General features: G+C 45.9%; 43 protein-coding genes (1 of these 43 running past the window's edge). 24 read left to right on the top strand and 19 right to left on the bottom strand.

Features of this window, described 5'->3' with window-relative positions:
* The 3 genes from QZU58_RS00605 to QZU58_RS00595 all read left to right on the top strand — a co-directional run.
* On the top strand, positions 1-2,218 hold the 3' portion of the coding sequence (locus QZU58_RS00605; protein WP_294493793.1) for an MMPL family transporter. Its footprint begins 230 nt before the window's first position; 2,218 of the gene's 2,448 nt are visible here — the last part of the coding sequence; the start codon falls outside the window, past its left edge; its stop codon occupies positions 2,216-2,218.
* A 123-nt stretch (positions 2,219-2,341) separates the two neighbouring features.
* On the top strand, positions 2,342-3,523 hold the full coding sequence (locus tag QZU58_RS00600; protein WP_294493790.1) for a beta-ketoacyl synthase N-terminal-like domain-containing protein: 1,182 nt from the start codon (positions 2,342-2,344) through the stop codon (positions 3,521-3,523).
* A 71-nt stretch (positions 3,524-3,594) separates the two neighbouring features.
* The gene (locus QZU58_RS00595) at positions 3,595-4,083 is read left to right on the top strand and encodes a hypothetical protein (RefSeq protein WP_294493787.1); all 489 of its coding nucleotides are present in this window, start codon (positions 3,595-3,597) and stop codon (positions 4,081-4,083) included.
* Between the two features lie 161 nt (positions 4,084-4,244).
* Here the strand turns inward: QZU58_RS00595 and QZU58_RS00590 are convergent, their stop codons facing one another.
* Positions 4,245-4,811 (bottom strand): hypothetical protein, encoded by a 567-nt coding sequence (locus tag QZU58_RS00590; protein ID WP_294461279.1) that lies wholly within the window; start codon positions 4,809-4,811, stop codon positions 4,245-4,247.
* 588 nt (positions 4,812-5,399) lie between these two features.
* Between QZU58_RS00590 and fabG the strand changes: the two genes are divergently transcribed.
* From fabG to QZU58_RS00565, 5 genes are read left to right on the top strand one after another with little or no spacing between them, the layout of a single operon-like run.
* Positions 5,400-6,152 carry a 3-oxoacyl-ACP reductase FabG gene (gene fabG, locus QZU58_RS00585; protein ID WP_294461281.1) on the top strand — a complete coding sequence of 251 codons (753 nt, stop codon included), beginning with the start codon at positions 5,400-5,402 and terminating at the stop codon, positions 6,150-6,152.
* Positions 6,152-7,372, top strand: coding sequence for a beta-ketoacyl-ACP synthase (locus QZU58_RS00580; protein WP_294493784.1), 1,221 nt, complete (start codon positions 6,152-6,154; stop codon positions 7,370-7,372). Before fabG ends, QZU58_RS00580 begins: the two co-directional genes overlap by 1 nt.
* A gap of 2 nt (positions 7,373-7,374) precedes the next feature.
* Positions 7,375-7,989 carry a hypothetical protein gene (locus tag QZU58_RS00575; protein WP_294461285.1) on the top strand — a complete coding sequence of 205 codons (615 nt, stop codon included), beginning with the start codon at positions 7,375-7,377 and terminating at the stop codon, positions 7,987-7,989.
* On the top strand, positions 7,970-8,107 hold the full coding sequence (locus QZU58_RS00570) for a hypothetical protein (RefSeq protein ID WP_294493781.1): 138 nt from the start codon (positions 7,970-7,972) through the stop codon (positions 8,105-8,107). The genes QZU58_RS00575 and QZU58_RS00570 overlap by 20 nt, the downstream gene beginning before the upstream one ends.
* A complete protein-coding gene (locus tag QZU58_RS00565; RefSeq protein ID WP_294493779.1) occupies positions 8,104-9,045 on the top strand; it encodes a methyltransferase in 942 nt (313 codons plus the stop codon). The genes QZU58_RS00570 and QZU58_RS00565 overlap by 4 nt, the downstream gene beginning before the upstream one ends.
* A gap of 213 nt (positions 9,046-9,258) precedes the next feature.
* Here the strand turns inward: QZU58_RS00565 and QZU58_RS00560 are convergent, their stop codons facing one another.
* Complete coding sequence (locus QZU58_RS00560; RefSeq protein ID WP_294493776.1) at positions 9,259-10,221, bottom strand: hypothetical protein; 963 nt, start codon at positions 10,219-10,221, stop codon at positions 9,259-9,261.
* Between the two features lie 558 nt (positions 10,222-10,779).
* Here QZU58_RS00560 and QZU58_RS00555 point away from each other — a divergent pair.
* Positions 10,780-12,306, top strand: coding sequence for a fumarate hydratase (locus QZU58_RS00555; RefSeq protein ID WP_294493773.1), 1,527 nt, complete (start codon positions 10,780-10,782; stop codon positions 12,304-12,306).
* A gap of 151 nt (positions 12,307-12,457) precedes the next feature.
* Here QZU58_RS00555 and QZU58_RS00550 read toward each other — a convergent pair whose 3' ends face one another.
* The 4 genes from QZU58_RS00550 to QZU58_RS00535 all read right to left on the bottom strand — a co-directional run bounded on the left by QZU58_RS00550 (position 12,458) and on the right by QZU58_RS00535 (position 22,384).
* Complete coding sequence (locus tag QZU58_RS00550; RefSeq protein ID WP_294461294.1) at positions 12,458-13,444, bottom strand: glycosyltransferase; 987 nt, start codon at positions 13,442-13,444, stop codon at positions 12,458-12,460.
* 210 nt (positions 13,445-13,654) lie between these two features.
* Complete coding sequence (locus tag QZU58_RS00545) at positions 13,655-17,680, bottom strand: hypothetical protein (RefSeq protein WP_294493769.1); 4,026 nt, start codon at positions 17,678-17,680, stop codon at positions 13,655-13,657.
* A gap of 629 nt (positions 17,681-18,309) precedes the next feature.
* Positions 18,310-20,061: a potassium/proton antiporter gene (locus tag QZU58_RS00540; RefSeq protein ID WP_294463323.1), complete on the bottom strand. Its 1,752-nt coding sequence runs from the start codon at positions 20,059-20,061 to the stop codon at positions 18,310-18,312.
* A gap of 556 nt (positions 20,062-20,617) precedes the next feature.
* Complete coding sequence (locus QZU58_RS00535) at positions 20,618-22,384, bottom strand: alpha-amylase family glycosyl hydrolase (protein ID WP_294493766.1); 1,767 nt, start codon at positions 22,382-22,384, stop codon at positions 20,618-20,620.
* A gap of 509 nt (positions 22,385-22,893) precedes the next feature.
* On the opposite strand from QZU58_RS00535, the gene QZU58_RS00530 reads away from it, so the two are divergent.
* The 6 genes from QZU58_RS00530 to pyrF all read left to right on the top strand — a co-directional run bounded on the left by QZU58_RS00530 (position 22,894) and on the right by pyrF (position 32,492).
* Positions 22,894-23,682, top strand: a complete 789-nt coding sequence (locus QZU58_RS00530; RefSeq protein ID WP_294493763.1) for a flavodoxin — start codon at positions 22,894-22,896, stop codon at positions 23,680-23,682.
* Between the two features lie 290 nt (positions 23,683-23,972).
* Positions 23,973-27,908 (top strand): ATP-dependent RNA helicase HrpA, encoded by a 3,936-nt coding sequence (hrpA, locus tag QZU58_RS00525; protein ID WP_294493760.1) that lies wholly within the window; start codon positions 23,973-23,975, stop codon positions 27,906-27,908.
* A gap of 273 nt (positions 27,909-28,181) precedes the next feature.
* Positions 28,182-29,843 carry a 30S ribosomal protein S1 gene (gene rpsA, locus QZU58_RS00520; RefSeq protein ID WP_294462056.1) on the top strand — a complete coding sequence of 554 codons (1,662 nt, stop codon included), beginning with the start codon at positions 28,182-28,184 and terminating at the stop codon, positions 29,841-29,843.
* A 238-nt stretch (positions 29,844-30,081) separates the two neighbouring features.
* Positions 30,082-30,423 (top strand): lipopolysaccharide assembly protein LapA domain-containing protein, encoded by a 342-nt coding sequence (locus QZU58_RS00515; protein ID WP_294493756.1) that lies wholly within the window; start codon positions 30,082-30,084, stop codon positions 30,421-30,423.
* A 26-nt stretch (positions 30,424-30,449) separates the two neighbouring features.
* On the top strand, positions 30,450-31,664 hold the full coding sequence (locus QZU58_RS00510; RefSeq protein WP_294493753.1) for a tetratricopeptide repeat protein: 1,215 nt from the start codon (positions 30,450-30,452) through the stop codon (positions 31,662-31,664).
* Between the two features lie 126 nt (positions 31,665-31,790).
* Positions 31,791-32,492 carry an orotidine-5'-phosphate decarboxylase gene (pyrF, locus tag QZU58_RS00505; RefSeq protein ID WP_294493856.1) on the top strand — a complete coding sequence of 234 codons (702 nt, stop codon included), beginning with the start codon at positions 31,791-31,793 and terminating at the stop codon, positions 32,490-32,492.
* Positions 32,493-32,589: 97 nt separating this feature from the next.
* Here the strand turns inward: pyrF and QZU58_RS00500 are convergent, their stop codons facing one another.
* The 9 genes from QZU58_RS00500 to QZU58_RS00460 all read right to left on the bottom strand — a co-directional run bounded on the left by QZU58_RS00500 (position 32,590) and on the right by QZU58_RS00460 (position 42,884).
* Complete coding sequence (locus tag QZU58_RS00500; protein ID WP_294493750.1) at positions 32,590-34,206, bottom strand: methyl-accepting chemotaxis protein; 1,617 nt, start codon at positions 34,204-34,206, stop codon at positions 32,590-32,592.
* Between the two features lie 218 nt (positions 34,207-34,424).
* Positions 34,425-35,090: a hypothetical protein gene (locus tag QZU58_RS00495; protein ID WP_294462825.1), complete on the bottom strand. Its 666-nt coding sequence runs from the start codon at positions 35,088-35,090 to the stop codon at positions 34,425-34,427.
* Positions 35,091-35,337: 247 nt separating this feature from the next.
* Positions 35,338-35,757, bottom strand: a complete 420-nt coding sequence (locus tag QZU58_RS00490; RefSeq protein ID WP_294462823.1) for an H-NS family nucleoid-associated regulatory protein — start codon at positions 35,755-35,757, stop codon at positions 35,338-35,340.
* A 458-nt stretch (positions 35,758-36,215) separates the two neighbouring features.
* Positions 36,216-37,865: a hypothetical protein gene (locus QZU58_RS00485; RefSeq protein WP_294493747.1), complete on the bottom strand. Its 1,650-nt coding sequence runs from the start codon at positions 37,863-37,865 to the stop codon at positions 36,216-36,218.
* Positions 37,859-39,511, bottom strand: a complete 1,653-nt coding sequence (locus QZU58_RS00480) for a VWA domain-containing protein (RefSeq protein WP_294493744.1) — start codon at positions 39,509-39,511, stop codon at positions 37,859-37,861. The genes QZU58_RS00485 and QZU58_RS00480 overlap by 7 nt, the downstream gene beginning before the upstream one ends.
* The gene (locus QZU58_RS00475; RefSeq protein ID WP_294461899.1) at positions 39,504-40,493 is read right to left on the bottom strand and encodes a VWA domain-containing protein; all 990 of its coding nucleotides are present in this window, start codon (positions 40,491-40,493) and stop codon (positions 39,504-39,506) included. Before QZU58_RS00475 ends, QZU58_RS00480 begins: the two co-directional genes overlap by 8 nt.
* Positions 40,481-40,936, bottom strand: a complete 456-nt coding sequence (locus QZU58_RS00470) for a DUF4381 domain-containing protein (RefSeq protein ID WP_294493740.1) — start codon at positions 40,934-40,936, stop codon at positions 40,481-40,483. The genes QZU58_RS00475 and QZU58_RS00470 overlap by 13 nt, the downstream gene beginning before the upstream one ends.
* Before the next feature lie 3 nt (positions 40,937-40,939).
* The gene (locus QZU58_RS00465; RefSeq protein WP_294493737.1) at positions 40,940-41,833 is read right to left on the bottom strand and encodes a DUF58 domain-containing protein; all 894 of its coding nucleotides are present in this window, start codon (positions 41,831-41,833) and stop codon (positions 40,940-40,942) included.
* Positions 41,834-41,924: 91 nt separating this feature from the next.
* Positions 41,925-42,884: a MoxR family ATPase gene (locus QZU58_RS00460; protein WP_294461908.1), complete on the bottom strand. Its 960-nt coding sequence runs from the start codon at positions 42,882-42,884 to the stop codon at positions 41,925-41,927.
* Between the two features lie 834 nt (positions 42,885-43,718).
* On the opposite strand from QZU58_RS00460, the gene QZU58_RS00455 reads away from it, so the two are divergent.
* From QZU58_RS00455 to QZU58_RS00440, 4 genes are all read left to right on the top strand, one after another.
* A complete protein-coding gene (locus tag QZU58_RS00455; RefSeq protein WP_294461911.1) occupies positions 43,719-43,916 on the top strand; it encodes a DUF1107 domain-containing protein in 198 nt (65 codons plus the stop codon).
* Between the two features lie 286 nt (positions 43,917-44,202).
* Positions 44,203-45,204 (top strand): 50S ribosomal protein L3 N(5)-glutamine methyltransferase, encoded by a 1,002-nt coding sequence (gene prmB / locus QZU58_RS00450; protein ID WP_294461913.1) that lies wholly within the window; start codon positions 44,203-44,205, stop codon positions 45,202-45,204.
* Positions 45,204-46,292, top strand: a complete 1,089-nt coding sequence (gene aroC, locus QZU58_RS00445; RefSeq protein ID WP_294493735.1) for a chorismate synthase — start codon at positions 45,204-45,206, stop codon at positions 46,290-46,292. Before prmB ends, aroC begins: the two co-directional genes overlap by 1 nt.
* 333 nt (positions 46,293-46,625) lie before the next feature.
* Positions 46,626-46,841: a hypothetical protein gene (locus tag QZU58_RS00440; RefSeq protein WP_294461918.1), complete on the top strand. Its 216-nt coding sequence runs from the start codon at positions 46,626-46,628 to the stop codon at positions 46,839-46,841.
* Here the strand turns inward: QZU58_RS00440 and QZU58_RS00435 are convergent.
* A complete protein-coding gene (locus QZU58_RS00435; protein WP_294493732.1) occupies positions 46,830-48,107 on the bottom strand; it encodes a MalY/PatB family protein in 1,278 nt (425 codons plus the stop codon). The genes QZU58_RS00440 and QZU58_RS00435 overlap by 12 nt on opposite strands.
* A 335-nt stretch (positions 48,108-48,442) precedes the next feature.
* Here QZU58_RS00435 and QZU58_RS00430 point away from each other — a divergent pair, with 335 nt between their 5' ends.
* Both QZU58_RS00430 and QZU58_RS00425 read left to right on the top strand, forming a co-directional pair.
* Positions 48,443-49,084 carry a metal-dependent hydrolase gene (locus QZU58_RS00430; RefSeq protein ID WP_294493730.1) on the top strand — a complete coding sequence of 214 codons (642 nt, stop codon included), beginning with the start codon at positions 48,443-48,445 and terminating at the stop codon, positions 49,082-49,084.
* A 269-nt stretch (positions 49,085-49,353) separates the two neighbouring features.
* Complete coding sequence (locus QZU58_RS00425) at positions 49,354-49,869, top strand: hypothetical protein (protein WP_294493729.1); 516 nt, start codon at positions 49,354-49,356, stop codon at positions 49,867-49,869.
* Between the two features lie 159 nt (positions 49,870-50,028).
* On the opposite strand, the gene pdxT is transcribed toward QZU58_RS00425, so the two are convergent.
* Together pdxT and pdxS are read right to left on the bottom strand one after the other, a co-directional pair.
* Positions 50,029-50,619, bottom strand: coding sequence for a pyridoxal 5'-phosphate synthase glutaminase subunit PdxT (gene pdxT, locus QZU58_RS00420; protein WP_294493727.1), 591 nt, complete (start codon positions 50,617-50,619; stop codon positions 50,029-50,031).
* 2 nt (positions 50,620-50,621) lie between these two features.
* On the bottom strand, positions 50,622-51,527 hold the full coding sequence (pdxS, locus tag QZU58_RS00415; protein ID WP_294461928.1) for a pyridoxal 5'-phosphate synthase lyase subunit PdxS: 906 nt from the start codon (positions 51,525-51,527) through the stop codon (positions 50,622-50,624).
* A 310-nt stretch (positions 51,528-51,837) separates the two neighbouring features.
* On the opposite strand from pdxS, the gene QZU58_RS00410 reads away from it, so the two are divergent.
* The 3 genes from QZU58_RS00410 to QZU58_RS00400 all read left to right on the top strand — a co-directional run bounded on the left by QZU58_RS00410 (position 51,838) and on the right by QZU58_RS00400 (position 56,960).
* Positions 51,838-53,262 carry a PLP-dependent aminotransferase family protein gene (locus tag QZU58_RS00410; protein WP_294493725.1) on the top strand — a complete coding sequence of 475 codons (1,425 nt, stop codon included), beginning with the start codon at positions 51,838-51,840 and terminating at the stop codon, positions 53,260-53,262.
* 59 nt (positions 53,263-53,321) lie between these two features.
* A complete protein-coding gene (locus QZU58_RS00405; protein ID WP_294493724.1) occupies positions 53,322-53,969 on the top strand; it encodes a hypothetical protein in 648 nt (215 codons plus the stop codon).
* 249 nt (positions 53,970-54,218) lie between these two features.
* A complete protein-coding gene (locus tag QZU58_RS00400) occupies positions 54,219-56,960 on the top strand; it encodes a BspA family leucine-rich repeat surface protein (RefSeq protein ID WP_294493722.1) in 2,742 nt (913 codons plus the stop codon).
* A gap of 75 nt (positions 56,961-57,035) precedes the next feature.
* On the opposite strand, the gene QZU58_RS00395 is transcribed toward QZU58_RS00400, so the two are convergent.
* Positions 57,036-57,518: a low molecular weight protein-tyrosine-phosphatase gene (locus tag QZU58_RS00395; protein WP_294493721.1), complete on the bottom strand. Its 483-nt coding sequence runs from the start codon at positions 57,516-57,518 to the stop codon at positions 57,036-57,038.
* Positions 57,519-57,671: the final 153 nt, after the last annotated feature.

Here is a 57,671-nt window from a genome sequence, read left to right as displayed (position 1 = left end):
ATCTTCCGCAGCGGAATCAGTTTCCGGGCAGTCTGCAGAAGGTTCTGACGGGGCATCTGCCGGAAAAACCGGAGAACTGGAGGATGCGGTCCGTTCCTTTGCCGATAAGTTAAAGACCTTTAAATTCATAAAGGTCCGGGATTTTTCCAATATGGAAAAGACCGGCAGTTTTCTTTTTGCCCACAGATACGCACTCGGGGCAGACGTTTATCTTACTTCGGGTAAGCCTGATCCGGAAAAGCTCAGGGATGAGGTTCTCGGCATCCTCTACAGTCCGTTCGGAGGTGCTACGGCAGCTGAACTCGGCAGGGATCCGTTTTTTACCATGAGACACTATCTCATGAAACAGTCGTCATCGGGCTTCGGCATGGATGCTTCCGGATTCACCTTCGTAAAGAACGGTGACGGAAAAAAGGTATATGTTATAAGCGCCTCCATGGCCACTGTCGGGCTTTCGTCAGATGCGGGCACCGAGTTTTATGAATACTGCCGCAATCTCAGGAATCAACTCAAACACAGAAACATTGAGATGATGTATACGGGGGCCTTTTTCTTCACCGAGGAGGCATCAGGATCTTCAAAAAGTGACATAACCAAGATAAGCGTCGGTTCTTCCCTGATGCTTATTGTCATTATGCTGGGATTTTTCAGATCCGTTAAGCCTCTTCTTTACGGACTTGCCGTTATTTCCGTGTCCATGCTGAGCGCTTTCGGTGCGGTAATTACCATATTCGGCGGAATGCATGTCATATCCCTTGCCATGGGGGCAACCCTTGCGGGGATTTCCTTTGACTACGTGCTTCACGTGCTTGTAAGAAGAGCGCGAAGCGGTTACGAGTCTCCTGAAATTCTGAGAAAAGCACTTCTGAAGCCGCTCGGTCTCAGTCTGGTTACAAGTGTTACGGCTTACGGGGTAACCTCCTTTACCGGACTGAACATTCTGAAGGAACTGAGTCTTTTTGCCTCTGTGGTTCTCGTGGGAACATTTCTGCTGTCTTATTATGTCCTGAGTCTGACACGTCTCTGCAGATGCGCCGGCGGGAGACTGTCCGTATTCCTTCCCGCGGCGATCTTCAGAAGACTTTCGGCAGTTTCTTCTCCCGTTTCCCTTGCGGTCGTTGCTGCCGTGTTCTTATCATCCCTGCTTCTGATACTTCAGAAAGGGGCGGATGACGACGTGGCCTCGCTGCGCCGGAATGATACGGAGCTTGCCGTCATGGACAGGGAGGTGAACCGCATCGTAAACGGTAACTCCTCAGGTGTCTGGTTTATTATGGAAAACACTGAAGCGGGAGAATATGACGCTCTTGAGTCCTGCGAGCATTTTATAGGAACACTGTCTTCCCGTGAAATCACGGATGTCGAAGCACCGTGTCTGCATGTGCCTTCAGCCGGCAGTCAGAAGAAAAGCATTGAAACATACGTAAGTCTGTATCCTGAACTGAAGAACATATATGCGGAGCAGGGGATTGAGCTAAACGATGATGAGACCGGGATCGGTGCTGCAGAAAGCTTCAGTGCCGCCGACATGCCCGGAATGTTTGATTTCATGATGGGAAATAATGCGGTTCTTATCCGTATTAATTCGGAGAATACCATCCTTCTAGAAAAAATAAGAAGCTTTAAGGGAGTATATCCGCTGGATAGAAGGGGAGAATGGTCCCGTGCCTTCGGTCTTTACCGTCAGGAACTTAGCCGCATGCTGGTAATAGCCCTCATTCTCATTACGGCAGGAGGCATGTTTATTATCGGTCCGGATATCATAAGAGCGGCCGCAGTTCCTCTGGTAACCGGAATCTGTGCCGGCATCACGGCGGACATTCTCATGACCGAAAGCATGAATCTTTTTACGGCTGTGGCACTTTTTGTCGTCACCGGTCTCGGAGCCGATTACTGCGTGTTTATTTACGGCATGGGCAGACATTCACGGAGTGGAGCAGGAGCTGAGGCAGGTGCATCCTCAGGGAAAGCGGGAGAGATTACAGATACGGAAGCGAATTCTGACAGTACTCCGGTAACTCTCTTCCTGTCCTGGATATCCACTGAGGTTTCCTGCGGACTTCTGATGTTTTCCGGAATGCCTGCCATTGTCACCATGGGTGCGGTTATTTTCTGGGGACTGCTTTTCATTCCAGTTACCGCACTGATGTTAAGGAAACACGCTCCTTATTTCGTGTATAATTATGTGAGGAATCAGGATAAAACATGTCTGAAATAATACCGCTTACGGAGATATCCGCATCACGGCGGTATTTGCCGGACATGCCACTGATAATAATTTGAAGCCGCCGTGGTCTTACGATGCTTGTCCACGGCAGGCCGGAACTTAAAAGAAAAAATTATGATATACGTAAACGGCTTTGCATGTAAGAGTGCTCTCGGTCTTAACGAGGATGAGGCGGTTAAAAACCTTTCAGAAGGAAAGGATATCTGCCTGAAGGAAATGTCCGGTTTTCTCCCGGGAGGAAAGACGGCATTTCTTGCCGAGATTCCTCTTTATCCTGCCCCGCTGAACAGACATGACTGCAGGGCCAACCGACTCCTTAATGAATGTCTTAACGAGCTTCAGCCGCTTCTTGAGGAAATACAGGGCAGGTTCAGTCCGGATCGCATAGGAGCCGTTATCGGCACCAGCACGTCAGCCATAACAGACGTGGAAAACGAGGTTCTTTCCGCCGGCGGTGAACATGACGGCGAACTTAAGTATGATCCGCGCGTTTCCGAAATCGGCAACATCTCGGCATTCATAAGCGACAGACTGGCAATAACCGGTCCGAGCTACTCCATTGCCACAGCCTGCTCTTCAGGCGGCAGGGCGTTCGTCAGCGCCCGGGCTCTTCTGGAATCAGGTGCGTGTGATGCCGTTATTGTAGGAGCCTGCGATACATTAAGCAGAATAACCGTCAGCGGTTTTTTTGCCCTGGGCGCACTGGATACCGGCAGATGTCATCCCTTGTCGGATGACAGGGCCGGAATTAATATAGGTGAGGGGGTCGGCGTGACAATCCTTACAAGGGAACCTCTTACCCGCGGATATGTAATGAAGCTTCTCGGTGCGGGATCAAGTACCGACGGATATCACATTTCGGCACCTGAACCTGAAGGAAAAGGTGCAAAGACGGCAATAAGGCTGGCGCTTAACGATGCGGGCCTTAATCCTGATGACGTAGGTTACGTTAATCTTCATGCCACGGGTACGGTTCTTAATGATGCCATGGAGCATAAGGTTATACGTGACGTGTTCGGTGACAGGGTTCCGGTATCCGGAACCAAGCACCTTACGGGACACACTCTGGGAGCTGCAGGTGTGGTTGAGGCTTATATTGCCTATCTGATCTTCAGACACGGTCTGAAGCTTCCTGCCCTTAATTACCTTGAGCACATGCCCAGTCATGAGTTTGATGACATTCATCTTGTCAAGAAGCCTGAAGAGCTGCGCAGGCCGGTAATCATGTCAAATAATTTTGCCTTCGGCGGCAACAATATTTCCCTCATCTTCGGCAGGAATGACTGCAGTGATTAGTATATGGACACCGGTGCCACAAACAGAAAAATCTCTGGAACAGCACCATGAACTCTGAAAGGAATAACGGAATGACTGAAGTCACGGCTGCGGATAACGGATGGATTACGGAAATGGTTCCGCAGAAGGAGCCCATGCGTTTCATAGACGCTGTTGAGCAGGTTGACATTGAGAACAGAACGGTTACGTGTTCGTTCACACCGGGAGCCCGTCCCTGTGCCGGATTTTCGGAGGAAAAAGGCGGAATGCCTGCCGTATGTCTTACCGAGACCATGGCCCAGTCGATAGCCGCTCTCATGATCGCCGAGGAGGGGAGAAGCGGTAAGGGCTTTAAAATCGGTTTTATTCTTTCAGTCAGAAAGATGACGTTTCACGGTGAAAGTATTCTGCCTGCGGGATTAAAGGTGCTTTCCACTGCCAGAATTACCTTTGAAGATGATGCCGGAGTATGCATGGCGGAAACGGAGGTTACTGAAGCCGATACAGGGAAAAAGCTTGCCGAAGCAAGAATTACGGTCATGAAGCCGAACGATGCGCATATCGCAAGAATGTTCGGATGATTTCGTCATGGCTGGATGTCCCGGGTTTCGGTTCAGTAATGTACATTCTTTTTCCGAATACCGGAAAAAGAATTCATAAGAACCTCCGGTTCTGATTAAAAAAGGGAGAGAGGCGTGTTGTGTATCAGCCTCTCTCCCTTCAGTTAATAATCGCCTGATTCTCAGACTCTGCTCTGTTCCAGACGGGCAAAGTTTTTCTTAAAAACCTTTTCTATCTTCGTAACCTGTCTGGCCCTGTTTATGAAGGCTTCACAGTTGCTTACCACCATGCCGCTGCTGGTTCCTTCCCAGACTTTGAGATCCACGCGGGCATTGCCCACGTAGCATACGTCACTGTCCCCGAAATATTTCTTTATGAGTTCAAGCTTATTCTTTCCGGTCAGGTTCACGTTGATGGATGAACCGAAGCCTTCCTTGAAGAAGCTGAATTTTGCGGCAATCCTGTTTACTATGTTCTGAGTGCTTCCTGAAACCAGATAAATGGAGTTTTCGGGATTTTCGGCAAGTTTTTCCAGATAGTCAATGAGTTCAGTATTGAACTTCAGCTTTTCAACGTCAAAGCTGTATATCTCGCCGATGTTGTATTTTAGTTTTGCTCTTCCGCCTTCCTTATGCCATCTGTAGCATTCAGGAAGAAGTGACGGTTTTTTCATGACGGTTTCAAAAAAAGACGTAACCGACATGTCATTCTGAATCAATGTGCCGTCAAGATCCACGCAGTAAATCATATTTCACCTTTGTTATTAATTTTGTCCTGGCATGCATGAACCTGATTTTCGTTGTTTTTCATGTGTTTCTTTTTCGGTCCACGCAGGTACGTGAATAAAAATATTTCGCAAAGTATATCACGTAAGCGCCAATTTGTTTATTTAGATTGATGAATGAGGTATAAACGAACTTATGGAAAAGGCGTCTGATACCGCAAAAGGACATATGTTTTTTCCTTCAGCCCCGAAGTCATGACACTTTCTCCGGAGCCGTCACTTTTTTTATCAGAAAAGAAATCATCCTGCATCCGTGCTTCATGCCGCTGTACGGATTCATGGTACGGTCAACTGACATGTGACAGGGCGGATAGGCGTCTTACGGAGAATTCCTCACGAGGAGGCTGTTGACCGGAGACAGGAGAGTGTGACTGAAATATAAGACATATCTTGTTTTTTTAACATAAAACGGCGGAGCACGCCGTTGTTGCGGCTTTTTGTTGTAAAATCACTTCGTGCCGGACAGCATTTAAGAAGCCTCCGGCATGGCCGGTTGCAGATGCCAAAGACGCTGCAGACGGAAGAATCGGTAAAGGAGCGTATAGATTATCCATGTTAAACAGAAATAATAAGAGAGTATTGATATCCGGAGCAAGTTCCGACATAGGACAGGCAATAGCGCTTAAGCTTGCGGAGATGGGGTTCCCTCTGGCTCTTCACTGTCACAGCGATCACGGTTACGCCGTTCTGGAAAAAATTCTGCCTGAGATAGCAAGGCTCAACGGCAGTGAATCAGGTAACGTGATTCTGAAATTCGACGTATCCGACAGGACTGAAACCGTGAATGCAATAAACTCGGACATCGAGCGTAACGGTGCCTATTGGGGAGTGGTCAGCAATGCCGGAATTACCGGTGACTCTCCGATGCCTGGAATGACTGGAGAATGCTGGGACAGGGTTCTCTCCACCAATCTTGACGGATTCTTTAATGTGGTTCAGCCGACTCTCATGCCGATGATAAAGCTCAGAAACGGCGGCAGAATCGTAGCCGTTGCTTCCGTATCCGGAATGACCGGAAACCGCGGACAGACCAATTACAGTGCTTCGAAGGCGGGAGTCATCGCTGCCTGCAAGTCTCTGTCTCTTGAGCTTGCCAAGAGGGATATTACCGTCAACACCGTGTCTCCGGGAATCATTGAAACACGAATGATTACCGATGAGATTAAGGAACACGTGCTTCCTCTGGTTCCTCTCCGCAGAATGGGAAAGACCACCGAGGTGGCTGCCCTCATCGGTTTTCTGTTTTCCGATGAGGCTTCATACATAACACGTCAGAACATCAGTATCAACGGAGGGTTATGCTAATGTCCCGCGTAGTGATTACCGGAATGGGAATGTATTCACCTCTCGGAAGCAGTGCGGGAGAATGCATGGATAACCTGAAAACCCTTAAGAACAGGGTTGAGGTGATGGAGCTTCTCGGGGAATACTCCGGCATGCTTTGTCATGTGGCGGCTCCGGTAAAATCCGAGCTTCCCTCATATCCCAGAAAAAAGACCAGAACCATGGGAAGAGTAGGCATACTCGCGACGGCGGCCACGGAGAAAGCCATAGCCGATGCCGGGCTTACGGACTCTCCTCTTCTTTCCGACGGTTCCACCGGTATAGCCTACGGCAGCTCAGGCGGAAGTTTTAATGCCATGACGGACTGTGCGGGATTTGTGACCGATAGGAATGTCACCTCTCTCAATGCCACAACCTACGTCAGCATGATGCCGCATACCGTTGCCGTAAATCTGGCGATATTTTTCGGGATACACGGCAGAATAATCGCTACAAGCACAGCCTGTACCAGCGGTTCCCAGGGAATCGGATATGCCTATGAATGCATCAGGAGCGGTGCTCACAGGATAATGGTGGCAGGAGGTGCTGAAGAACTCAGTCCGTTTACCGTCGGTGTTTTTGATGCCATGTTTGTGGCAAGTCAGTGCAATGATAACCCGGAACTTACGCCGAAGCCGTTTGACAGAAAGCGTGACGGTATAGTTGTCGGTGAAGGTGCGGGAACCCTGATTCTGGAGGATTATGATCATGCGGTGGCAAGAGGTGCCAAAATCTATGGCGAGATTGTCGGGTTTGCCACCAACTGCGATGCTTCACACATTACCAATCCGTCCAGTGAGCATATGGAAAAATGCATGAGAATGGCTCTTTCAAATGCGGGGCTTAAGCCGGAGGACATAGGATACGTGAATGCGCACGGTACGGGAACCTCATCGGGTGACATTGCCGAAAGTACGGCAACCTTCAGGGTCTTCGGGAAAAACGTTCCGGTTTCAACCCTTAAAAGCTACATGGGACATACACTCGGCGCAGCCGGGGCTCTCGAGGCCGAAATGACTATTCTCATGCAGAGACAGGGATGGTTTGCTCCGAATCTGAATCTTACGGAACCGGATCCTCTCTGCGGTGACCTGGATTACATAACTGGAAACGGCAGGGTACTGTCTGCGGAATATGCGATGAGCAATAACTTCGCATTCGGAGGCGTAAACACGTCTCTTATATTCAGACTGATGGAATAAGGATGGTCTCATTGCGTAAGGTTCCCTACATAATCATCAGGACGGCGGGAATTCTGCTGGGAGTACTTTTTCCGTTTATCGTGTATTTTGCCATAAGCAGTAAATCCGAGCTGATGATGGCGGGAGTACTTGTCGCGCTGGGACTTTCTGCTCTTGCCGTTTCCGGCAGAAGGGACTCCGGTGTGCCCGGAGCAGTGCTCTGCGCACTTGATTTTGCGCTTGCGGCCGTATTTCTTGCAAGCGGAAGCTTTCTGGCCGTAAAACTTTATCCGCTGATAGTGACGGGGAGCTTTCTGAGCTTTTTTGCCATGAGTCTCTTTCCCGGACGAACACCGGTTATCGAGAAAATTGCTTCCTATACGGTGAAGGCGGAAGACAGGGATGATTTTTTTCGGAATTACTGCCGGAAGGTAACCGTTGCCTGGTGCGTGTTTTTTGTCATGAACGGACTTGTTTCACTGGCAACGGCACTGTTCTGCAGTGATGAGACATGGACACTGTACAACGGTGTCATCTCCTACGTGCTGATAGGAATGATGTTCACCGCTGAATACATTATCAGAATAATCTTAAGAAAAAGAAGGAAGTCAGGAACTGATGACACAGAAAAATTATAACGACATGAGTGCGGTGGGGGCTTTAAAGGCAGCCCAGTATCTGGCCGTGAGCCCGTTTATATTTCAGGCGGTTGTCGCCATGAAGAGAAAGGCATCCTGGCCCACTTCGGAAAAATGAGTAAGAATGATTCGGTCAGCCGTTCCGAACTGGTGAAAATCTCCGGTCTCAGTGACTACGCCGTATCCATGCTTACAGATCTTGCCGTGGCTGCGGATCTCCTTATCAGGAATGATGACGATACCCTTAGTCCGACCAAGATTATTCATTATCTGGCAAACGACAGAATGACCAACGTCAATTTGGATTTTTCCTCCGAGGTATGCTATGAGGGGCTTAAATCCATGACAGAGTCTCTGGAAACGGAGACTCCTAAGGGACTTAAGGTATTTACGTCGTCATGCGCCACCATTTATCCTTTCCTCAGTTCCCTTCCGGAGAAGGCCAGAAATGCATGGTTCGGCTTTGATCATTATTATTCCGATAACGTGTTCAGCAGTGTTCTGCCGATTCTTTTCAGGGAACGTCATTTTAGGCATATAAACGACATCGGAGGCAATACCGGAAAGTTTGCTCTGGCTGCCACTGCATTTTCCGATGATACCTGGGTGACCATAATCGATCTTCCGCAGCAGTGTGAACTTGCCGCTGCCAATATCCGTGAGCATGGTCTTGAAGACAGAATTGACACCTGTCCCGTAAATATTCTGGAAGAATCGGCAAGACTTCCGTCAGGCGGTGACTTATGGTGGATGAGCCAGTTCCTGGACTGCTTCAGCAGTGAGCAGATAGAGGAAATTCTGACCATGGTCTACAATGCCATGGACGACAGCGCGATGGTCGCCATAAACGAGGTGTTCGGAGACAGACAGTCAAATGACATTGCGGGACTTGTAATAGAGGCCAACAGTCTCTATTTCACCGTAATGGCCAACGGCGTAAGCAGATTCTATCATTCTGACGTTTTTATCAGGCTTGTTGAGAAAATCGGCTTTAAGGTGCACAGAATGGTTGAACACGTGGGGCTGGCGCATACCCTGCTGATACTTACCAAGTAGTTTCCGTAATGTGTCCGCAGGTTCCGGATGCTTTCAGGAAAAACCTGTGGACGTCACGAATATCCGGTATAAAAAAGAAACCGAAGCTCCGTTATGGTACGGTGCTCCGGAAATTTTTACGTTCATCAGTTCTAGGTTATTGTTTTTACCGGTCAGCTTTTATTACCGCTGCCGGTTTCGTTTACTGGATTCATCAGTCTCCGGTAAGGTTTATTAATTCTGAGATTTTGCATGCAGCTTCTGTTTCTGACAGGAATCCCTGAAATTTGTTTCACAGGCCTTTGTGTAGTATGCGGATACATCCTCAGGCGAACTGTCTGACATGGAGTATATTTCCGCCACTCTGTAGCAACCCTCGGGATTGTTCAGGTCGCAGGCTTTCTTGGCAAGCACTACGGCTCTGGACGGCTGCTGAAGCTCCTGTATATAAATCATGGCTCCATGGTGACAGCTGTACAGACTGTTCTTAAGACAGCTGACCTCAAAAAGCTTGGCGGACAGCCGGTATTCGCCCTGCTGTGCGAGAGTCACGGCCTGATCGATGCAGTGATCCTGTTCATCCGCGGTGCTCTGGGAATTGCATCCCTTCAGATAGAAATGTTCTGCTTTTGCCGTATCGTTGTTTTCAAGAAGAAATTTTCCGGCGTTATAGCAGTACCTGCTGAGATCTGAACCTTCGGAATGGGTTTCACAGAGCATGCGGTTCAGTCTGAATTCATTTTTAAAATCCTTTCTGCCCGCATATTCCGCAAGAGCACGGTCGCAGTATTCAACGGCTTTGTCCATAAGACAGGCCTTATGAAACAGTTCCATGGCCTCGTCCGGGCGCCTTTTCTCCTGGAGCACTTCAGCGGCAAGTACGCATGAGTGTGCATCATTGTTTTTTATACAGTGTTTTCTGTAGATCAGCAGAGCCTGGGATATCTTCCCGTTATTCTCGTAAATCTCTCCCATTGGGGAACAGCCTATCATAGCTGAATTTTCCGAGCATCTGGTGATGTATCCTTCAAGTGCGTGTTTCGGTATGTGGGTTGAGTGTCTGGCTTCCGCTTTTCCCGGAGTCATGATCATGATTATCAGGGTTGAGAGAAAAGTAAGCATGAAAAAGAAAAATATCCTGCCGCATTTTTCCGGCAGAAGGGAGGAACTGTTACGGTTCAGATTTGTGCTGTTCATGCGAAGACGGATCTCTTTTGTAAAAACATTGTGTTAACAATTATATAACAATTCTTTTATAAATCAACAAGATAAATATTAAAAAAGAATATATTCTGAATTTTGTAATATACATTTGTTAGCGTTATGTATGCTTATTGCATAACATTCGGAAGGACATTTGATTTGTATTATGAAAAAAGATGTGAAACCCGTCACGGACAGTCCTGACGTCGGATATCTGTTCGGATTCAGCTGATGATGACAATATTTTACCATTGGAATATTTAGGTCTGCATGCTTCCTCTCCATTAAACGGAGGTTTTTCTGATTATGCTTTTATTGCAGGAGTCAGAGCTTCTGCATTATTTTTTCATCCGGATTCATCATCTCCGGCATGAATATTCATTTACGTCTTTTAAAAATATCTACATACCGCATATTTTAAGGGTTTTGGCTGTAAGGCAGGGGGGTTTTGGATTGAGTTGACTGTCGTCTAGGTGCTATAATGTGGCAAATATTATCAGTTTCTAACCTTTATCTTGAATTTTTTGTCATTAGACCGATAAGGAGTCATGCATGACCGTAATCAAGCAGCAGGATTTCATAGATTCCATCTATGATGCCCTGCAGTATATTTCTTATTATCATCCTATCGACTTTGTAAGATCTCTCAGAAAGGCTTATGAGAGAGAGCAGAATCCTGCGGCAAAGAATGCCATTGCCCAGATTCTCGTTAATTCGAAGATGTGCGCCATCGGACACCGTCCTCTGTGTCAGGATACCGGTATTGTTACCTGTTTCGTACGTCTCGGCATGAATGTTACCTTTGACGGTGACATGACCATCGAGGAAATGGTAAACGAAGGTACCCGCAGAGCATACTGCTGTGCCGAAAATCCATTACGTAAGAGCGTGCTGGTTGACCCTATCGGAGCCCGTGTAAACACCAAGGACAACACTCCTGCAATTACCCATATTTCCACCATTCCTGGTGATAAGGTTGAAATACTCATCGCTTCCAAGGGCGGCGGATCTGAAAACAAGTCAAAGCTTGTAATGCTTAATCCGTCTGACTCAATTGAAGACTGGGTTCTTGAACAGCTTCCTCACATGGGTGCCGGCTGGTGTCCTCCAGGAATTCTCGGTGTCGGTGTCGGCGGTACCATGGAAAAGGCTGCCGTTCTTGCCAAGGAATCATTAATGGATCCTATCGACATTGAAGAACTTATTGCCAAGGGCGCTGAAACTTCTGAAGAAAAACTCCGTCTTGAGCTTTATGACCGCATCAACAAGCTCGGTATCGGTGCTCAGGGCCTCGGCGGCATGACCACCGTTCTTGACGTTAAGGTTAAGACCTATCCAACCCATGCGGTTGCAAAGCCTGTAGCCATTATCCCTAACTGTGCCGCTTCACGTCACATTCATTTCGAACTTGACGGTACCGGTCCTGTAAATCTTGTTCCTCCTTCACTTGATGAATGGCCTGATATTGAACTCGGTAACGCAGACGGTGCAAGAAGGGTAAATCTGGACGGTATTACCAAGGAAGAGATCGCCACCTGGAAGACCGGTGAAACCCTGTTAATCAGCGGTACCATTCTTACCGGCCGTGACGCTGCCCACAAGCGTATCTGCGATCTTATCGCTCAGGGTAAGCCGTTACCAGAAGGCGTTGATTTCAAGGGTAAGTTCATCTACTACGTAGGACCTGTTCCTGCAGTTCGTGACGAAGTTATCGGACCTGCAGGCCCAACCACTTCAACCCGTATGGACAAGTTCGTTGAAACCATGCTGGCTGAAACCGGCCTTATCGGTATGATCGGTAAGTCAGAACGTGGTCAGCAGGCTACCGATTCAATCAAGAAGCACGGTGCAGTGTACCTGATGGCTGTCGGCGGTGCCGCTTACCTCGTATCTAAGGCTATCAAGAAGGCCAGAGTTGTGGCATTCCCTGAACTCGGCATGGAAGCAATCCATGAATTCGAAGTTAAGGACATGCCTGTAACCGTAGCGGTTGACTCTCAGGGTAACAATATTCACCTGACCGGTCCTGCAGAATGGAAGGAAAAGATCAAGCAGATTGATTTCAAGTACATTGAGTAGTACCGAAAGTCCAAGGAGTGCCTGAGTCGGTTTTCAGAATAACCGAATCAGGCACATGAACAGAGCCCGACAGTATCTGCTGTCGGGCTTTTTTGTAGGGTTCGGTCAGAGGCTGAAATTGCCGCAGGCGTGAAACGGATAGACGTGAATGCTATTTGTAAAGCTTGTTTTCCTTGTCAAACAGGGTAGTGGCAATCAGATCCTTGCTGTTGAGTGTTTTACGCTTCAGGGAACGCTGGTAGTCTATTTCCGCCAGAAGTTCGCCGATTTTGGCGGCGGTAAAGCAGACGGTGGCGTAGAATGAAGAGAACGGGATTGAGCTGTAGTTTCTGATATAATCCTTGAAGTTTATGAAGAAAGATTCCAGATCCGTTTTACGTATCCACCATTTTTCCGTAAGCCAGTCGTTGGCCTTCAGAAATCTGAAGAGACCTCTGGTGTACTGGTATACGTAAAAGACATTCAGTTCGCGGTTACGGTGGCATATGGCGAGCGGGTTGTACATGGTGCGGTATCCCTTGTCGGACAGCTTGCCGCTCATGTAGATGTTGTCGAACATGTCCTCACTGCTCTCTTCTGAAGGCATGACACCTTCTTCCTTAATAAACTTAACCCTGTAGGCCACGAAGTTGAATGAACAGTAAATCTTCATGAGATGCCAAAGGGGAAGGTCTCTTCTGGTAATCGGGAAGAATATGTTATGGACGTATCTGGTCAGATGATTACAGTCAGGATCTGCTATCTGTCTGCCGTAGATGAGAGCCAGATCCTGATACTTCAGAAAGTATCTGAAAAGCTCACTTATGGCACTTGGATCGATTCTGCAGTCATCTGACAGAAGAATGAGAATGTTGTCATCGTCGGTTTCATTGACTATTTTTTTGACAACCTCTGTTCTGAAATACTTGACCGGATCCTTAATCTGTATTTTGTTTCCGCGGGTATTTTCATTAGGCAGAAGCTTGATGACCCTGGCGCTGTATGATTCGGCAATTCCGAACACCGAGTTGTCATCGCAGGAATCGTAGATACGGATTTCATCAGCCTTGATAACTCTCTGGCTGACGATGGAATGCAGACAGTCACTTAACTGTTCTCTGTCCGGGTTGGCCGTTATAATCGCAACTGAAATCTTCATAAAATCCGTCCTGAAAGCTCTGCATTTCTCTGCCGTACATTATACCGCAACAGCGGGGCTGCCGTCAGTCAGTGACTCAAAAAAACAGCAAAAAAAGAATGATGACGACATATTCCGTAAAGAGGCCTGACAGTGAAAAACGGAACCTGCTTACTGCATCGGCGTCCGCAACGGGGAAGCCGCGACGGGGTTCCGTTAATAACAGCGGGCTTACTTGTCCGTCAGGATATTCAGAAGCTCCACAAATGCCTCGTCCTCATTATCTGAAGCCCACACACCGTTAAGGTAATTATAGGTAAGCTGAACAGAGGCTCCTCTGTCTCCCATTTTAGCTGCGGTGTGAAGAATTTCCACGGCTTTTTTGGTGTCGGCGTTACAGCCTATGCCGTACATCTTAAGGGCTGCCAGATTAAAGTGAGCCTTCGGATTACCGCGGCTTACGGCCTTTATTATGGTGTCATGTGCCTTCTGGTTGTTCTGAGTCGTACCGATCCCGAAAAGATAGTAGATGCCCAGATTGTTAAGAGCCTTGACATGCTCCTGATCGGCAGACTGTTTGAGCCACTTGAAGGATTCCTCATAGTTGCCTTCCCGGAAAAGATGCATTGCCAGCCGGTACTGGGCCTCCGGATCGGTAGGATTTGCGGACGCCGGTTTTCTGCCGGGTTCGGTGGCATCGAACATTATTGAGATTGCCGGATGCTTGCAGATCTTTTTCGCCTTTGAAAGAATTTCACTGAAGTTCAGTGTCCCGCTGTTGTCTGCGTAGTCCTTGATGAAGAACAGGTCGCTCAGAAGTCCGATGGACAGCTGAATTGAGTTACGGTTCTTAACGCCGATGCCTCCTGCAAGAATCGGATTGGTGCACAGACTGCCCTTGGAATTGCCTGATTCATAAACGGAACGTACTACAGAAGCTCCGCCGGTCTTCATTGTTCTAAGCAGCTTGAGGGCTTCGGAAGGTGATTTCTGTGCTCCCTTGCCGTACAGATACATGGCCGCAAGAACAGCCTTGCCGGTATCGCTTCTTTTCATTTCCGGTATTCCGGTAATAAGAGAATGGGCTTCGCCGTAGTTGCGGTAGTTTGTTTCGGTGGCCTTGATTACCGCAAGCTTTTCCTTACAGGATGCAGATCCCATGTCGGCACCGCGGGTGTACTGGCCTACAGCGGCACGAAGATCCCTGGTGCGTCCGAGCCCGTTGTTGAAGAGATCACCCAGATGACAGAAGGCGTCCGCAATTTTCATATCGGTACCCTTGCGGTAATATTCCTCAGCCTTTACGTAGTCCTGAGAAACCCCGTTGCCGTTCTCATAAAGCATGCCCATTTCCACAGGATATTGTTCCTGTATTTCAGCCGGAGCAACGGCAATGAGTCCGGCTATTTCACGCTGGTTGTTTGTGGCGATGTAATAATTGAGAAGGGCTGAATCAACTTCCCTGTCATTCCTGTTGCGGTACTGTTCAAGGTAGCGCAGTGCTTCCTTGGTGCCGGTTTTGGTTCCTATGAGATACAGACCTGCCTTGCGGTAGGCATTCCTGTTGCCTTTTCTTGCCGCATATACGAAATTCTCGGCAGCCTGACGTTCATCCTTTATGCCGTCAATGACTCCGCCTTCAAAGATCGTGGCAAGGTCAAACGCAGCATCAGGATTGTTTCTTGCAGTATGGATGAGCAGGTTGAAACCTCGCTGTTTGTTTTCCTTAACACCTTCACCGTTAAGATACATTTTGGCCATCATGTAGGTGGCTTTCTGATTGTTCTGTTCAGAAGCCATGCTGAAGTATTCAAAGGCCTTGTTAAGGTTTCTGATAATGCCGTATTCTCCCTTGTAGAGAAGAACGCCGGCAAGATACATTGCGTCAGGATGGCCTGATTCCGCAGCCTTTATGATTAATTCAGCTCCATGACTCTTCTGGGAGGCTGAAGACTTGGCATCATTCAGAAGAAGCTGTCCGTAAACGTACTGGGCATTCCTGTTGTCGTTATTGCAGGCTTCCTCCAGCAGGGCAAGCCCCTTGGCAGTGTTCTTTCGAACTCCGTTGTGGCCGTTGAGATAGCGGTCGGCAAGTTCATACATTGCGTCTGCATTCTTTTCGTCAATAAGAACCTTAAGGGTTGCAATGTCCTTTTCCTGAAGCATTTCAGGAGTAATGAGATTCTCGTCTTCAGCCGGAATGTCGGCGATCTGGACTGATTCGGACGGCTTTTCGACTGAGGATGCTTCGGATGATATCGTGTTGTTTGACAGATCTTCGGCTGATCCCGGCTCCGGAGTTTTAACATCCGCTGTTTCCATTATTACGTGAGGTGCTTCTTCCTCTTTGGTTTCGGCCATTGCGGTGTCATGAGGTTCGGCTTCTGCAGGAACCTGAGTTTCATCCTTTTCCGGAACGGTGTCATTTTCGGTCATGACGGTTACCGCGGTATCAGGCTCGTTTTCATCAGAAAGAACGTCCGGAGTCACCGGTGCGGCATCTGCGGAAACCGTGATGTCCGTCTGTTCGGCTGTTCTGGGTTCACTCGAAGCCGGTTTGACGGAACTATCGTCAGATAACGGCTTTTTCGCTTCTGCCGTCTCGGTCGTATACATTGTGTCACCGTCGGTCGCTCCGTTTTTCAGCTGGCTTATGAACTTGTATGGCTCGTACTCGATCATGCCGAAGTTAATTCTGCTGAGCGTTTCCTCAACGCTTCTGAAATCGGCAATGATTTTCAGTTTGTTTATGGCCTGAATACGCTTGGTGGTCAGTAATTTTGCCGGCATGAAAATAGGTTTTAAGTCGGGGCTGATTTCAAGAGTTTTCAGCAGTTTCATTGACGGCAGATTCAAGTTGTAGAGAATCCCCTGATCCGTATTGCCTACGAATTTACCCTGTTCAGGATTCTGCTCAAGATGATTTTCAACGGCCGCAATGTCTGATCCGAGAAGGGTGAGTGTAATCTCATCTCCGCTGCTGTTGTTTATCCTTTCGAGGAGTGAAATGTCTTTGTGGTAATTGTTGCGGTCTTCATCGCTCATTTTCTTTGCTCCGCGACTAAGCAGATCGGAATAGGCTTTGAGATCAGGAGCAAGGATGAATATGCTCTTGAGATCAGGACATCCGGGAAGCTCTCTGGTTATGTTCATTTTGTAGGTATGGAGAGGAATCTTCTCAAGAGAGGCCACGTTTTTATATCTGACCGGAGTGACAACGCCGGTAAGGAAGAACGGTTCGCTTGTGGTTGCCACGCATTCGTAATATTTTTTGCCCATTTCGGCAAATTCGAGAGAATCGCGTACGGAGGACTCGAAGACTGATTTCAGAGATTCTATGCTTTCATGATTTTCCTTTGGAGCATCCTCCCTAATCATCGGAATGTGCGCCATTACAACAGGCAGATTGTCCTTCAGACTGATTACGTCGCGGAGGCTGTCGGTGTTATACCCCACGAAGTCAGAGGCGGACAGGTTAAGCTGTACGCTTCTGTTAAGGTTGGTCGGCAGAAGGGCTATGAGGCTTTTGGATTCATCGGTAATAAAACGGCGCAGTTCGTAGCTTGAGATACGCTCGTAATCTCCTGAGCCTATGAGGAAACGGCTGACGTTAAGGGCATCGTACGGACCGAATATGGCACGGATGTCGTTAATGGTATAGTCAGGATTGTTCTTGAAAACAGTATATGCCACAACGGAATCACGCAGAACCCGTTCCTCTTCCGTTTTTGGTTTGTAAACCTCAAAGATGTTGCTGAGGGAGTTCAGATAAAAGCTGTAGGTTTCCGGGCTGAGCTTGCTGGAATCGAGCTGTTCGGAAAGATAGATTACTTTGTCCCTGATATTCTGGTTTGCGGCGTTTGAGAGGTATTTGCTGATGTCCACTCCGGTGTCCTGAACCATCTCACCGGGCCTGAACATGTCATCACCGCCAAATTCATGGTTGTCGTCCTCTGCGTAGATGTCGTTCTGATCCTCAGGTTCTCCGGAGGAGTCCGGGTTTTCAGCCTCATATGTTTTGAGCATGGATATGAGCGACGGCATTTCGTCAAAGCTGTCGGAAAGAATACAGCCGTACAGGGCTCCGGCGATTGACACCGGAGAAGTTGGATCTATGTTTTCAATACCGTTTTCGGTTTCATGACTCTTCTGGGCCTTCATTACGGCGTAGGTGCCTACGCCGACGCTGGCGGAAACTGCCAGAATTCCCATGAGAAGAGCCGGTTTGGAGATGCCTTTGTTGCGACGTCTGTTCATATTAAACTCTTTTTATTCTTAGGTTGCCGATTTACGGCTGCTGCATGGACATATGAGAGACTGACGGATTTGATCCGCATTCTGCCGGAGGAATAAAAAAAACAGGAACTGACTGTCCGGGTAATAACGGGCGATCGTAACTTCCGTGCTAAGACGGAGACGATGCCGTGAATTATATTGTTTTATTTTCCCGCAACTGCTGATCTGGTTTTTATTCTTATGTCTCCGATCCGGTGCATCCGGAGATGCTTAAGCCGGCATATGAGCCATTGGTTTTTTATTTAATAATTTATTCTTTTACCAATATCCCGTAAACATCCTGTCAGAGTTCTGTGCCTGCCGTTTTTATAACCGGCTTTAAGCCGTGTAACGGAACAGCGAGAACACACGTTTGATATTTACACACATACATATATCATTCTACAGGATAGAGAAAACATTTTCACATAAACGTCATAAAAAACTCGTTTAATCAAGAATTCAGTCAAAATTTCAGAATAAAGTTTTGCGTAAAAGTCTTCAAAAAAGGCGTAAACATACGGAAAACAAATATGAATGGAGCCTGATTCATGCATATTTCGGCGGAATGAACCGGCAGTTCGGAACATGAACAGCCGGAATTTCCTCCGTCAGATGTTGTTTTCAAGCTTTTCGAAACCCACCTTGATGATCTGGGAGCCGAATACTTCGCATATGGTGAAGCGGCAGTCTATGACGGTTAGTCTGTCTCCAACGGTCGGGATGCCTCCCAGATGGTAGGACAGAAAGTCTCCGAGTGTCAGAAGCTGTTCCTTTGAGGTTATGACCAGCCCGTATTTTTCGGCAATTTCGGTCATGTCTGCTTCCCCGGACAGCAGTATGTCTCCGCTGTACGGATAATGTACTTTCTTGATAGGGGTATCACTGTTAAAGATGGTGTTCAGGAGCAGTTCATCATCAGAGTGACCGATGATGGAGATGATGTCTCCCTTTTTAAGTTTCATGCGGCTGACGGGATGCAGAATCATACTTTTTCTGAAGACGGATACCACCATGGTGCGGTTAGGGAACTTTATTTCACTCAGCAGCTGATCCTGACATGATTTGTGCTTAATCTCATAATTGAAGATTTCATAATCATCATCAATCGTGATACCCATCTGTCCCTTGCTGACCGGAGCGGTGGAGCTTGGGGCATAAACATCAAAGAATTTCGCAACCGGCAGAATGGTTGCTCCCTGAACGAGCAGCGAGAATATTACCACGACGAATGCGGTGTTGAAGAAGAGATCCGCATGTGGAATTTCGTTCATGATAGGGTAAATGGCAAGTACAATCGGAACGGATCCCCTGAGACCAACCCACGATATGAATAGCAGCTCCCTGGTGCTGAACTTGAACAGGAGCTTCAGACAGAGAAATACCGCAACAGGTCTGGCAAGAAACGCCATGATGCATGCCACAATGAGACCGTCGACGGCATGTATCAGCAGATTAGGTGGTTCCACGAGAAGGCCGAGCATCAGGAAGAGGCATATCTGAGACAGCCATGTAAGGCCGTCCTGAACCGGGCGGATGTACCGTAACTGCTTGAGTGTGGTATTGCCTATAATCATACCGATGATAAAGATGGCCAGAAAGCCTGAACCGTCCATGGCTGAGGTAATGGCAAAACCGGTAAAGGCGACGCCGAGAACCAGCAGCGAATAGAGGCCGTTCGGGATGCTGATGGCGTTAAGTAGCATTCTGCCCAGATATCCGAATAGTATGCCGAATACGATGCCGAAGGAGAACTGCTTCATGAAGAACAGCAGTGCGTTCGACATGGTGAAGGTTTCCGGACCGCCTGCCGCAGTGCTGACTCCTGACTTGATTATTTCGATGACCGTTATTGTCAGAAAAATTGCCATAGGGTCGTTGGTGGCTGATTCTATTTCAAGAGGCCCCTGAACCTTGTTCTTAAGGCTTACACCGTTGCTGCCGAGCAGCGAGAATACGGCACCGGCGTCGGTGGATCCTATCATGCAGCCCACCAGCAGGGATTCAAAGAAACTCATCTTGAAAATGTAGTACACGAGTGCGCCGACAATCAGAGTGGTTATCAGTACGCCGAACGTGGACAGTATTATTGCCGGCTTTGATGATGTTTTAAACGTGAAGTAACTGGTCTGACATCCGCCGTCAAATATGATTACGGCAAGAGCCAGATTGGCAATGTAGAAAGCCAGATTGTAATTGCTGAACTGGATTTCCAGGAGAAATCCGTTTTCACCGAACAGCATGCCGAGAATAAGGAACAGCAGCAGAACTGGGAGCCCCATTATTGAAGAGATTCGGCTGGCAAAGATACTGCATGACAGCAGCAGTCCTATGATCAACATAATGTGATTAAGCTGGTCCATCCTGAATCCGGTTCCTTGTTACTGTCTTTCGTGCCTGTTTATGAAAAATGCGTAATTCGTAAGTCCGTCGCTGCCTGCGAAGTACGCCGTACCTATGTTAGGAGGAAATTATAAACGTTAAATGCTGTCTTAAGTGGAAAATTTAAGGTTTTTGCGATGCTTGATTAAATAACAAACATCCCCCTCAGTTAATATTACTATAAAAGCAACGTTAAAGCTTATATTATCGGTAAAAGTCGAAACTGATGACGGAATAAAGGCGGATTCGGTTATCAGAGTGTAAAGAAATCGGTCTGATTGTGTAAAAGGACGGCTATGAATGTTTTCGGTAATGACGGAATTGCCGGAGAATGTAATTGCAGTATTTATGTCAGGCGGGTGGAAAATCCTGAATAACGGAGAGCATAATCCGTCAGCGGGAGAAAGATTACGGGGCATGAAAAAAGAGAGGTCACTGCAAATGCAGTGACCTCTCCAGATTCAGGTTCCGACGTCAGCGGCTAACACCAGCCTTAGAACTGTTTTTTCGTGGCGTCGGCACAGAACCACGGTATGGTTAGTTCTGCTGAGGAACGTAGATAAGTACGGCAGACAGAGGTTCAAGAGTAACCTTGTAGCTGGTTCCTTCAGGATAAACGATCACAGGATCTCTGATGGGATCTTCGCTGGAATCTTCGGAACTGAAGACTGCAACATTGGTCTGAGCTTCTGCATCGTTGAATATTGAAGCGTCAAATTCAGCTTCAACCTTTACGTTTTCCTGAACGTTAAGTACTACGAGTACTTCTGAATCACCATAGGTCTTCTTGACTGCAAACAGATTTTTGTCGGTGCCGATATCGGTAAGTGAACCCATTGAAATGGCCTTAACTTCCGCACGGAGTTTCATCATGTTGGTAACAAAGTTCTTCAGATTTTCCTGATCTGGGTTAAAGTCTGAGATCTTGCCGGTTGAACGTGAAACGTGGTCGTCACACACCTTCGGACTACATTTCTCATCATCAACCTTGACGTCAAATCCCTGAACTTCCTGACCCCATTCATCACCATAGTAGAGGGTTATCGGACCGCTCATTGCGGTTACTGCTGCATGGGCAACCTTATAGCGCTTGAAGTAATTCTCTGAAGAGATTGCCTTCTTCTTCTTTGCTCTCTGAATCAGATCGCCGAAACGTACCACGTCATGGTTGGTGAGGAAGTAGTTTGGAACCGCAAAGTCAGGGTAAGTGTTTTCTGCAGCCTTAAGCTTGTTCTGAATGGTTACGCCGGAATGGTTGTAGTTACCGTATTCTTCAACAGCCAGAGCCTGAACAATGCCGTAACGGGTATTGAAGTCGAAGTTTGACTTGAGACCCTGAGTGGTGTCAGAGCCGTAGCCGTAGGTCTTGATGCCGTCTTCACTGCCCCAGACTTCGCCAACCATATAGCCTAAAGGATGTACGCTTTCGCCATGCTGATCCTGATAGGTGGTGACAGCCGCAGCTGCTTCAACGGCTTCTCTGATTTCCTTCCAATCTGAAACCGGAACCTGATAAGCCTGGTCAAGTCTCCATCCGTCAATCTTATACTCGGTAATGTAGTGGGCAGCCAGTTCCTTGTAGAAGTTAAGAGTTGAGTCATCTCCGAAGTCTGAGCACTTAGTTGAGCACTCAGTTGCGTTTTCGTTACAGACCTCCTTTTCATATGTTCTGCTCGTATCAGAGTTGTAGTATGTACATGTACCTCTAGTGACGATTTGCTTGTTTGTTGGAGATAAGGTATTGATGGTACCCTTGAAATGACCGAATACTCCGTCGAGGAATACGTAGATGCCTCTTTCGTGAGCCGCATCAACAAGTTCTTTCAGCTTATCTGTATTTCCGAAATGAGGATCTACCTTGTAGTAGTCTTCACCGAAATAACCGGTAGCATCCAGTTCTTTGGTAGGTGTTGCGAGATCTGTACTCTGGAATACAGGAGTCAGCCAAATGGCGTTCATGCCGAGTCCCTGGATATAGCCAAGAGAGTCTATAATGCCCTGAAGGTCGCCCTTGTGATTGCTTGGACCGTAACCGATGTTATAGTTGATTGATTCGTCACCGTCCTGGAACGCTTCAACCATAACCTGGAACATACGGATGTTACAGATTTTTTCATCGGCAGTTGCCTGGTTGTAGCAGAACAGGTTGTTTCTGTAGGTGTTTGAGTTGATTTCCAGGTTGGCTGTTACAGTCTTAATCTCTGGGGTAGGATCACTGCTTCCGCTACCGCCACATGCGGTTACTGAGGTGGCAAGAAGAGAAGCCAGAATGGCTGTATACAGTTTATTCTTTGTGGATTTCATATACCATTTCCTGTTATTTGTTGATGTTCAGCAGTCAACAGTCAAGCGCCGTCATTCCATTGCAGGACAACGGTTACACCCATGTCTGTCAACGTATGCGGATTATATCAGTACTTATAATAAAATCTGCCGAAAATTTTATATATTCATAAATGAAAACGTTTTTTGTTAAGCAGATGTGATAACAATGTATGCTTTTAGAGTTTTATTTTTTAATGCGATGTATAAAAACAAGATGTTTGTGAGATATTGATTGTAAAAATGTTTATTTGTCCTAAAAAAAAGCGACTTTTCGGAAAATTAATCAGAAGTTTGATATATTTTATCTAGGGGAGTGATTCATCACGGTGTCCCGGCTCCGCATGCGGATAAGCATGGATTTCCAGGAGAGCATAAAAAATAAAAGAAATAAAAATAAGAGACCGTGGATAAACATACTAATCAAAATCAGACATTACCGTTGTCGCATCATACAAAAACCTGTCATGACAGGGTTTAAAGGGGGAAATATGAGATCCTTGATACTGCGAATAGTGCTGATTCTGTCTTTTTTCTGTTTTTACTGTTCCGCTACGGCTGAGGATTCTCTGTCTGCCGCTGGTTCCGCACCTGCCGTTAATGTTTCTTCTGAAGAGGTGTCTTCAGTTTCCTCTGATAAAACTGCATCAGATAATAAAGAAGAGCCCGTCGATGACGAGCTTAAACGGGAAATTCAGGCCATTCGTAAATCCCTGCACGGGACTGAGAGAAAAAAGGTTCTTGTGGCCTATTTCTCAAGAACCGGTGAAAATCCCGGCGTGGGAACCATTTCCGTCGGCAATACGTTCATCGTGGCAAAGGAGATCGCCCGTCAGACCAGGGGAACACTCTTTGAAATCAGGGCTGAGTATGAATATCCCGCAGACTATAAACAGTGTCTTAAGGTTGCTGAAAAGGAGAAGGCTGCCAAGGCCAGACCAAAGCTTGCCGAAACCGTCGACATTACTCCTTATGATGAAATATACATAGGCTCTCCCGTCTGGCTTGAAGACATGCCGATGCCCGTATACACGTTCCTCGAAAGCATGGATTTCAGCGGAAAGGTTATAAGACCGTTCAATACGCATGAGGGCAGCGGAGAGGCAATGTTTGAGGATAAGATAGCTGCGGCTGCCAAAAACGCTGAGGTAAAACCGATGCTCTCGGTAAGAGGTGCCATAACCCAGTATGAGTCGGTAAAGCTTCCTTCCGCCATCAAGACGTGGAGGACAAAGGAGGCCATAAAACGTTCTCAGGAAATAATCGACAGCCTCAACTGAGATCTGATATTTTCCGGCCGGACCTTGCGTGTGCAAGTGTCCGGTTTTCTTTTTTCATCTTACGTCTCCGCGGAAGGCCGTCGGTGTCGGTCATTTACCGTACGGCATTGCGCCGTTGAATAAAAGGCACAATATCCGTATAATCGTCACCGGATTGAAGGAGTCTGCCGGAAAATCATGTCCTGCGGATGCGGATTCTTCTCAGATCAGCTCTTAATATGCTGTTCCCGCCTCCGGCGCAGGGAACATTTGTTTAAAAATCAATTTGTCAGTCAGAACCGAAACTAGATATGAAAACAGTTCCAACCAAAATAACCTACGGCAGAATATCAAAAGTGCTGGAGGAAGCTCTTTTTCGTGACCGTAACAGAATCCTTGCCAAGGCACGCAGGGTTTTCGGGGACAGAAGAAATCCCGTAACCGAACCTGACGAGGAGGCGGTGACGGAACTTGCTCTTGAAGCTTCCGCGACAGTGGAATATGCCAGAACCAGGGCCGGAAAAATTCCAGAAATCACGTATCCGGAGCAGTTGCCCGTAAGTCGTGAGAAGGATGACATCATCAGACTGATAAAGGAAAATCAGGTGGTCATCGTGGCCGGTTACACCGGTTCGGGTAAAACCACCCAGCTTCCGAAAATCTGTCTTGAGGCCGGACTCGGACGCAGGGGAAAAATAGGACATACGCAGCCTCGACGACTGGCGGCACGTACGGTTGCGGATCGTATCAGTCAGGAACTTGGGTGCGAGCTTGGCACTGTGGTCGGCTACAAGGTGCGTTTTGGAGACAAAACCTCAGACGATACCATAATCAAGCTGATGACTGACGGTATTCTGCTTACTGAACTGGAGCAGGACAGATATCTCAGCGAATATGAGGTAATCATCATTGATGAAGCCCATGAACGCAGTCTTAATATCGACTTTATTCTCGGTTTTCTGAAGAATCTTCTTAAAAAACGTCCTGATCTCAAGGTCATAATCACCTCAGCCACCATTGATCCGGAAAGCTTCAGCCGTCATTTCGACAATGCTCCGGTAAAGCTTGTTGAGGGACGGACCTATCCTGTGGAGGTGAGATATCAGCCGCTTGATGACCTTCTTGACGATGACAATGAGGAAATAGACGAGGATATTCTGCAGGCAGGCATTCTCAGGGCTGTCAAATCTCTTGACGAGGAGATGTCGGGGGATATTCTGGTGTTCCTGAACGGTGAGAGGGACATTGCCGAAACCGCCGAATACCTGCGACGGGCCAATCTTCCCGCAACCGAGATTCTTCCTCTCTACTCAAGACTTGGTGTGGCGGATCAGAATAAGATTTTCGCACCTCATGGTCTGAGACGCATAGTTCTTGCCACCAATGTTGCGGAAACCTCCGTAACCGTTCCGGGCATAAAGTATGTGATTGATCCCGGTACGGCCAGAATCAGCAGATACAGCTACCGGAATAAGGTGCAGAGACTGCCGATAGAGCCGGTGTCACGAGCCAGTGCCGATCAGCGTAAGGGGCGCTGCGGTCGTGTGTCGGAGGGCGTCTGTGTCCGTCTTTACAGCGAGAACGATTTTCTGGCAAGACCGGAATTTACCGATCCGGAAATACTCCGCACTAATCTGGCAGCCGTAATCCTGCGCATGATCAGTTTACGTCTCGGCAGCATTGAAACCTTCCCGCTGCTGGACAGGCCTGAACAGCGTCAGATAAATGACGGCATAAAGCTTCTGGAGGAACTTGGAGCAGTATTCAGAAATCCTGCCGGTGAGCTCAGACTGACCGATACGGGCAGGAAGATGGCCGCACTGCCGTGCGACCCGCGACTTGCCAGAATGCTGGTTGAGGCCGGCAAGCTGGGAGCTCTTTCGGAAGTTCTCATTATTACCTCCAATCTCAGCAGTCAGGAGGTAAGGGAAAGACCTCTTACTGCAAGAAATGCAAGTCAGGAATGTCACAAACGCTTTGATGATGAACGCTCAGACTTTATCGGTATCATTAATCTTTACAACTATCTGAAAGAACAGTCTTCCGAGCTTAGCGGGAGTGCTCTTCGCAAGAAGATGCGCAGGGAATTCCTGTCCTACATGAGAATGAGGGAATGGCTGGACATCCATGCACAGCTTAAGGATGCCGTAAAGGAGCTCGGTTTTAAGCTTAATGAGGCACCTGCCACCTATGAGGAGATTCACAAGTCTCTGCTCAGCGGGCTTCTCAGTATGATTGGTATGCGCAGTCTGGAAAGCAACGAATACATCGGTACCAGATCCAACAGATTCATGATTTTTCCGGGATCGGGGCTGGCACGCAGAAACGTAAGATGGGTTATGGCGGCCGAACTAACGGAAACAACCAGACTCTATGCAAGAATGGTGGCGGAAATTGACCCTCTGTGGGTTGAGGATTACGCAGGAGATCTTATCCGCTATTCGTACAGTGACGAACACTGGAGCAAGAAGATGGGGGCTGTTCAGGCATCACAGAAGGGCGTGCTGTACGGACTTGCCGTGATTAACGGACGCAGGGTCAACTATACCCGTATAAATCCTCCTCTCTGTCACGAGCTTTTTATAAGGGAAGGCCTTGTAAACGGAGAGATTGTCCTTGACGAAGGCTTCTTCGACAAAAACAGAAAGCTTATCAGCGAGGTGGTTGAGCTTGAAGAAAAGTCCCGTCGCCGTGACCTTTTGGTTAATGACGATACACTTTTTGCCTTCTATGACGAAAGAATACCAGAGGATATCGGTGACGTGAGAACATTCTGTCACTGGTGGAAGGGAAAAAAGAGGGAAAATCCGGATTTTCTGAGCTTCAGTCTCGACATGCTCAAACGTCAGGATACGTCAATGGTGTCTGAGGACAAGTATCCGGATCATCTGACTGTCGGCAAGTACAGACTTAATCTTGAGTACAATTTTGATCCTACTGCGGAGAATGACGGTGTTACCGCCATTATTCCTGTAAGCATTCTGAATCAGGTTCCGTCAGACGTCTTTGAATGGCTGATTCCGGGGCTCCGTCTGGAACTCTTTACCACGATGATAAGAATTCTGCCGAAGGCTCTCAGAAAATGCTTCGTTCCCGCACCTGATTACGGCAACATCCTGTTTGAGTCCCTGGATCCGTCCATGGGTAGTTTTAAGGAGGCTCTCTGCCGTAAGATGACATCCCTCAGCGGTCAGCAGGTTACATGGGATGACTTTGACATAAGCCAGCTGCCGAAGCACCTTACCTTCAATTTCAGGGTTACGGACATCAAAAGAAAGGTGCTTATGGAAAGCAGGGATCTTGAGCATATAAGGCACACCCTGAGGGATGAGGTGAAGGCTTCCCTTGCAGAGGTTGTCAAGGAAATGCCGAAGCAGGAAGGGATTAAGACCTGGAACTTTGATTCCATCCCCAAGACCCAGAGCCGTATGGTCGGCGGCATGGAAATCGTGGCTTATCCGGCACTGAGAGACTGCAAGGACAGTGTAAGTCTTGAACTCTTTGAAACTGCGGAGGAGGCCGAACGACAGATGTGGCAGGGACAGAAGCGTCTCATCATGCTGACCATTCCGGATCCGATAAGCTATCTGGAGAAGTCGCTGCCAAACAAGGCGAAGCTTGCCATGTACTTTAATATGGTGGGTAACGTCAGAATCCTCATTGACGATCTTGAATCACTGGCACTGGATGATATTCTGACTAGAGCCGGAGGCGTGGCATCGACCTCGGCGGATTTTGAAAAGCTTGTGAATACCGCAAGGGAGGAGATTCACGAAACAGTGCACAGACTGTCACTCATCTGCGAGAAGATTCTGGTAAAGGCCAATGACGTGCGCAAGAAACTCAAGGGAAAGATGGATTTCAGAACTGCGTATGCGTACAGCGACATGGGTGGACAGCTTTCCGCACTTATCCGCAAGGGATTTGCCACGGAGGCAACCATGGAATTCTTCCCGAGACTTGAGGTCTATCTTGACGCCATGCTGAAGAGAATGGAGAAGGTCGGCATTGATCCGAACCGCGATGCGGTCATGCTGAATAAATTCAAGTCCGTGGAAGATAATTACAACTCCCTTATGGGCCTTTTTGCCGGCAGAATTGTTCCTGCTGACGTGCATAGGGTCAGGTACATGCTTGAGGAGCTTAGGGTTTCATATTTTGCCCAGAGCATAAGAACCCTGTTCCCTGTTTCCGACAAGCGTCTCAACGTGGAAATTGACAGGCTCAGAAATCTGTACCGTAAATGATTCTGAAGCCTCAGGGCAAAGTCGGAATAATACTGTATTCCGGTTATTTATGTCTTTTGAGGCTGAAAATCAAAAAAACAGTATCAAATTTGTTCAGTATTGGTTATAATCCGCAACTGATGCGACAGATACGGGGGATTCGTCCTCAGATACAGTAAACGTCAGGCTGTCGGTCAGGTTAGGAATCCGGTCCACGGAAGGACAGGATATGTTGTAGACCGTCTCTACAGGATGTTAGGACGTTTTTTTTAATTAATATACAGTTTATATAATATGAGTTTTGCAGATTTATTCGAAGGCGCAAACACCTCTCCTAAGAAGAGTGTTTTAGGTCAGTTAATCCACGGTATCGTAGTAAGAATCGAAAGCGATTTTGTATGGGTTGACGCTGGTTTCAAGTCAGAAGGTCAGATTCCTGTTTCTGAATTCAAGAATGCCAACAATGAATTAGACGTTAAGGTTGGCGATCAGGTTGACGTTGTTCTTGAAAGCATTGAAGACGGCGACGGTAAGACCATCCTTTCACGTGAAAAGGCTAAGCGTCTTGAATCATGGACTAAGCTTGAAAAGGCTTACGAAGAAAAAGAAATCGTTAAGGGTATCGTTGACGGCAAGGTTAAGGGCGGCTTCACCGTTGCTATCGAAAATATCCGTGCATTCCTTCCTGGTTCTCTCGTAGACGCACGTTTACAGAACGAACAGCTCGAAGGCAAGGAACTTGAATTCAGAGTTATCAAGCTCGATCAGGTTCGCAATAATGTTGTTGTTTCACGTCGCGCAGTATCTGAAGAAGATGATTCAGCTGATCGTGAAACCGTACTCGCAAGCCTCGAAGAAGGCAAGGTAGTTAAGGGTAAGGTTAAGAACCTCACCGATTACGGTGCATTCGTTGACCTCGGCGCCGGCGTTGACGGTCTCCTCCACATCACCGATATGGCTTGGAAGCGTGTTAAGAACCCTGGTGAAGTTGTTACCGTTGGTGACGAAATCGAAGTTAAGGTTCTCAAGTACGAAAAGGAACGTTCACGCGTATCTTTAGGTCTCAAGCAGTTAACTGCTGATCCATGGACTGACGTTGATAAGCGTTTCCCTAAGGGAGAAGAATTCCCAGGCGTTGTTACCAACATCGCTGACTACGGCTGCTTCGTTGAACTCGAACCAGGCGTTGAAGGTCTCGTACACGTATCTGAAATGGATTGGACCAACAAGAACGTACAGCCTTCATCAGTTGTAAACATTGGTGAAAAGGTTAAGGTTAAGGTTCTCGAAATCAGCGAATCAGGTCGTCGTATTTCTTTAGGCCTCAAGCAGTGCAAGCCTAACCCATGGCAGCTCTTCAGCGAAAACCACGCTAAGGGTGACAAGGTTGTAGGTAAGGTTAAGAGCATCACCGATTTCGGTATCTTCATCGGTCTTGAAGGCGGTATCGACGGTCTCGTTCACACCACCGACTTAAGCCACGACGCTGGCAGCGATGCTGCTCACAAGTACACCCGCGGTGAAGAAGTTACTGCTGTTGTTCTTAACGTTGATCCAGAAAGAGAACGTATCTCTTTAGGCGTTAAGCAGCTTGAAGAAGACTCTATCTCTAAGTTCCTCGATGCTCACAAGGAAAGCATCCTTTCAGGTACCATCGTTGAAATCGAAAACAACAAGCTTGTTGTAGACCTCGGCGACGGCATCAAGGGTGTTATCCGTGCTTCTGACGCTTCATCAGATCGTATCGACGATTTATCAGCAGCCTTCAAGGTTGGTGATACCGTTGAAGCAAAGAGAGTAGGTATTGACCGTAAGAACGGCGTTATCTCTTTATCTATCCGCGCTAAGGATGAAGCTGAAGACAGAGCTGCAATCGAAGCTATCAAGAAGTCTAACAGCGAAGTTGAAAAGGGAAGCAGCGCTATGGCTGAAGCATTCAAGAATGCTAAGCAGTAATAACGGCTGATTTTACCGAAAGGTAAAGATCCCATAAGGAAGCGGCACCGGAAACGGTGCCGTTTTTTTATTCGGCCGTTTATCTCAGTCAGCGAAAATTTACAGCTTCCTCATAAAATCTCCGATAGCGCGGAATTTGCTCAATAACTTGATATATGTAGTTAGATCAATGCGTATCAATAATGTATAATAATAGTATTCCGTAAGGTGTGTTGTTTTAATATTTGGATCGCATTGTATGCTCAAGAAAATTCTGACCGTCGTTTATGTTCTTCTGTTATGCTTTGTCGCCGTGCTTGCATTAACCATTGGCGTTTCAAATTCAGCAGTTGCCGAATTCAATGTTCTGTTTTTCAAGACTCAGATGACCGTAAGCACCATAAGTGCGATATCACTTCTTGCCGGTGTTCTGCTCTGTGCGTTGGTTTTCGGGTGGATTATCATTAAGCTCTGGTTCAGATGCTATTCATACAAGCTGAGTCTCAGAAAGCTCGAAAAGAAATATTCAGAATGCATGGATGAGCTCGAAGACACTCAGGATAAACTTCTGCTTGATTACGGTGAACAGAAAAAAGATTAAGCTGAAGTCGGAGATTATCTTGGTTTATGTTTGAGTTGTTATTTCTGCTGCTCCCGGTAGCCGTGTTCTACGGTTATGTAATGGGTTCCAGACAGGCTAATAAATCACAGCAATCTGAAAAGACCAGAAAGATAGGCTTTCTGACAAAGGGTATCAATTATTTTCTGTACAGGGATAAGGAAAAAGCCGTAGACGAGTTTATCCGTTACTATGACTCAGATGCCGAACACAGTTTTGAGGAAGGTCTGGCTCTTGGCGCTCTTTTAAGGGAAAGGGGCGATCTGGAAAAGGCCATCCGTTTTCACAACAATCTTCTTACAACCGCAAGAATCGAACCTGTACAGCGTTCAGCCGTTCTGCTTGAGCTTGCACGTGACTTCATGAGTTCAGGGCTTCTGAATAAGGCTGAAGACATTCTCATGGAGCTTATCAGCTACAACTCCGAAAAGAAATCTGCCGTAAGACTGCTTGTAACTCTTTATGAGCAGGAGAAGGAATGGCAGAGAGCCATTGATCTCATAGACTCATTCAGACAGTTCGCCGACGAGAACATTACCAAGAGAGAAGCGGAATTCTACTGCGAACTGGGTAACGAAGCCTATTCACGTAAGAATTACGCCAAGGCAAACGATTACTTCAAGAAATCGGCATCGATTAATAAGGGGTGCGTCAGAGCATATCTCAACATGGCCAAAATAATGATTGAGATAGGGCAGACAAAGAATGCTCTTGCATACATTCAGGAAGCGGTAAATGCTGATCCGGCGATGATTCCGATCTGTCTTAAGTCTCTTGCAAAATGCTTCTATCCCGGACAGGAGATGCAGCATCTTGAGGTACTTAATTCCTGGCTGCAGCTTTCCGACAGCCCTCAGCTTGTCATGGCTGTCGCGGATCTTATCATGACAAACAAAACTCCTGAGGAAGCTGAAGCCTTTGTAATGCGTCTCCTTAAGAAGTCTCCGAGTTTTGAGCTGTTCAGCTATATACTCGGTAATCTTTACGAGGGGCTTGATCCGAGGACGCAGGAGCGTTTTGCAGTTCTCAAGTCCATAATGGATGCGCATCTTGCAGGTAACTACCGCTACATGTGTCAGCACTGCGGTTTTAAGTCATCCGTGCTTTTCTGGCAGTGCCCAAGCTGTCACCGGTGGGAGCAGATGAAGCCTCATCAGATAAGTGAATGGGGCAATACGGCTGTAAGACCGACTGTTAACGACAAGACAAAACAGGATGAGTAGTCATCCTGCGGGGCTTTCCCCATGACTACGGTGCGGAAGTATTTTTGATTTTATTTATGCTGTTCCGGGTAATCCGGAATGCGGCATGTTTTATTTATTTTTATACAACTGAGGTTATATATGAGTATTGTGGATCCAAAGGTTATTGTAGCTCTTGATTTTGAAAAAGAGTCTGATGCCATGAATCTTGTTTCCGGTCTTTCTGCCGGAGAGTGCCGTCTCAAGGTCGGCAAGGAAATGTTTACGCGTTTCGGACCTCAGTTTGTTACACGTCTTAACAATCTCGGTTTCGAGGTATTCCTGGATCTCAAGTTTCATGATATTCCAAACACCGTTGCAAGAGCAGTAGCCGCAGCAGCTGATCTCGGTGTATGGATGGTCAATGTTCACACTTCCGGCGGTCCTAAGATGATGGAAGCCGCAGCGGCCGCTCTTGAAGGTTACGGCAGTAACCGTCCTCTTCTTACCGGTGTTACGGTTCTTACCAGCATGGATGAGGCTCAGCTCAGGAGCGTAGGAGTCAATGCCGATCTGAATGAACAGGTGTTAAGACTTGCCACCCTGGCACGTGATTCAGGCCTTGACGGGGTGGTTTGCTCAGCCAGGGAAGCCACCATGCTGAGAAATGCTCTCGGAAGCGAATTTAAGCTGGTTACTCCGGGCATCCGTCCTAAGACAGCCGATGCAGGTGATCAGATTAGAATCGTTACGCCTGAAGATGCTTTAAGAAATGGTTCAAGTTATCTGGTAATTGGCAGACCTATTACCAGAGCTGAAGATCCTCTTGCTGCTCTCAGAGCCATCAACGAATCAATCAGCGGATTATAGTCTGACTGAAAAGAAACCGGTCTGTTTAATCCGGACACAGAATAATAAGAGATGCGGGATATTCTCCCGCATCTCTTTATTCGTTTTATGCTGATTCCTACAGTTTGAAGAGGTTTATGTTCTTTGACATTGCTTCGGAAATGTCGTCCACCTTTTCGGATGAAATCAGGGAATTCTTTGCGGCCTGAGCCGTTTCACGCGTGGCATCGGTAATTGCCTGAATCATGGTGTCTATGTTACGGCAGGTTACGTTCTGCTGCTGTGTTGCGGTAGCTATATGGGTAAGCTGCTGATACACGATGTCTACGGCATGATTTATATTGTCGAGACTCTTCTCAACCTCATGCGAATGCTCTTCAATTTTAATTATGTCCTGAAGATGTGACTCCATGGTTGCGGATATTTCATCTGCCATCTGCTGAACCGAGCTTATCATATCGGTAATTTCCTGAGTTGACTCAGTGGTTCTGGAGGCGAGGGAACGTACTTCATCTGCAACCACGGCAAAGCCGCGGCCGTTACTGCCGGCTCTTGCAGCCTCAATGGCCGCGTTAAGAGCCAGAAGGTTAGTCTGTTCGGCAATGTTTCTGATGGAATCGATAATGCTGCCGATGTCCTTAGTCTTTTCTCCAAACTCTTTTATTTTTAGAGACTGTTCATGAGTGCGGGCACTGTGGCTTTTGATTTCAGCCACGGTGTCTCTGGTTATTTCCTTGCTTGCAAGAGCCGTATTATGAGCAGTTGCTGAGTTGTTGAAGGCTTCAGAGCAGTTATTGGTAATTTCGTTGGATGTCTTGGTAAGCTCGGTACTTGCTTCAGATACGGAAACAGCCTTCTCAAGAATCTTTTCGTTACTGTCATATACTGATTTATTGGTCAGTCTCAGATTCTGAGCGTTATTGGAAAGCATGTCTGAGTTCTTATGCATGGTGGAAATAATGCTTCGCAGATAGTCAACCACCTGATTGAAGGAATTGGCGAGAGTACCGATTTCGTCGTTGGAGCCGATTGTTACGTAGGTTCTGAGATCGCCCTCTGCCAATACGTTGGCGTCATCAGCAAGTTTTCTGATTGGATTTATAATGGATCTGCCGATTATGACTACCATGAAAATTACGGACAGCAGGCCGATAATTCCGGGGGTTAGAAGAGAGGTAGGGTTTGTTGAGTGCTTTACGTCCCTTATTATTTTTTCAGATGAAAGACCTGCATATCTGATTAGCTTGGATACTTCAATGTCTATGTCTTTACCGATGGGAACCAGATGTTCCTCAATGGCATGGAATGCATCACGACGATTGTCTTCACGTGTAAGCCTGAACACGTTTTCCTTGGCTCTGTCGTATTTTATCAGATTCATTTCCATTTCATGGACTATGTGGAGACACTCTTCGTCGTTTTCACATCCGGCGATAATGGTCGGAATAACCATATTAAAGTTATCCCTGTTTATGGAATAAGCGGCGTCGAATGACTTCAGTTCTTCCTCGGTTTCGGTCATAGGAGCCTTTATGGCGCTGATGCGCAGTTCCTTGAACAGTGCTTCGGCGTTTCTTGATGCGTCAACAAAGGCAGTGCAGGTATTCAGCTTCGGGATCTGTTTTGTGGCATTATGCATCTTATAGAGGGAAATAATCATAATCATTGCGAATATCAGAATGATATACACAGAGAGTATTTTTATTTTGCTTGAAACAGTAAAATTGCTTAACATAGCACGCCTTCGTTGATGTTGATTTTGTTTATTATGATTATTAGAGGCTTTTAGAGACCTTAGATTTATTATCACACATCAGAAAAAGTGTTTTCAGTGATCTATATATAAAACCATCTGAATTATTGCGATGATGTGAACAGTGTGTCATTATTCGGGCTGATAACAAAAACGCCGTACGTGTCAGTACGGCGTTGTCATACGGTAAGCTGTACTGTCTATCTGACGCTGCGGCCGACAATCATTCGGTCTTTGCTGAAAAAGAGACCGCGTATCACTGCAAGAACAGAACCGCCGATGGCACCGAACAGATGCGCTTCACCGCAGGTGGAGTAGGCAAAATCGCGATCAGGATTGATCTGTTTCTCAATTGTTATTGTTTCGCCGTAAACTTTCTGGGCCAGTTCGTTAAAGGTAAGTTCCGGCCAGTTAAAATCAATGTAAAGCTTAATGATGAGACCAATGAGCAGAATAATGCCCTTTGCATCACCATCCCTGAAGTATCTTAAAATTGCAGCGTAGGCGAACATCCCGTGAAGAGCTCCGCTGAGACCGCAGTAGGTGCCGATACTCTGGTTGAAGAAAGCTATGCCGACGGTTACGGCAAAGCATGAAAAAAGCAGACTTGCAGTCTTGTCGGCATACGTGTTTGCGTTAGGGCTGTAGAAAAACAGCCAGATAATAAACAGACCGGCCACGTTTTCGTAAAGATGAACGTTGTTATAGTGGGTAAAGTTTGCGGTCAGAAAGGAGAGCCAGTGAAGCATATCGCTGTCGAATCGGGTCCACATCAGATCGGAGGGACTTGAATATATGTATGTACAGTAAATACAGGCAAATGCGGCCGCAAGAAGCAGAACTATGTTAAGAATCTGATATTTCATAAAAACCTCATGGTAACCGTGTTGATGTTGTTGTGTTCGTTTTTTGACTATTTTAAGCCAAACAGTGTAGCAGATGTTTATTTTTATGCAGGGGATCTGATGTGGTGCAGGTTTTGCTGTCTGATTTTGGAGAAATTCCGCTTTAAATGATGGTATAGCTGATTATCTCTCGGGAAATGTCAGACAACACTCGGACAGTCAGTATTGCGTCTCAGCTGCACTGCATCGTTTTGGATAAATCTGAAGGCTATTCATCATCCCGATGAATAAGATAATCATCCATTGTTTTACCTTCACGCTTTATACATTCCAGAAAGGCGGTAGGGGTTCTGCCCTGTCCTGTCCAGGTCAGGATATTGCCTTTTTCGTCCGTGAACTTATATTTTGGAGGGACGACTCTTCTGCGTATCTGTTTTTCGGATTCAGCAGCCTCAGCAAGCTGCGAAAGGTCACTGGCGCTGATGTTGTTCTGAGCCATGATTGTTTTAATGGCATTCAGTGCATCCATTCTTTCCTTACGCATTTTTTCATTAAGTTCTTCATCAACCTTCTTTTCATCATATATTCGGCGGAGCTTCTGAATGACTTCGTTCAGCTCTGATGAGGAGAGGGTGGATACCGCACTTTTAAGCAGTCTGGCATTGGTAAGAACAGTCAGAAAATCCATAATCGATCCCTTAGTATACGTTACGCAGGTATAAAATAATGTTGATTGTTGAATAAGAATCATATTTACGTTCTGATAATTATTCAATTTTATTCAATCGTTGCTTTGAATAATTTTAAATAATAAGAGGAAATAAAAACAGGTGCGTACTTCAAATTATTGAAAAAGGCCCTATATGTGTGCCTGCCTGTCGCAAGATAAGGAACCTGTGTCCCGGAAATTTAATATTTATTTAAAAAGACGGCAGGGCTCATTTTAATCTGATTTTCAAAAAGATTTTGAATAGTATTTTTAAAGATTATTATTCCAATACAATTCTGATTAGTTGTTCAGGTTTTTGGCGAGGTTGCAGGGAAAGCCGGAGCAGTGTGGTATTTATGGTAAAAGAATATGATTATCGGGGAAAAAAACGGCGCGGTTTTATTCCCGCGCCGCTTTATGGAGTTTATAACCTGAGGTTACTTAAGCTTCTGAGTTACGGTTTCGTACATTTCACCGTTCAGACCATATGGATTGATACCATGCTTAGCCTTAGGTCTTCTGTAGTTTCTGTTCTTTGAAATAACCTTTCTGATTTCTGAATCATCCCATGCGGTATGGTCAGGAGCCCAGCAGGCGGCAGAGAGATTATCAAAAGCGACCTTGTTTTCCTTGTAGAAAGGAATGTCACTAAGACCTACGATGGTAGTTCCTTCCCATCTCTTCTGAGCCCACTCAATGATGGCATTTCTGGTCTGGAACGGATCCTTCTTTGACCATGACTTGCGCATCTGCTTCCAGTAGCCTCTGAAGTCCATGTATTTATGGAGTCTGCCGTATATGCCTACGCGTTCACGGTACCAGATTATACTGTAGTAGGTGAATACGCCGAACACCAACAGGAATGCAACTCCGGCAAAGAGCCAGTGGGCATATCTAGGATCTCTTGGAATGTAGTCATTGAAGCTGAAGCCGGAAACCTCATAGGTTGCTCCATCAATGGTTAAATCCTTCTTTTTTCCATCGTTAGGGTTGAGCCATGTAAACTTGACGTCAGGAACGTTGAAGGTGGTATGGTTCTTTTTAGGAACAAATACCTGCTTCACTATAAGCGTGGAGATTAATTTCTTATTCTTCATCAGCTTTTCTGATTCCTTGGTCTTCTCTACGTAGACGTCATAATCAGGCATTTCAGGAAGTTCCATTGAAGGGAACTGTGAAAGGGCATTGTTGGTACCGCGGATTGTAATGGAACGCGTAATGGCCTGACCTACGGATACTTCCTTTTCATCAGGAGTCCACTGTACGGCAATGGTGATGTTGTCGGACACAAGATCGTTGTTAGGATTAGGTTTGATATTAATCTTCTGCTGTTCGCCTTCCTGGTCGAATGTCTTATTGGTTCCACCAGGAGTTTTGATTATCCCCTGAATGACGGGACCTTTAATAACATTTTCACCAGCCTTATGGAAGATGATTTTGTATTCGCGAATCTGGGTTTTATAGCTAGGCTGTGAGATGGAGTTTTCCTTGCTGACGCGACTGGTTACTTTTTCCTGATAAAGCTCAATGGTAGCATTCTCAGCCTTAGGAGGAGTATAACTCTGAATCTTCACATTAGGCAGAATATCGGTTTCCACACGATACATTACCAGCTGTCCCTCAATTGCCGTAGGGTTGCGCAGAAGAGTCTTTATAAACTTTTTTGCGAGTGTCTTTGAGGTCGGTTGTTTGACTTGAATCGTTACCGGTGAGGACTTTTTGCCAAGACCTTTAATAGTAAACGGTTTAATCTCAATTATACCGGAATTATTGGTGAGCAGAGGAATATCCCACTTGTAAACAGTGAGCGCAGGATCCTGATCGTACTTGGCCTGACTGAACTTAAGATGACCGACCGTGAAATTGCTGCTCAGATGATCATATTGAAGACTTCCGTTGTTAAGCTTAACGTTCGTAATAACCGTTACGCGGAAGTTGAATGTCTTACCTGAGTAGATTTCCTTATCGGTGGAAAACTTAATAATGGTATTTTCATCTGTTGCCTCCGCAGTCTGAACGAATGCGGTGCTGAAGGTGCAGAGCAAGACAAATACCAGTAATTTAAAGAATAAACTAAACTTTACCATTTCTGCTCCGTAATTCTGTAGGTTTTCTTACTCTGCTGTAATGCCATTCTGCGTTGTAACAGAGTACCTGTACTGGTGGTTGGGAGTGGGGCATAGCCCATATCCGTGTTTGCAGATGAAAGACCGTTGATTCTGGCTTCCTTAATCTGAGCTTCCTGACGGGCTCTTGCGAGTTCGTTAAGCTTGCGGAGATATTCGATGATTACGGTCTTGTTCATGCTGGCATCGGCGTGTTCCGGATTCAGTTCCAGAGCCTGATCGTATGCCAGAATGGCGTTATCCAGTGAATTTGCGCTCTGCATATGGGCAAAACAGTTACCAATGTTGTACTTGGCTTCAGCATCATTGCCGAGAGCTTCGTATTCAGGAAGAGCCTTATCATAACGTCCGAGTCTGTAGTAGGCATTGCCTCTCCAGAAACGATCAGTAAGATACTTGAGGGCTTCCTCATACTTGCCTTCCTGATAAAGCTGGTATCCGTATTCATTAGGATGACTTGCAATGTATGCAGGATCTGCGTCATCTGCGGCAAGAGCTTCCTGAGGGTACATGATTGAAGATGCACCGATGGTGAATGCCAGGGCAATCACGAAGAAGTAATTTCTTACGAAACACAGAGCGGTGACAAGACATACAATCATGAAGTAGTAGCCGATGTCCTTATGAGTGTACTTGCTCTTTTCGGTAACCTTGTACTTTGAGTGCTTGTAGTCGTAGATCTTTTCAAGCATAGGAGCCTGATCATTCATTTCAAAGTAAACCTGAGAACCGGTTTCTCTGGCGATCTTATGTATCGTTTCAAAGTTTGACTGTGCCATGACGGTGTTGTCATTCTTATCACGGATGTAGTTGCCGTTCAGAGAAATAGGTGAGCCTGACGGTGTACCGATCGCATAAATGTAAACTGGGTAAGGACAATCCCTGATGTAGTTCGTAAGATCTGCAACATCTTCCGGAGAGGTCTTAACATCATCAAGAACAAGCAGAATATTGCCCGGAGTCTTATGATCCTGATCCAGAATCTTGCGCGCTTCCTTCAGACCTTCAATAGGGTTTGAACCCTGAGCTTCTCTAGGCATGATCGTAGGATCAAGTTCCTGAAGAAGGTAGAGAAGGCTTGATGAGTCATCGGTAGGAGGCGATACCACATAGCTTTCATTGGTGAATGCAACGATACCGATGTGACGGTGCGCCTTTGAGGCGTGGAGAAGTTCAATGAGACTGAATCTCACGCGCTGCATTCTGTTTGGCTTAAGGTCAGTTGCAAGCATTGAAAGTGAGGTGTCTACTACCCAAATCCAGTTTTCATCATTCTGGAAAAGATTTGAGTCCTGTGACACGGCCGGACCGCAGAGTGCGGTTACGGCGAATACGTACGGAATTACAAGCCAGCCGAACTTCTTCCATAACTTAGGCTTGCTGATGAGCAGCTTCTGTTCTTCGGAAGTAACGGTAGCGTTGATATTATCATCCTCATCCTCGTCAAAATCCTTCTTAAGATTCTTCTTTGGCTTGAGGTAGTTGATAATGTCTTCATTAATAAAGTTTTGCAGCTTATAGTGCTTTGCAAAGTCCACGTACACGAATAACAACGGTAAAAGCAGTAATACCAGCCACCATGGACGTAACAGAACGAAATCAGCCATTTATTCTCCTTACTACGATGCCGGTGCAGATTGAAAGAAGCAGTGATATTAACAGAGGCCAGTGATAAAGTTCCACTTCCGGCTGATACTGACGCGGAGTTTCTTCGGAAGCTTCGTTAAAGTTGATTTCCTGATATCTATTGTGGAGCTGCTTACGGTCGCGGGCACGCATATATTCGCCCCTGGTAATTTTGGCAATTTCCTTGAGGGTTGGCTCGTCAATTCTGTCGATGCCTTCGCCTTCGTCCTCAAAATCATCCGCGGTTTCAGAACCGAAACCAATGGTGTAGATCTTCATGTCCTTGCTGTAGGCAACGTGTGCGGCTGAATTTGGGGTCATGCCGCCGTCAACGGTGTTTCTGCCGTCGGTGAGGAGAATGAGAATCTTCTTGTTGGTGCCGGCTTCCTCGAATCTGTTGATAGCCATGTTGATGGCTCCGGTGATGTTTGTAAGCGGACCGGTGGAAAGCTTAAGATCAATTTCGTCGGCAAGCTTCAGCAGTAACCCCTTGTCGAAGGTGAGAGGGGAGAGAACCTGCGCCTGATCAGAGAAAAGGATAATCCCGATGCGGTCATTTGAATTACTCTTGATTCGGGAGAGAATGAATTCTCTAACCTGTTCCTTAACAATGTCGATGCGCTGAACAGGTCTGTTCTCTGAATCAAGCATATCCATGTATTTCATGGAATCGGAAAGGTCAATTGCGAGAATAATGTCGCGATGAGGCTGCTCTATTACGATAGGTGTGTCGTAATAGACCGGTCTCATAAGGGCAATCATCAGAAATACCCATGCCGCATAGGCAATACCGAAAATCATGTGAACCCTGTTCTTAGGTTCGGAGTCAAGAATTTTTGGCAATGAGGTGATGTATATGAATTCATCCTTCTTGCTTCTGCCAGGTAAAAAACGGATTAAGATTGGCAGAAATGCAAGGATCAGAAATAACCACCACCAAGAACCTATTCCTAGCGCCCCCATATTCTTCTCCTTATGTTGGAATATATCCACTTCTTACATTCTTTAACTAACATTTTCTTTTCATTGATTGGAACTTCAATGTTCTGCCAGTCGTAGATTACTCTTTCCCAAGCATCGGTAAATGCTTCGAAATTGGTGTTACCGGTCTGATCAAGGAAGCGGAGCCAGTTAAGGCCGTAGAGCGGAGCCACTACGTCACGCGGATACATGATAAGAGCCGTTTCCTTCAGCCAGTAGTTGATTAAAGGAATGAACGCTTCGTTATTGAGATCAATTTTGTTTAAACGTCTTATGGCTGCAAAAAGCGGTAAAAGTCTGTAAATAGAGTAGTAGGCGGCAGCCAGAACGACGATAAGAGCGAGCCACCACAGAAAGCCGTAGGAGAAATCTACGGGAGGCTCACCCTCATGGATATCTCTGAGTAAAGAAAAATCAAATTCCATGACCTATTCCCTGTCTTGGTTTTTATTGGCCATCATCAGTGCTTCCGATACATCGATACAGATGTTGCGCTGTGATGTTTCGGAAAGAAGACGATCAATGTGATGTATTCTGTGTAAACCTATACGGCGATAGTTTTCAACGAAGTTGCTGTCAAGAGAACTGATGAAGCCCTGAGACGAACCGGTGTCGATACCGATGGTACCGGTACCTTCGATGTTTACTTCAATCTTGTCATACAGCTGATAAGTTCTCACGGTGTGAGACTTGTTCAGACGTCTGAGATAAAGCATTGAGTTATCGTCGAGTCTGTAGAAATCGCTGATGATGTGGAACACGCTGCCCGGTCTTGCACGATTAACAAGCAACTTCAGACCGTCACCGATATTAAAGTCAAAACTCTTTCTTCTTAAACCTAACTGGTAAGCGTCATAAATCTTTTGGATAAATGCCAGAACGTCTTTACGCATACCGCCGGGCTGGTGTCTTATAGGAGTGTTGCCGAGAATGATCATGCCTGCAACCTTGTCCTTCATTTCCAGAGCCTGCCAGGCACAGGAAGCGGCAATAAGTGCACCGAGACGTGCCTTAAGCTGTCCCTGAGAACCGAAGTACATTGCCGGGTCGAGGTCTAAAATGATGTACACATTACGGTCACGTTCCTCACGGAACATTTTTGTATAAGGGCGTCCCGTTCTTGCCGTAATTCTCCAGTCGATGTTTCTAATGTCATCGCCGGGGAGATAGGCACGAACTTCTGAAAATTCCATACCGCGTCCTTTACTCATTGAACGCAGAATACCATAACGCTGACTTGCCACCATGGTGTTAGGCAGGAGCTGTGTCAGCGGAGGAACCTGAATAAGTTCTTCGAATGTAAGTTCAATCCCATTAGGCATTGAGTTTATCCTTTTATTGTTGTTATAGTCCAGGTTAAAGCAGCAGAGCCCATAATCAGGCTGGGGTTTTCCCCAGCCTGAAAAAATGGACTTAACCTACAACAACCTTCTTGGTTAAGAGCTCAATTACGCGGTTTGCATCAACTCGGTCGGCTTCTGCTTCCATTGACAGGAAGATACGGTGTCTGAACACCGGATATACGCAGTACTGAATATCTTCAGGAGCAACGTAGTTACGGCCGTCAAGCCATGCCTTAACGCGTGAGCAGTTAGCGAGCGCCATTGTAGCACGAGGAGAAACACCGCAGCTGATCCAACGGGCAAGATCGGTTGAGTCGTAGCTGTATGGACGTCTTGTAGCCATGGTCAGGTTGATGATATAGCTTTCAAGAATATCCGGAATTGTTACGGATAATACATCCTTGCGGGCTTCAAACAGTTCTACCTGGGTAATTACAGGAGGCTGTTCCTTTGCTGCATGCTTAGACTCGAGGTGATTCAGTCTGAGAATCTGTAATTCGGTCCCCTGATCAGGGTAGTTTAACTGCAGATGCATGATGAAACGGTCGAGCTGAGCTTCAGGCAGAGGGTAGGTACCTTCCTGTTCGAGCGGGTTCTGTGTAGCCATTACCAGGAACAGATCAGGTAACTGATAGGTCTTACGACCGATGGTTATCTGTCTTTCCGCCATCGCTTCCAGAAGTGCTGACTGAACCTTTGCCGGGGCACGGTTGATTTCGTCGGCTAACAGTAAGTGATGGAACAGAGGACCAGGCTGGAATACGAATGTACCATCCTGAGGTCTGTAAATATCGGTACCGGTCAAGTCCGCTGGCAAAAGGTCAGGTGTGAACTGGATACGGTGAAATCTGCCTTCAATACATTCTGACAAAAGCTTGATTGCTCTTGTTTTTGCAAGTCCCGGAGGGCCTTCAACAAGAATATGACCGTCCGCCAGTAATGCGGTTAAAAGACCGTCAACCAGTTCCGGCTGACCGACTATATTCTTATTCATATAGTCGCGAACTTTTAATATAGCTTCATTGGACATTTGCTATTATCCCTATTTCTGAGTTGTATTTTTACGAGTAAAAAATAAAACTATTTTTACAGGTAGTATTATTTTTGCAAAACTCTGATTCACTCCGCAGAGACAAAAAAAAAATCTCGCCCCGTACGGGAGTAAAATTTTAATAAAATATAGCATACAACAATCACTATCTAAGAATAGATTTATCTAAAAATGTGTAGTCTGTACTGTTTTAACATGCGGATACGTCAATATTTTTAGTGGTTGTTGTTTTTTTAAACGATAAGTCTGCCGTATGCGTTGATTTATAAACGTTTGGTGGTTTTTTGAACAAAATTATGCGAACCGTGAAATGACGGATTAGTTCTTTTGAAAGAAGACGAGATTGATGTTTTTTTAAATATTCAAGAATAAAAAGAATACGGAATATCGGTTGTGACGCATATGTTCTGGTGAAAACCGTGACGGTCTGACAGTCATTTCAGTAAGGTATAAATCCTTTTGTTCTTTTTTCTTAATCTGTCGGTTTTTCACTTTATCCGGTGACTGTTCCGTCAGTTCGAGGTGATGTTTTTTATGCAGTCTGCCATGGTCGCAGATTCTGATGCGCTTTACAGTAGTGTGATTATTATACGTTTTTTTATGTTTTATAACACGAATGTCACAATTCCGTTGAGCAAAGAACAACAGGGATCAAAATTCCATGTCGATCTCAATTTTATCATATCAATGTTGATATACTTAAGTTGAACGTGGCGGTATGGATACCGGATTGTCGGTACCGCTGAATTTCTGGCTGATAATAACAATAAAACTACCCATAATGCCGCAGCCCGCAGAAAAGAGATTATAACAATGAGAATATTTAAAAAATATAGCCCGGCAATGATTGCTAAGCATGTGCGAACTTTTTTTAAAGGCAGACTGTATATACATGGACGTGGCGCTTACGAATTTGACAAGGGATCTGTTCTGATGCCTGTTGGGGCTGATGATAAGCATCGTGATACCGTAAGGGAACTCAACAGCTACATCGAAACCAGTAAGACCTGAGAAGATCGGGCCTCTGCATGAAGCGGGGGAGTATGTCTTTAACCGGTAAATAGGAACCTTCGGGTTCCTATTTTACTTTTTGATTTGTTTTGAAGTTCGCAACCGTAATCATAATGATGACGGACTCTCACTGTCTCGTACTGTACAATATACCGCCGTCCGACCGCAATTTATTGCTCATACCGGGTTCAGATGTTAAAATGTGGAAGATTTTTAATACCGTGACGGTCTCTGACCCGAGCCGTTGCGTAACGTGCCGTGTAACGTTATTTCTTAGGAATTGTGTATGAATGACATTGTTGACAGCGAAGTAGAAAAGAGAAAGTTCAGAAAGGAAAATTTTCCGGAAGATGTTGAAGCAGAGATTGTAAGTGAACTGGAAACAATTAATGATGTAGTCCGTTACGTTACCAGTTACATGATTGAGAACAACGTTTATCTCGGACACGGCACCGACAGTTACTGGGACGAAGCTCTTTATCTGGTTCTCTGCCTCATCAATCTTGATCCTCCTGGGGATCCGGAAACCATGAATGCGAAGCTTACCGATCGCGAAAAGAGAAACATAGCAAGGGCACTGACCATCAGGGTCAGGGACAGAATACCGACTGCCTACCTCACCAACAGAGCCTGGTTCTGCGGTATTGAATTCTATGTGGATGAAAGAGTTATCATTCCGCGTTCACCTATAGGCGAGCTCATCAATAACGGTTTTGCCCCTTATCTCAGAAAAACTCCATCACGTATTCTGGATATGTGCACCGGGTCAGGATGCATTGCGCTTGCATGCGCCAATAAATACAGTGCAGAGGATGTTTCGATTGATGCCGTTGACATCAGTGAGGATGCTCTTGACGTATGTATAAGGAACATCTACAACTATGGTCTTGAAGACGTGGTAATTCCTATTAAGAGTGATCTTTTTGATGCTCTGAATGAAGAAGACAAATATGATCTTATCGTCTGCAATCCTCCGTACGTTGATGCTGCCGACATGGAAGATATGCCTGAAGAATATCATGCTGAACCGGAGTTGGCACTGGCTGCTGGAAATGACGGTCTGGATCTTGTCAAGGTAATTATGGCCGAGGCTCCGTACTATCTCGCGGATGACGGTCTGATTTTTGTTGAAGTCGGAAACAGCAGACTTTCACTTGAGGCTGAATTCCCTGAAGTGGAATTCAGATGGGTTGAATTTAAGAATGGTGGTGACGGCGTGTTTGTCATGACCTATGATGATTTAATTGAATATGCTCCATATTTTGAGCAGTACAGGAGAGAAAAGTAATGGCCGGCAATACCTTTGGTAAACTGTTTACCGTAACCACCTGCGGGGAAAGTCACGGTTTGGCTCTGTCTGCAATTGTTGACGGATGCCCTCCGGGGCTGGAGCTCTGCGAGGCGGATCTTCAGAAGGATCTGGACAGAAGACGTCCTGGTACTTCAAAGTTCACCACTTTGAGAAGAGAGCCGGATCAGGTAAGAATCATCTCCGGTGTTTTTGAAGGCAAAACAACCGGCACCCCAATCGGTCTGGTAATAGATAACGTGGATCAGCATTCTTCCGACTATACCGCAATATCACAGATGTTCAGACCTGGACATGCGGATTATACCTATCTTCAGAAATACGGTATCAGGGATTACAGGGGCGGCGGACGTTCATCAGCCCGCGAAACCGCCATGCGCGTGGCGGCTGGTGCCATAGCCAAGAAGTATCTGAAGGAAAAGCTTGGTGTGGAAATCAGAGGATATACCACGTCAATAGGTCCGGTTAAGGCGGAAAAATGCGTCGTTGATGAAAGAGAGAACAATGAGTTTTTCTTCTGCGATCCCGATAAGGTCGAAGAGGTAAGGGACTTCATGTGCAACCTCCTGAAGGAACATGATTCTGTCGGAGCTTCAGTTGAAGTTGTTGCCACCGGGGTTCCTGTAGGTCTTGGTGAGCCTGTATTTGATCGCCTTGATGCCGAGATTGCCTACGCAATGATGGGTATCAATGCCGTTAAGGGGGTTGAAATCGGTGACGGCATGGCCGTAGCCGGACAGAAGGGCTCATATCACAGGGACGTGCTGACACCTGAAGGCTTTACCACCAATCATGCAGGCGGTATTCTCGGCGGTATCAGTACAGGTCAGGACATCATCGTGAAGATGGCTCTTAAGCCGACTTCCAGCATTACCATCCCGGGGAAGACCATAAATCTGCAGGGTGAGGTTACCGATGTTGTTACAAAGGGCAGACATGACCCGTGCGTCGGTATAAGAGCAGTGCCTATTGCCGAAGCCATGCTGGCACTTACGCTGATGGATCACTTCATGCGTAACCGTGCCCAGTGCGCTGATGTTGTATGCAGTACTCCTAAAATCGCATAATTTTCGTTATGCGCAGAACACCTTTATAAATAAGTCTTGATGAAAACCGGATCGCTTTTAAAGGGCGATCCGGTTATTTGTTTACGTTGAGGGCGGTGACCGGGAACTCCGGGCATGTTTCCTTTTTCTGAAAAAATCTTGATTTTTTCAGAAAAAGGTATAATATTTCTCATTCAATAAATTTAGGTAAATAAATGCCATAATTCATTATGCATTTATAATAAATTCAGGTCTGAGGAATACTGAATCCGAATAAAGACGGATTCTGCTTTCAGATAATGAAACGTTTTTACTAACTGTATTTGAAGAGCTGACATTAGCAGGAGTTATGTAATGAGCAGAAAAGAACGCAGGAAGAGTGGCTCAGGTGAGTCTGCAGTTCCTAATGTGATAAATTTTGTATGCAGGTACGATCTTAAATTCAATCACGCAAGAGTCTACGATGACCGCAAGAAGAAGATGAAAGCGGGATATGCAAAGCACAAGAACAGAATTTCGCCGTGTGACGGCATAAGTCCACGGCGATTTTTTTTGTCCCTAGCATTTTAAGGCCCTAACCAACCTGTCTATTGCTTCCTTCAGAATAGCCCTTGGACAGGCAGCATTTATTCTTACGAATCCGCTTCCTTCTTTTCCGAAAATATACCCCTGATTTGCCTGTATTCTGCATTCAGTAAGCAGAAGTTTTTCTAGTTCAGCATCGCTGAATCCGTATTTTCTGAAATCAAGCCACAGAAAGTATGTCCCCTCAGGTACGGCTGAATGCCAGATGTCCGGAAGTTCCTCATCAAGTCTGTAGTAGGCATAACTGAGATTGTCCTTTATATAGGAAAGTGTTTCCTTCAGCCAGTAGCTTCCCGTTCTGTATGCTGTTTCCGTAGCAATGCTCTGAATGAAATTCGGACCGTGTCCATGCAGACCCAGACTTTCCGCAGTGTCCAGAAAGCGTGTTCTTGTTTCGGCGTTTTTTATGAATATGTTGGCGTTGGCAATGCCGGCAAGATTAAATGTTTTTGAAGGAGAGGTGCATACAATCAGTCTGTCATTGAGTCTGTCGTTCTCCAGATTAAGCACGGAAGTAAATGCTGATGACGGAAACACAATGTCAGAATGGATTTCGTCGGCAACAATAAAGACCCCGTGCTTAAGGCAGATGTCAGTCAGAGCGGTTATTTCATCCTTTGAAAATACGCGTCCCGTAGGGTTGTGGGGGCTGCAGAGAATGAACAGTTCAGGATGTTCCGCTTCAATCGTTCTTTCAAAGGCGGCAAAATCAATTTCAAAACGGTTTTTCCCTTGGATAAGAGGACTTCTGATAAGTCTTCTGCCGGTAGATGACACAGCTTTGTAAAACGGGTGGTAGACGGGAGTCTGAAGTATTATTCCGCTTCCCGGCTTTGTAAAAGCATGAATTGCCGTTATTATTGCCGGAATCACTCCGGAGAAAGGAATAATCTCATTTGCCCTGACCGAGTAATTGAATCTGTCCTTAAACCATTCTGATACCGCAGCTTTGTAGCTGTCGGGAGTGTATGAATATCCGTATACTCCGTTGGCAAGTCTCTGCTGCAGCGCTTCTTTGACCGTCGGAACGGTCTCGAAGTCCATGTCGGCTATCCATAACGGAAGCAGAGGGAGTTTATCGGGATTCGCACTGTCAACGCTCCTCTGCCATTTAAGTGACAGAGTGTTTCCCATGTCAGGGATTCTGTCCCTGCTGTTGCTTATTGCTGCAGTGTTCGCAGATAGCAGATTCCCATTTGCGGAGACTTTGTGAACAGGAGCTCTGTTCAGAACGGTGATTCCGGAAATCATGGTGTTCTCCTTGTATTATTGTTTAGTTGTTTTCTGTTTTTCTTTGTTATGTTTATTATTATTTATTTCTTTCTTTAAACATATATCATATCAAACATATTGATATGGTATGAATTATATTTTTGCACCGATAATTCAGAATGTCAACAGGGTTTTTTTGAACTTTTGATTTAAATTGATGCTGCTGACCGTGATCTGATGCTTAATTCTTTGCATTAATAAATATTTGTGATAATATTGCCACGGTTGAAGAAACGTTGCAGAGCACTGTTTCTAAACTCTTCAGGCCGGAAATTTTCCGGAATATATCGTTAAGTTATAAGCATCCCATCATAATGAAAAGCAGAACCCATCTTGTCGTCGGATTATCATCGTCGCTCCTGCTGGTTCATCCGACAGACTGGCATACTTTTGCGGTCGGAGCGGTGACGGCCGTTGTCGGCGGGACTGTTTCAGACATAGATTCGCGGATGTCCAGACCTCACGGCAGGGCCACTCTGATTATTGCCCTGATTTTTCTTCTTGTAATCGGTCTGGTGGTTGCTGACGGTGAATACGATCTTGGACTGTACCGCAGTATAACCGGTAATGAGCAGACTGCCGATCCTGTAAAAGGAGGTCTGGCCTTTGTTCTGATTTGTGCTCTCGGCATGAATATCAAGCACAGGGCCTTCATGCATTCTTTTTTCGGAATGGTGGCACTGACATTCTGTGTTTTTCTGGTTGATCCTGTGGCCGTGCCATTTTTTGTCATAGCCTTTATGGGGCATATCTTTCTGGATTTTCTGAACAGCTATGACATATATTTCTTCTACCCGTTCTCATTCTGTAAATACTGCCTCCGTATTGCCGAGGATGACGGTTTTCTTGACAGAATCATATTCATGCTCGGAACGGCTTTAAGTATATGGCTTCTTGTTCTTATTCCCGCTGACATTATGGGTTTTTTCAGCTGGCTTGCGGAAATTAAAAACTAGACATGTCCTCAGACCGAACTGCAGACTGTCTGCCGTTAAATCAGGAATTCCTTAAAACTGATTCTTCAGGTTTGGTTTTGTGTCATGAAACGTCAGTTGATTTCAGTAATTCAGTTCATTAATTTGATCATGGTTAAAAAACAATCAGGTTAATCGTAAAATATTTTCATGATGCGGGTTCAGATGATATATTTAAATTAATAGCGTTTTTTTTATATTCTAATAAAACCTCAAATACCAAGACATGGACAGTGTCCGGGAGGATCTTTATGAATGACGATAGCCACACGGCCGACGATGAGTTGGATCAGACGGATTACGAAGAAAATATCGTTGATATCCGAGGTCGTCCCGTTGCCGTTTCCGAGCGGAGCTCTCATCGAAAAAACAGAGGAACATCAGTCTGCAGAATACAGGCCTGGGCCATGTTTTATAAAGGCATGACCGGCAATGAAATCTATACGAGGGATGACGTTCTTGAATGTTTCTACAGAGCGATGGAGTGTCTGAGATGTGAGGAAAACTATCTGGATCTCAGTGCCGAACAGGCCAGTATTCTGGTAAATGAAGGTGATTATTTCATTAAAACCGGTAACGGGGAACACTTTATTCCCATTATCTCTTATACGGATCTGAGGGACGTGCTGAAGCATACAATCGGCGGAACAAGAGTCGATGAGATGTTCCAGCAGTTCTGTGAGAAGAATCTAATCAACATTAATGAATCCCTCGAGGATGTTATCGATCTTGAGCTTCTCGATTATTCCATAGCTGCAAACAAGTAAAGTTGCCTTTACGAGAGGTTAACTAAGCCGTTTGCCGGTGTCTGCTCTTTCCTGATGACCGTTTCTTAATCTGAAAAATAAAGGGAAAGCTTCATGTGTGAAGCTTTCCCTTTCTGTAGGTTTGACCGGTACGGAGTCCAATCCGTGAGGCTGTATCCGTTACTTTATTCCGTTATGGAATTTTTCGCATAAATCCAGAAATTCTCTGTGGATTGACGGATCGTCATTTATTTCAGGGTGGAATGCCAGCCCAATCTGATTACCGTATTTAACAGCCACGATCTGTTCCCTGCATTCTGCGAGAACCTCAACCTCCTGACTGTTCAGGGCTGTGACTATCGGAGCCCTGATAAACGTCATGAGAAAATTCTGGAGCTTACCGACGTTACCCGTATATTCAAAGCTTCCCGTCTGTCTGCCGAAGGCATTTCTCTTAACGGTAACCGGAAGTGTGCCTAGGTGGGATACCGGATCTCCCTCGATCTTTTCCGCGAGGAGGATAAGTCCGGCGCAGGTGGCAAGAACAGGGGTACCGGCCTTAATCATGTTTCTGAGAGGTTCGAGCATTCCAAGTTCCCTCAGCAGCTTGCCCTGAACAGTGCTTTCTCCACCGGGGAGAACAATACCGTCGAGAGAGTTTCCGGTAAGATCCGATAACTGTCTTATTTCAATGCATTCTGCTCCTGATAAGCGAATCATGTCCTGATGTTCGCGGAATGCCCCCTGAAGTGCAAGTACCCCGATTTTCATTCTTACTTACCTCTTTCTTCCATGATGATCTTGATTTCGGATGCGTTGATGCCGACCATGGCTTCACCGAGATCTTCAGAAAGTTCAGCAATCAGCTTGGCGTCTTTGTAGTTTGTAACAGCCTGAACAATGGCTCTTGCTCTCTTTGCAGGATCGCCTGACTTGAAGATGCCTGAACCGACGAATACGCCTTCGGCACCAAGATGCATCATGAGAGCAGCATCTGCCGGGGTGGCTACGCCGCCTGCCGCAAAGTTAACAACCGGAAGCTTACCGTTGTCATGAACCCATGCAACGAGTTCGTAAGGAACCTGAAGCTGCTTTGCTGCTTCGAAAAGTTCATCACTGTTGAGTGAGGCGATTCTGCGGATTTCGGAGTTCATCTTGCGCAGATGTCTTACGGCCTGAACCACGTCACCGGTACCAGGTTCACCCTTGGTTCTGATCATGGATGCACCTTCGTTGATACGGCGAAGTGCTTCACCGAGATCTCTTGCGCCGCACACGAAAGGAACACTGAAATCTCTCTTGTTAATGTGATAAACGTCGTCTGCAGGAGTCAGAACTTCTGATTCGTCAATGTAGTCAATATCAATAGCTTCAAGAATCTTTGCTTCCATGAAATGACCGATACGGCACTTTGCCATTACAGGAATGCTGACAGCTTCCTGAATTCCTTTGATCATCTTAGGGTCGCTCATTCTGGAAACACCGCCGGCAGCTCTGATGTCTGCAGGGATTCTTTCAAGAGCCATTACCGCACATGCGCCTGCTGCTTCAGCAATTCTGGCCTGTTCAGGGGTGGTAACATCCATGATGACACCGCCTTTAAGCATCTGTGCGAGGCCTTTGTTGAGACCATAACGTTCGTTGAATTCAGTAGTATTTGTATTCTTTGATTCGCTCATAATATTTACCTCTCATTCATTAAGTGCTTTTAATGGTACAGGTGAGGTGGTATTATTAAAATAATCAGATTAAAATAATTTTAGATGCCAGTTGCTACGTTTTTAATGTTTTATAATTCCTTGTTATTTGGTAGGAATTTAAATATCCATGCATGCCTTTAATATGGGTGTGACCCTTGTCACATCACGTTTCCGCAGGTTCATAACCCGGATTGGTGTTAGGAGAAGGACGGGGATTTTCTGGCCTTAAATATGGTCAATTTGTTTCAAAATTCATATGACCAGATGAAAATGGAGATGCAGTGAAGCTATGCTTACATATGATTTTTCCAATATTTCGGTACCGCTTTACGAGTATCTGTACAACAGACTGAAGGATGATATCAGGACAGGAATCATTGCCAGAGGTGAAAAGCTTCCGTCCAAAAGAACATTCGCCAAGAACAACGGCATCAGTACCATAACGGTTGAAGCAGCCTATGAGCAGCTGATGAGCGAGGGGTTCGTTTATGCACTGCCGAGGAGAGGATATTTTGCTGCGGACATAACAGCGGTTCCGAACACTACAAAGAAAGGCTCCCTGTGTCTGGACATTGCCGTACCTGAGAAAAATTCCGGCGATGTTATAAAGGTCGATCTTTCCGATAACGGTACGAACCCGGACAACTTCCCGTTTTCGGTATGGAGCCGGGTAATGAGGAGCGTGATTACCAATAAGTATGATGTCCTTATGAAACCTTCACCTACAGGCGGAGTGAGGGAGCTCCGACAGGCCATTTCTGAGTATCTGAAATCCTTCAGGGGAATGCTGGTCGATCCCGATCAGATTATAGTCGGGGCCGGAACTGAATATCTGTACGGTCTGCTGATTCAGCTAATGTGCAGAAACAGAACTATCTGTCTGGAAAATCCCGGATATCACAAATCTGAAATGATATATGCAAATAACGGTATCGAATGCCGTCATGCCGGGATGGATTCGGACGGAATCATTATTGATGAATTGCGTAAATGCGGTGCCGACATTGTACATGTAAGTCCGACACATCATTTTCCGACAGGAATCACCATGCCGGTTAGTCGCAGATATGAGCTGCTGTCGTGGGCTAACGAGAAGGAAGACAGATACATTATCGAAGATGACTACGACAGTGAATTCAGAATCAGGGGCAGGCCAATACCTCCGCTTGTAAGTCTTGACGGCTGTGACAGGGTGATCCACATAAATACCTTTTCCAAGACTCTGGCCTCAACAATACGTATCAGTTACATGATACTGCCGCGTAATCTGGCAAATCTGTTCTACAGGAAACTGTCATTTTATTCATGCACCGTTTCCAACTTTGAACAGTATGCTCTGGCAGGATTTATCAGCGGAAGATTTTTTGAAAAACACATAAACAGAATGAGGCTTCATTATTCCAGAATGCACGGAATCATACTGGAATGCATCAGAAGTCATAAACTGTCACGTCACTGCGAGGTAATAGAAAATGACAGCGGTCTGCATTTTATCCTGAAAATCAATACATCCATGGATGATGACGTTCTGCGAAAAAAGCTTCTGGAAAAGGGAGTGAACATTCATGCACTTTCGGAATACTACGTCGGGGCTTCAGCCAATGATCTGCACCGCTTCCTAATTAATTACTCAAATCTAAGTGCAGAAAAGATGAACACAGCGTTGGATGCAATATATCAGTGCGTATTCGGTGACGAGGCTCGGAATTCATGACATGATAAGTCTGATACTTTACCGGACACAGGTGATTCATACCGATGAGAGGAGTTTTTATGCAGGTATTTGAATACGGAAATCAGGATGCCGACACGGTGCTGATTCAGCTTACCGATGAGCACGACCTGTCACTGATGAGCAGTGAAGCTGATGCCATTCGCCGTGAGGCGGGAGAGAATTTCAGACTGATAGCGTTAAAGGTGAATGACTGGAACGATGACCTGTCTCCATGGAAGTCTCCGGCTGTGTTTGGCAACCAAGACTTCGGAGGCAGGGCGGAAGAAACTCTGCAGGAGGTTTTGAAGTTCTGTTCCTGCTTGGAAGGAGTACGCTATATCGGAGGTTACTCTCTTGCCGGACTTTTTGCACTGTGGGCGGCATACCGCACGGATTTGTTTAATGGTGTGGCCGCCGCATCTCCTTCGATATGGTTCCCGGGGTTTACCGATTTTATGAGGAAAAACGCGATTAAATGTCCTGCCGTATATCTTAGTCTTGGTGACGGTGAGAGCAGAACCCGTAATCCGGTAATGGCATCAGTGGCTGACAGAATAGGTGAGGCCCGGACAATTCTGTGTGATGGTGGAACCGAATGTACTCTGGAATGGAATCAGGGAGGACATTTCCGTGATTCTGACAAAAGAACCGCCAAGGGCTTCTCTTGGCTTATGTCCCGTGCCGGAGGCAGTCCGGTTCACGACTAAGGGAATTTGCAGTAAATCTTTTTTTGTCTCCATTACTCCAGAAACAGAAATTATTTTATTGTCCTCTTCCAATTGGATTGCGGATGTGATAATCTGATCCTCTTTCTTTTTTTTCACGGCGGTTTAACGGCAGGTCTGTTCAGGATGCTTATTATATAAAACGGTATACAGATAAGTTTAAATATCATCCGTGACGGACAAATTATAAACATTCAGGTGCTGAAGCATAAACGGAAAGGAGAAAAACTCATGACTGATGAACGTAATCCGGCTCTTAATTCCCACGAAGACATTACAGAAGATCTGATTAGAAGAATTATTGATAATGACCTTGATTCCCTGACTTTGAATTACTGTTTTACCAGACGTCGTCAGCCGAATGAGACGGATGAATCACTGCAGGAGTTTTTTCTTACACATAATCCCTTTGCGATAGCTGACGGCAGGAAGAAGATAAAACGTATAGAATTTGAAGTGATTCTCACACCGAATGTTCAGTCATTAAGCAATGCTTTCAGGGACATGAGTGAGCTGGAGTATGTTAACCTGAAGGATACTTCCTGTGTGACGGATATGTCTTTCATGTTCTTAGGTGCAAGTTCTTTTAATCAGCCAATCGGTAACTGGAATACGTCCATGGTAACGGATATGTGCGGAATGTTTCTGGGGGCAGGATCCTTTAACAGTCCAATAGGAGAATGGGATACTTCTCGCGTCACGAACATGGGCTTTATGTTTGACCTTGCATCGTCATTCAATCAGCCTTTGGGGGGGTGGAATGTTTCAAGTGTGAGAAGCATGAGCAACATGTTTGCCTCAGCCGAGAGTTTTAATCAGGATTTGAGTAAATGGGACGTTTCCGGCGTCATCGATATGCACGAGATGTTCAGAAATGCAGAGAATTTTAACCAGAATATCGGAGACTGGGATGTTTCCGGCGTTACTGATATGCATGGAATGTTCAGAAATGCAGAGAATTTTAACCAGAACATCGGCAGGTGGGATGTGTCCGGAGTTAAAGACATGCATGAAATGTTTTATGTGGCCGTGTCTTTTAATAAGGAGATTGGCAAATGGAATGTCTCCAATGTTACTGATATGAGTGAAATGTTTCTCTCTGCAGCAGCTTTTAATCAGCCGATAGGAAACTGGGACGTTTCCAATGTCAGAGATATGAGCGGGATGTTTATGTGGGCGGGTTCATTTAATCAGCCAATAGGAGACTGGGATGTTTCCAACGTCAGAGACATGAGCGAAATGTTCGCGGGAACTGATTCCTTCAATCAGCCGTTAGCAGGATGGAATACTTCCCGGGTCACGAATATGGCCGGAATGTTCTATTCTGCCAAAGTATTTAATCAGCCGATAGGCGGATGGGACACGTCTAACGTTACGTGCATGGCGTCCATGTTTTATTGGGCAAGTGTTTTCAATCAGCCGATAGGTGACTGGAATACATCCGGAGTAACGGACATGAGCACCATGTTCCATGGAGCATCATCCTTTAACCAGCCTCTGTGCAGATGGAATACCTCAAATGTTTCGGACATGAACGGAATGTTTCTTCATGCTTTATCCTTTAATCAGCCGTTAGCAGACTGGGACACTTCCGAAGTCACCGACATGAGTCTTATGTTTATGGGAGCGGAACAGTTTAACCGTCCGATAGGAAATTGGAATACGTCAAATGTTACCGATATGAGCCGAATGTTTATGGGCTCGACGCATTTCAATCAGCCTATAGGAAACTGGGATACCGCAAAAGTTATCAGTATGAGCAGAATGTTTGAAGAAGCGGAGTCCTTCAATCAACAGGTTGAAGGTTGGGATACGTCGCGTGTTACCGATATGGCCGAAATGTTCAGCAGAGCCCGTAGCTTTAACAGTCCCTTGGCCAAATGGAATACTTCAGCCGTAGTTACCATGAGAGAAATGTTTGCCAATGCTTCTCTCTTCAATCAGCCGATAGGTGAATGGGATACTTCCGCGGTTGAGGATATGAGCGGAATGTTTGATTGTGCAGTAAGTTTTAATCAGTGGGTGGGTGATTGGAATACATCTGCGGTTACCGATATGAGCAGAATGTTCAGACGTGCCTTTGTATTTGACATGCCTTTGGAAAAATGGGATACGTCCGGAGTTACTTCCATGCGTGAGATGTTTGCTTATGCCTGTTCTTTTAACCATCCGATAAATGATTGGGATACCTCCTCAGTTACTGACATGGAAAAGATGTTTATGAATGCATCGGTTTTCAATCAGCAGGTTAACGGCTGGAATACTTCAAAGGTAACCGACATGAAAAGCCTGTTCCGTGGAGCTTTATCCTTTAATCAGCCGTTATGTGACTGGGATACTTCAGCGACAGTATCCATGGAGGGAATGTTTGCCATGGCAAAATCATTCGATCAGCCGCTTGAAAACTGGAATACATCGGAGGTTACTTCCATGAAAGGTATGTTCATGGGGGCATCATCCTTTAATCAGCCCTTAGATTCATGGAATACGTCAAACGTGACAGACATGAGTGAAATGTTTTTAATGGCGGAAAGCTTTAATCGGTCAATCGGCAACTGGGATACTTCAAAGGTTACCGACATGAGCGGTATGTTCAGGGATGCACCGGTTTTCAATCAGAATATAGGCAATTGGGATACGTCAGCGGTTACGGACATGAAGGAAATGTTTTTAAATGCGAGAGCTTTTAACAGTCCAATAGGAGACTGGAACACTTCTTGCGTTTTGTCCATGGCGGGGATGTTTGAGCGGGCCTGTTCCTTTAACCGGCCGATAGAAAAATGGGATACCTCAAATGTAAAAAATATGAAGAGGATGTTCTTCGGTGCTCATCTGTTTGCTCAGTCGCTTGCCGGGTGGAATATGTCAGGGGTTTATGACATTGAGTTTATGTTTGAAGGGGTTTTTTCCTCAACTGCCATGCAAAGTCTTAAGGAACGGATTTGCAGGGATGATTATGGGTTCAGATGGTAATGTTTAATCAGTCCTGATCGTCTGGTGTTTTTTGTGGCTGGCGGTCAGGACCCTGTTATTTTTTCTGATACGGAATTATGAATTTTTACTCTTCCCGATTATGTAATCAGCAAGAGCAGTGCAGCCTGACATTAAATCGGAAAAGGTTTTTTCAAAATTTCCGGTATACCAGGGATCTGAAACGTCTCCCGGTTTTTCTGTCAGATCCATGAGTCTGAGACACTTCCCTAAAGGATCTTTTTGGATAATTCTCATCATGTTCCGGTAATTCATTTTGTCCATGTAGATGAGATAATCATAATATTTGTAGTCACTTTCGGTTATCTGTGTGGCCCGATGACCGTTACAGGGAATGTCGTGCAGGCGCAGTTGTTCAAGCGCAGGTGGATAGATGGGATTCCCGACACCATTCCATATTTCTTCATCACTTGTAGCTGCGGAATTGATTTCAAACGCGTCGGACATTCCACGGTCATTGATTATTTTCTTGAAAATAAATTCGGCCATGGGGGAGCGGCAGATATTGCCGTGGCACACGAAAAGCACCCGAATTGTCATTGTTGATTGTCCAGAATTGCCGGAGATTGCCCATGTCTGCAAGGTTTGCCGGCTCTCAACCTATGCAGAACTGCCTTTCGCAATATTAACAGAAATGACGAAAATATCCAAAATACTGCCTTTTGTGTACACGAAAAGTAGTCAAATCGTAGT

Source organism: uncultured Ruminobacter sp. (assembly GCA_902764345.1).
GTDB lineage: Bacteria > Pseudomonadota > Gammaproteobacteria > Enterobacterales > Succinivibrionaceae > Ruminobacter.
The sequence above is the reverse complement of the archived record's forward strand: the minus strand, read 5'-3'. Positions and strand labels throughout refer to the sequence as shown.

Excerpts from the sequence above, each read along its gene's own strand:
- QZU58_RS00600 (WP_294493790.1), top strand. The coding sequence starts at position 2,342 with ATGATATACGTAAACGGCTTTGCATGTAAGAGTGCTCTCGGTCTTAAC.
- QZU58_RS00595 (WP_294493787.1), top strand. The coding sequence starts at position 3,595 with ATGACTGAAGTCACGGCTGCGGATAACGGATGGATTACGGAAATGGTT.
- QZU58_RS00590 (WP_294461279.1), bottom strand. The coding sequence starts at position 4,811 with ATGATTTACTGCGTGGATCTTGACGGCACATTGATTCAGAATGACATG.
- fabG (WP_294461281.1), top strand. The coding sequence starts at position 5,400 with ATGTTAAACAGAAATAATAAGAGAGTATTGATATCCGGAGCAAGTTCC.
- QZU58_RS00580 (WP_294493784.1), top strand. The coding sequence starts at position 6,152 with ATGTCCCGCGTAGTGATTACCGGAATGGGAATGTATTCACCTCTCGGA.
- QZU58_RS00575 (WP_294461285.1), top strand. The coding sequence starts at position 7,375 with ATGGTCTCATTGCGTAAGGTTCCCTACATAATCATCAGGACGGCGGGA.
- QZU58_RS00570 (WP_294493781.1), top strand. The coding sequence starts at position 7,970 with ATGACACAGAAAAATTATAACGACATGAGTGCGGTGGGGGCTTTAAAG.
- QZU58_RS00565 (WP_294493779.1), top strand. The coding sequence starts at position 8,104 with ATGAGTAAGAATGATTCGGTCAGCCGTTCCGAACTGGTGAAAATCTCC.
- QZU58_RS00560 (WP_294493776.1), bottom strand. The coding sequence starts at position 10,221 with ATGAACAGCACAAATCTGAACCGTAACAGTTCCTCCCTTCTGCCGGAA.
- QZU58_RS00555 (WP_294493773.1), top strand. The coding sequence starts at position 10,780 with ATGACCGTAATCAAGCAGCAGGATTTCATAGATTCCATCTATGATGCC.
- QZU58_RS00550 (WP_294461294.1), bottom strand. The coding sequence starts at position 13,444 with ATGAAGATTTCAGTTGCGATTATAACGGCCAACCCGGACAGAGAACAG.
- QZU58_RS00545 (WP_294493769.1), bottom strand. The coding sequence starts at position 17,680 with ATGAACAGACGTCGCAACAAAGGCATCTCCAAACCGGCTCTTCTCATG.
- QZU58_RS00540 (WP_294463323.1), bottom strand. The coding sequence starts at position 20,061 with ATGGACCAGCTTAATCACATTATGTTGATCATAGGACTGCTGCTGTCA.
- QZU58_RS00535 (WP_294493766.1), bottom strand. The coding sequence starts at position 22,384 with ATGAAATCCACAAAGAATAAACTGTATACAGCCATTCTGGCTTCTCTT.
- QZU58_RS00530 (WP_294493763.1), top strand. The coding sequence starts at position 22,894 with ATGAGATCCTTGATACTGCGAATAGTGCTGATTCTGTCTTTTTTCTGT.
- hrpA (WP_294493760.1), top strand. The coding sequence starts at position 23,973 with ATGAAAACAGTTCCAACCAAAATAACCTACGGCAGAATATCAAAAGTG.
- rpsA (WP_294462056.1), top strand. The coding sequence starts at position 28,182 with ATGAGTTTTGCAGATTTATTCGAAGGCGCAAACACCTCTCCTAAGAAG.
- QZU58_RS00515 (WP_294493756.1), top strand. The coding sequence starts at position 30,082 with ATGCTCAAGAAAATTCTGACCGTCGTTTATGTTCTTCTGTTATGCTTT.
- QZU58_RS00510 (WP_294493753.1), top strand. The coding sequence starts at position 30,450 with ATGTTTGAGTTGTTATTTCTGCTGCTCCCGGTAGCCGTGTTCTACGGT.
- QZU58_RS00500 (WP_294493750.1), bottom strand. The coding sequence starts at position 34,206 with ATGTTAAGCAATTTTACTGTTTCAAGCAAAATAAAAATACTCTCTGTG.
- QZU58_RS00495 (WP_294462825.1), bottom strand. The coding sequence starts at position 35,090 with ATGAAATATCAGATTCTTAACATAGTTCTGCTTCTTGCGGCCGCATTT.
- QZU58_RS00490 (WP_294462823.1), bottom strand. The coding sequence starts at position 35,757 with ATGGATTTTCTGACTGTTCTTACCAATGCCAGACTGCTTAAAAGTGCG.
- QZU58_RS00485 (WP_294493747.1), bottom strand. The coding sequence starts at position 37,865 with ATGGTAAAGTTTAGTTTATTCTTTAAATTACTGGTATTTGTCTTGCTC.
- QZU58_RS00480 (WP_294493744.1), bottom strand. The coding sequence starts at position 39,511 with ATGGCTGATTTCGTTCTGTTACGTCCATGGTGGCTGGTATTACTGCTT.
- QZU58_RS00475 (WP_294461899.1), bottom strand. The coding sequence starts at position 40,493 with ATGGGGGCGCTAGGAATAGGTTCTTGGTGGTGGTTATTTCTGATCCTT.
- QZU58_RS00470 (WP_294493740.1), bottom strand. The coding sequence starts at position 40,936 with ATGGAATTTGATTTTTCTTTACTCAGAGATATCCATGAGGGTGAGCCT.
- QZU58_RS00465 (WP_294493737.1), bottom strand. The coding sequence starts at position 41,833 with ATGCCTAATGGGATTGAACTTACATTCGAAGAACTTATTCAGGTTCCT.
- QZU58_RS00460 (WP_294461908.1), bottom strand. The coding sequence starts at position 42,884 with ATGTCCAATGAAGCTATATTAAAAGTTCGCGACTATATGAATAAGAAT.
- QZU58_RS00455 (WP_294461911.1), top strand. The coding sequence starts at position 43,719 with ATGAGAATATTTAAAAAATATAGCCCGGCAATGATTGCTAAGCATGTG.
- prmB (WP_294461913.1), top strand. The coding sequence starts at position 44,203 with ATGAATGACATTGTTGACAGCGAAGTAGAAAAGAGAAAGTTCAGAAAG.
- aroC (WP_294493735.1), top strand. The coding sequence starts at position 45,204 with ATGGCCGGCAATACCTTTGGTAAACTGTTTACCGTAACCACCTGCGGG.
- QZU58_RS00440 (WP_294461918.1), top strand. The coding sequence starts at position 46,626 with ATGAGCAGAAAAGAACGCAGGAAGAGTGGCTCAGGTGAGTCTGCAGTT.
- QZU58_RS00435 (WP_294493732.1), bottom strand. The coding sequence starts at position 48,107 with ATGATTTCCGGAATCACCGTTCTGAACAGAGCTCCTGTTCACAAAGTC.
- QZU58_RS00430 (WP_294493730.1), top strand. The coding sequence starts at position 48,443 with ATGAAAAGCAGAACCCATCTTGTCGTCGGATTATCATCGTCGCTCCTG.
- QZU58_RS00425 (WP_294493729.1), top strand. The coding sequence starts at position 49,354 with ATGAATGACGATAGCCACACGGCCGACGATGAGTTGGATCAGACGGAT.
- pdxT (WP_294493727.1), bottom strand. The coding sequence starts at position 50,619 with ATGAAAATCGGGGTACTTGCACTTCAGGGGGCATTCCGCGAACATCAG.
- pdxS (WP_294461928.1), bottom strand. The coding sequence starts at position 51,527 with ATGAGCGAATCAAAGAATACAAATACTACTGAATTCAACGAACGTTAT.
- QZU58_RS00410 (WP_294493725.1), top strand. The coding sequence starts at position 51,838 with ATGCTTACATATGATTTTTCCAATATTTCGGTACCGCTTTACGAGTAT.
- QZU58_RS00405 (WP_294493724.1), top strand. The coding sequence starts at position 53,322 with ATGCAGGTATTTGAATACGGAAATCAGGATGCCGACACGGTGCTGATT.
- QZU58_RS00400 (WP_294493722.1), top strand. The coding sequence starts at position 54,219 with ATGACTGATGAACGTAATCCGGCTCTTAATTCCCACGAAGACATTACA.
- QZU58_RS00395 (WP_294493721.1), bottom strand. The coding sequence starts at position 57,518 with ATGACAATTCGGGTGCTTTTCGTGTGCCACGGCAATATCTGCCGCTCC.